Origin of the sequence: Limibacter armeniacum, assembly GCF_036880985.1 — a bacterium.
GTDB classification, from domain to species: domain Bacteria; phylum Bacteroidota; class Bacteroidia; order Cytophagales; family Flammeovirgaceae; genus Limibacter; species Limibacter armeniacum.
In genome coordinates, this window is the sequence record NZ_JBAJNO010000001.1 from 1 (window position 1) to 57,671 (window position 57,671).

Here is a 57,671-nt window from a genome sequence, read left to right on the forward strand (position 1 = left end):
AATGGGTAACCACAGCAAATACGCCGGCTTAACTTTCTGGACACCGAATGTCAATATCTTCAGGGACCCAAGATGGGGAAGAGGGCAGGAGACTTTTGGAGAAGATCCTTTCCTGATGTCAAAAATGGGTGTAGCATTTGTAAAAGGTTTGCAAGGAGATGACCCAAAATATTTGAAATCGGCTGCCTGTGCCAAACACTACGCAGTACATTCAGGGCCCGAGAGTTTGAGGTTGGAATTTGATGTGCATCCGTCAAAGCAAGACCTATTTGAAACCTATTTGCCAGCATTTGAAGCGTTGGTAAAAGAGGCGAATGTAGAAGGCGTGATGCCTGCTCACAATGCTGTTTTTGGAAAACCGATGGCTGCCAATGATTATTTTTTGAAAGATATCCTGCGTGACCAATGGAAGTTTGATGGGTATACGGTAACCGATTGTGGCGCCGTGAAATGTATTTACAATACACATAAGTATGTAGAAACACCTGTTCAGGCCGCTGCTGTAGCCATCAAGGGAGGAACCAACCTCAACTGTGGCGGGACTTTTTCGGAGTTGAAAAAAGCCGTGGTAGAAGGGCTCGTATCTGAAGAACTGATTCACGCAACCACCAAGCAGCTTTTCAAAACTCGATTCAGGCTGGGGATGTTTGACGGAGAAAACACAGACAATCCTTATGCGCAAATCGGTCCTGAAGTGATTCATTCGCAGGAGCATATCGCTTTGGCTCGGGAAGCCGCCCAAAAGTCTATTGTATTGTTGAAAAACAAAGACAACGTATTGCCGCTTTCCAAAGATATCAAAGTACCGTATTTGACGGGGCCTTTCGCCAACTCCACCGATATGCTGATGGGCAGCTACTACGGGGTGAGTTCTGGTCTGGTCACGATTTTGGAAGGTGTAACTGATGCGGTTTCCTTAGGGACTTCGCTCAATTACCGAAGCGGCGCTTTGCCATTCCACGAAAATATCAATCCCAAAAACTGGGCGCCGAATGTAGCCAAAGAGTCGGACGTAACGATTTGTGTGGTTGGCTTGACTGCCGACAGAGAAGGAGAGGGCGTGGATGCGATTGCCTCCAACCACAAAGGGGACCGGATAGATATGAAATTGCCTGAAAACCAGATCAACTATGTCAAGCAGTTGGCAGAATACAAGAAAGGCCCTTTGGTTTTGGTGATTGCCAGCGGTAGCCCTGTTTCTTTGGAAGGAATTGAGGAACATTGTGATGCGATTTTACAGATTTGGTACCCAGGTGAGCAAGGTGGAAATGCTGTGGCAGATGTCCTGTTCGGGAATATTTCTCCATCCGGTCACCTGCCGATGACATTCCCGAAAAACATTGACCAACTGCCTCCTTATGAGGACTACTCGATGCAAGGGCGTACCTACAAGTACATGACCAAAGAGCCGATGTTTCCGTTTGGATTTGGGTTGACCTACTCTGAAACGCAATTCAGTAACTTGGCTTTGAACTCAACCAAATTAAAGAAAAATGATTCGCTTGAAGTCAAGATTGAGGTGGCCAATACAGGTGATTTTGATATTGAGGAAGTAGTGCAGTTGTATGTTTGTCCAGTGGAAGCAACGGATGGCATTCCATTGAAAAGCCTGAAATCATTTCAGCGGGTGGCTTTGAAAAAAGGCGAAAAGCAGGCGCTGACGTTTGCCTTAGATGCTGAAAACTTTAAAGTGGTCAATCAGGAAGGCGAAAAAGTTTGGAGGAAAGGCGCTTATAAAGTTGTGGTAGGCAACGCTTCTCCAGGTGAATTGAGCCTGAAGCTTGGGGCTGCTACTCCTCAGGAGGCTACAATACAGTTGAGATAATGATGACTTGAGTACAAGAATTTTGTATATGATATATTCGTTGTCTAGCTCATTTCAATAAAGTGTAATAAGTTGAAAGTGAGTTAGACACGACTTATGCTGACAAAAGATTTAATTTTACCATGAACCTAAAAAAGATCGGATATACCTTATATAGCTCCGAGTTGCATTAACAGGCTCAAATTATCTACAATCCCCTTTTCCTTTATTACCAATCCGTTTTTAATTTCTAAAATCGTGATTCCGGATACTGATATTTTTTTACCTGAAGACTCAACCCCAAACAGGTTTCCATTTTTGTGAGTTCCATCATATTTCCATTCTACCGTTATCTTTTGTTCAGCTTCGTCAGGAAGCAAATTCTCGATCGTAATTTTCAAGTCAGGAAAAAAGTTATAAGTCATTTCAAGCACAGATTTGTAATCTGCAATTCCCCTGTATGACTTCTCAAAATGTGTATAGTCTGCAATGATGTCTGAATCAGCATATTTATAAAGTAAATCAGCATTTCCTGCATTCCATATCTTCATATATTCCATTGCAGTCGCTTGCAGTTTCTCCTTGTCCATATTTTCCTGTTTTTGTATAAGGTAATCACTTTTGAAGGTCTTATAACTGAATTCAATAAAAAGGTCCTTGGCTCCGCTTAGCAACCTGAAATTGGTAGCTATAACGGAGTCAAAGCCCAGAATGCAGGTTTTTTTAGATAGAGAATACTCAGTAATAGCCCTTATCACTTATAGCTGTACATGTAAAGGATTTCGAAACTTGACGTGCAAAACTATTTTTCTGCTCTTCATTCTTCTTAGACTCTTTTGAGCAGGTGTATAGACTATTTTATTATCAAATCAAGCAACGAGTAATGCTATAATCTACCTTTATAAACCAACCTTATAAATAGCAGCTGGATCTGGGAAAATATTCATCGCTGCAAATTTGTCTAAAGGTATACTGCCTTCATACTTTGTACCTTTACGGGCATTTGGTCCTAAGTGCTGTAGCAAAATAGTCGGCGATGCCCATTTTTCGGTAAGCCAAAAATCGTTTGGGTTTTGCCAATCTCTGTGAAAACTATAATCTAAGCAACCTTCTTCCTCTAACACATAAGGAGAATAATCTTTTAGAAGTGCTACAAATTCGTCTACATATTCATCTGCAACCCTAAAACGGGCAGTAACGCCTATTGCTCCCGAATAATCTGTAGTTTTCATCCAGGTAAGGGTCTCTTCGAAAGTGAGTTTTTTATCTGACATAATTTTATTTTTTGGTTTCTACGGTACTGCAGGCGGTAAGAAAGCTGAATTCATATCAGCAACTTTGATGGCTTCTACTTCAGGTAGGGTAAATACAAGCGTATCTACTTTTTGGATCTCTACATCTATCTGGTCAAAAGCAATATCTTCTAGATGCCCTCCCAATTTTAAATCGTCCGAAATAAAATGAAAGTGCATGCCAGGAAAACAGGTGGCTGCTGCATGATTGGGCGTAAAATGCCCCACCATTATCCCACTGACATCGTGGTTGGTATATAATACACGACGCTCCCTATTTTCGATAAGTGTTTCGTTGTTTTTATATTCTATAGCCGAACCCATTTCCAAAAAAGAAAACTGTCCTTTCATCTTGTAGGTATAGAAACTGTTTTCAGATTCCATTTCTGCCTTGAGTGCTGTATCCAATTCCTTGTATGATTTTATATTTTTTAAGGTGACGGTTTTCTCCGGCTTAAAATCCCACATAGTCATATAAGAAGCCTTACTGTTAGGAGTTGCCTTGTCGACCTTACCAACAGCATCGATAGTGTATATTTCGTTGTTTACCACTATAAATTCACTCTTAATGTTGTTTTCAAGACCTAGACCGTAGTTGCCATGCTCTAACATCTTGTTAGACGTTAAATCTCCATTGATAACCATCCCAAACAGCGTTAAAGTTGAACCATATTGATAAATAGCGGCAGCACTCTTTGTCTGTTTCATTTCTTATTTGGGTTTAAATTTTACATTACTGTTTTGTCATATGCTTCTATCGGGAATAGTTTGAGTAATATCCCGGTACGACACCCCTCACATAAATTACCATAACCATAAAATGAATTATCATGCGTTGCATTAGAGCAGCGAAATATGACTGAAAAACAGTGTAAGGCAGATCGTAGCTTGGCTAAAGTATCAACAATTATGTGTTGAGATACTAAAGTGTAGGTAACGAATGTGGCAGGCGAGGTGGTCTTCTCACATAACAAGGGAATACATTAAATCATTCGTGCAATTAGGTTTTCTATGCTGATTAGTCCCTGTCACGGAGAAATTTGTTGTTTAGAAAGTTTTGAGGCTCAATAAAGGCTATCATGACTGAAAATGATCAGCATGTTTTGTTGTCATGACATCCGCAATGTAATTGCTCAAATTCACATCACGTTCCAGTCCCATTTTTTTTCTGATGCGATGGCGGGAAATATGCACACTGTTTAGTGAAATATGTAAAAGAGAGGCCATTTCCTTACTGTCAAAATTGAGCTTGATAAGCGCACAATGCTTCTGTTCGGTAGGCGTCAAGTCAGGGTGTTTCTCTCTTAACTTGTCATAAAAATCAGCATTCACCTCCGTAAATCGTTTGTTAAACTGCTCCCACATATCCTTATTTCCTTTCGAAACTTTGACCTTCATAAGCTTGTAGCTTGCAGGCGAACCTTCTTTTAGCTTTTGCATCAGCTCATCTATGGTTTGATCTTTTTCAATCATCTGGAGGGTGTTAGCTGTCAGCTCCCGACTTTTGATATTAATAATTTCATCCGCTTTTTCTCTATCATAGTGGGCTTGCATTTTTATTTGGCTTTTTTCCATACTCGCTTTCCGAAGCTTGTATCTCATCTTCACCATAACTGCAATGACGAAAATACCCACCAATAAAAAGGCAATGGAAACTTTAAATCTTGACTGGATAATGTCATTCCGTTCAATGGTCAGGTTTTGATTGCGAATAAACTTATCCTTCTCTTTGATGGTTTCTTCATATTTGTTCTTAATCTGAAATAGCGCATTGTTAATGGCTGATTTGGCATTGAAAAGACTATCGGTGATGGCCATTGACTTATCCAAATAAGTGAATGCTTCATTGACATGGCCTAGTTTCTTATAGGCATGAGCCAGCTTTTTCAAAATTTCTACCTTTACGTCACTATGAATCTTTGTGCTTTCTATGGTTTGCAGACTGTTGAAATAGAATTGTGAGGCTTTTCTCCAGTTAGCTTGTTTAGCATATAAATCACCTAAAAACAAGCTGGTCATAACGTAGTAGGGGAGGTTATTTTTTTCAAAATACTGATGAGCGCTGTCAAGGTACTTTAGGGATTCAGTAAGCAGGTTGGTCTTTAAGTAAATATACCCTCTCTGTGCATCTACATATGCCGTGTTGGAAGGACTTAAATTAAACTTTTGTTTAGTGATGGAGCAGGAGTCCAAATAATCAAGAGCTGTTTGATATTGTTTTCTTTTTAGGTGATTGATGGCAATGGCGTAGTATACTTTAGTCAGGTTAGCATGACCTGTATTGTGAGCCGTTATGAAAGATTTTGTAAATCCTAATGAGGTCTTTAAATGTGCCAATGCATCATCATATTTTTCATAAATGGTGTAGAGACCTCCCAAGTCTTTATGCACATCTACCAAAGAGAGCGTGTCTTTTACCTCTTCAGCCATAAGTAAAGCGTCCCACAAATGATTATAGGCAATGCTGTATTGTCCTTTGTTTTTATAAATATCGGAAAGCCCGATATGGCATTTTATGATATGGGTAGTGTCGTCAATTTCCTTAAAAATTGGAAATACCTGATTGTATAAAATGAATGCACTGTCCCGATCAGTGACAATCATATTGTTTGCTTGCTGTAGAGTTTGAACATGCTTAACTAAAGTGTCTTGTAAAGTTGGATGACTCTTTCCTAAAGACAAAGAATGGATAGCGGTCATTATTGCCAGCCATAAAAAAATACGTATCCCTTTCGTTTTTTTGCTCATTGCTCCAGTTCTCATTCACTATTTCATAAATGACAATAATAATAAATTCAAGCAAGAGTAAAGTTATTGTATAAGTCCGATTTGAAGGCAGTAAAGTTATTGTAAAGTGGCTGAAACACCTGTTGAAAGGCATTTTGAATAGGTTTGTAGTATGCTCAAATTCAAAGACGCTAAGAGTTTGTAAAAGCAGAAATCGACCATAAACACACCATTTAAATAAAAGAAACAGGGCTAGAAAATGAAAAGAGTAGCTTTACTCGTCTCGATACTGTCTTGTATTGTGACGCATGCTTTTTCCCAGTCACCGGGATATGACAAGAACCGTATTGCCATCAGTGCAGATGGCAACAACCAACCCGATAATCATGCAGAAGCACAATGGCCCAGAGCTGACCCCGACGACTGGGGAGGTACACCTGCAGCGCTAGCGATGATTGCAAAGTCAGGATTGAAAAATCAGTTGGTACATTTTTCTTTTAACAATTTTATGGAAGCGCCAGCCCACACCACAGAGACCAATTACATGGCAGAGGGGGTAAATGGAGCCATCCAGCGGTGGGGATTTGATGCTTCCCGTTTTTTTGATGTACCGGAAGACCCGTCTACAGCCATTACTCACTTGGCTGATGAGCTCAAAAAGTCCACAGAAGCTGACCCTTTATACTTTATACATATGGGACCTTCCGAGTTTTTCTATCAGGCGGTAAAGCAGGTAGTGGATGGAGGTGATATAGCATCGTTAGCCAATGTACGAGTGATATCCCACAGTGGCTATAACGACAATCATTTGCGTCGTACGGCACATCATACGATGACTCAGGCGATTGAATTGAGTGGCAGCCGTATCAAATACAAAAAAATAGTTGACCAGAATGCCTGCGGTAATATTCATAAACTTTGGTGTTCAGGCACAGACTTTTCGCCTTTTCATTGGATGCGTGACCATGCAGACCTAAATATTCAATGGCTTTACGGTAGGTTACAATTTCATCCACAAGGGAAAGGAGCTGACATTTCAGATGCAGGAATGGTTTATTACCTGCTGAAAGGGGATGAATATGGTAATCTGTCAAAATTAAAGGTGCTGATAGGGGATGGTATTTCACTTCAGAACTAACATAAAGTAAGCCTTCAGTAGCACGCTTATCCTACGATTTTTTTAAACAAACGATTGACAAATGAAAAAGATATTCAGTCTGATATTTACTGTGCTGCTTGCCTATCACCTACAAGCACAGCTACCTGCAGGCTATCCGAAAACCAATAGGGTAAAAGAAAACATCAACCTTGACTGGAAGTTTTCCAAAATGCTCAAAGGTGAAAAGCCTTCCGAAGAAAACTTTGATGATAGGGCTTGGGAGAAGGTCAATTTACCACATAATCCTGATCCGCTAGCTTTAGACCTGGACAGTGTCACGGAGCATTGGAGACAAGAGACTTTTCTGAGAGATCAGAACTGGTACCGTAAAAAAATGCGAATTGATTTGACAGAAAACGAGAAAGCTTTTATCGAATTTGAAGGAGTCCACAATGCGACAGAGTTATACGTAAATGGAAATTTTGTCGGTCGTTTTGCCGTGAACGGGTATGTCTCGCATCATTTTGATATTACGGATTTTGTAAAGTCAGGGGAGGTAAACACCATTGTGGTCAATGCGGATAACAGTTATGACCCTATGATTGCCCCTGACCCGGATGAGACGGATTATGTGAAATGGGCAGGTATCTATCGAGATGTTTATCTGGTCAAAACCAATAGACTTCACGTCAACTTCAATTGGGAAGATGCGTTTGCGGGAGTTCACATTACGACTCCAACCGTAAAAAAACGGAATGGAACAGTATCGGTAAGAACAACCGTTGTCAACGAATATTCGGAAGCATCAGATTGTCGAATCGAGACAATGATCGTGGATGCGGATGGAGCCGTTGTGAAAAAAATGACTGCTAGGTCTAACGTTGGACAAGGACAGCACAAAGTCTTCCGACAGACGACGGATATTGTGGATAACTACCATCTTTGGTCACCTGATCACCCGTATCTGTACCGTGCCGTTTCTGTCGTTTACCTAAATGATAAGCCTGTAGATTTTATAGAAAATACCTTTGGTTTCCGTTCGATCGAGCTGGTCGATGGACAAGGGTTGCTGCTGAATGGAGAGCCCTTTTTTATGATTGGTATCAACCGTCATCAAAACTATCCACATATCGGTGATGCAGTACCCAACAGTATGCATTTTGAAGCGGCTTTGGCGTATAAGAAAGCGGGGGTAAATGCGATTCGTCTTTCACATTATCCACAAGACAATGCCTTTATCGAGGCTTGTGACAAGTTGGGAATTGTGCTTTACGAAGAGCCATCCACTTGGATTCTATGGGATCAAGGAGAATGGATGGACAAGTTGGAGCAGTCCATGCGTATGATGGTTCGTAATCACCGCAATCATCCATCGATCATCATTTGGGGAGCAGGTATCAATCACAGAGGTCCTGTACCGCAGCTCAACAGTGCGGCTAAAGAAGAAGACCCTTTCCGACTAACGGCAAGTGCATCTAGTCCGTGGTGTGGAGTGAAAAATGCAGGAGGAGCTGATATCTATGCGACGATGGATTACCGCAGAACGGATTGGCCAGAGGGAGACTTCTGTCTGGTGATGGAGCATGGAGAGTCCAATGATGGACTAGCACAGCAGTTCCATATTTCTCGTTATAAAAAGCGTAAAAATAATATTGGTGCGCTGCTTTGGGTTGGCGCTGATTATAATCGTCTTCGCCCGAATCCAAAGGAGCATGATATGTATACAGAATACGGAATGCAAACCATTTACCGTGTGCCTCGTCCTGCCTACTATTGGTATCAATCTGAAAATTCAAAAGTTCCTTTCGTACACATTGCAGATGAATCTGTTTATAAAAATGAAAAAATACATGTGTACAGCAATGCGCCAAAAGTAGCTTTGTATGCAAACGATAAATTGGTAGCCATCCAAAGTGCCGATAACGATCCACTGCGTATTATGAACAAGTTTCCGTCTTTTACATTCCGATATCAGTGGACGAATGAAAAACTGACAGCCAAAGCACTATATGAGTATGAAAATATTCCTTTGGCTACGCACACCCGTACCAAAGCAGGGGAACCATACGCATTGAAATTAGCGGTTGATAATCCAAGTCTTCAATTGACTGCAGGAGGATCAGACTTAAAGATGATTAGGGCGTATGTAGTAGATAAAAATGGGGAAGTAGTCATTAATGCAGATAACAAAGTACATTTTGAAACAAAAGGGGCAGGTACCGTTGTGTATGAAAAGGAAGCATTTGTGGAAAATATGCAAGTCTACCATGGAGTGGCAACTGTATACTTGAGTGGAACGGCTAAGGCAGGTGAAGTTGAAATTAAAGCTACTTCCGGAAAGCTGAAATCGGCTACAATAGAACTAACAACTGTCCCTTTTATAGCGGATGAATTAGCTAAAAATGCCCAACCTATTTATGATAATCCTATCTACAAAATTGACATTCAGACAGAAGGACAATTGTCACAGTTTGGTTGGGAAGTTGCCAATGGTGGAGACAGTGATGCTTTTACATTTCAACTTGGGGAGAGCACTTTCTCTGTTACAGCGGATGAAGGATTGAAATGGCGGAAAGGAACTTACACCATACTCGGTGATTTGGCATTTATGGGGTGTGATGGGGTGTACACAGATGCGGGTGATTTGAAATTGACTATTACTGGATTATCAAAAGGCAAATACGAATTGAAAACCTACCATCATTCTTTTGAAAATAGGAATAAGCTTTTCCCTTACAATATGGCAGTGACCAGAAGAGATGCAAGAGATGTGTTTTCTTATATCTCTGACGATGAGCCTGTAGGTATTTTTAATGCGAAAGATATAGGGGAGCGTAAACCAATCTCAGTGACGAATATTATTGAAAGCAATGGTACCGATCCGGTAGAGATTTATTTCAGAACAGATAAGGAAAGTGCGGCTACATGGCTCAATGGATTGGAGTTCAAAAGAGTCCATAATAGCATAGTAGAGAAGAGAGGGATATAACTTTAAATGATCAGTAAAAGATGAATAATATACAATACATACTTAACCCAATATTGGGGATTTGTCTGCTTTTTTTAAGTAATGGCATTTTTGCGCAAAGCAACCTTGATGTAAAAACTTGGTTTGTACAGTTTGAAAGGGGAGAGGCATCTCCTTTACAGGAAGTCAACAATAAAGATGTTAAAGGAAATGCTGGCTGGAAGAATAGAATTTATATCCAACCTGAAGTAGTATTTCAAGAGATAGAAGGAATTGGGGGAGCTTTCAATGAAATAGGCGGGGAAGCATTGCATTCGCTTCCTCAAGATGTACAACAGCAAATATTGCAAAATCTTTTTTCGGAAGAAGGAGCTGGATTTACTTTCTGTCGTACAGCTATTGGCGCTAGCGATTTTGGGCTCGATGCCTATAGTTATTCAATGGTACCGGATGACTATAATATGAAACACTTTTCTATAGAAAGGGATCAAAAATATGTCTTGCCCTACATCAAAGGGGCGTTGGCGGTAAACCCCAATATGACCTTATTTGCTTCTCCTTGGAGTCCTCCAGGTTGGATGAAAGAAAGTGGAGAAATGGAAGGGTTAAAAGTGGATGGAAATGAGCTGAAGAACAACCCTAAAGTGTATAAAGCCTACGCTGACTATTTTGTGAAGTACGTTCGGGCTTATCATGAAAACGGAGTGGACATTGATCGTATCTGTATTCAGAATGAAAATGATGCAGATACCAAGTATCCGAGTTGTATTTTTCCTGCGAAGGAAATGGTGAGTTTTGCAAATGATTACCTGATTCCTGCTTTTAAGAAAAACAAAATAAAGGCGAAGGTTTATGCAGGTACTTTCAGAGTCGTTAATCAAATGGATCTGATGGATTTTGTGGCAATCAAAGAACTGGGTGAAATAGATGGAGTAGGGATTCAATATACAGATGCTCGCTTTATTTCAGATGCCCAAACTTTCAAGCCTGATTTGAAAATTTTCCATACGGAAGGGCATTGCTATAATGGCGAAAATTCTGTTGAACAAGCTGCACATCGTTTAGAAGAAGTGGCCAATTATATTAACAGTGGTAGTACCACTTTTACATATTGGAATATGATTCTGAATGAAACGACCAAAAGCGGTTGGGGATGGACACAAAACTCTCTGATCAATATTAATAGAGAAACAGGAGAGGTCTACTACAATCCTGACTACAATGCCATGTATATCATCAGCAAGTTTATCAAGCCAGGAGACAAACGCATTGCATCAGTTTGTCGAGGAAAATACCCAATGATATCGGTGAAATCTCCTGACGGAACCATTAAAGTATTAATTGTAAATGGTAATACAGCTAATGATACTTTTGAGTTGGTAGTGAATGATAAAGTGTTAAAGGTCAATATACCTGCTAACAGATTAACGGCTGTAACCATTTTGCAGAAAGACATTTAATCCCCTTATAAATTCATCATAAAAAAGAGTCATCCTGAATAGCATTCAGGATGACTCTTTTTTATTAGCCTTGGGTTGTTTGATTAGTCTTATTTAATCATTGTCTCACTAAAGAAAATATCCTGCTGATCAAGTGTCAGCTTTTCTCCCTTTACCGTAATTGAGGCAGTCAGTTTCATGTTTGTAGATGATGCACCGATCGAAAACTTATAGGTACCTGGCTCAATAACCAGTTTCATGTCCTTATCATAAAAAGCAAGTTGCTGAGGAGACACATAGAAAGTGACTGTCTTTCTTTGCCCTTTTTCCAGTTCTACTCTAGAAAAACCTTCCAGAACAATTGGAGGCCTTGGCATGGAAAGTCCTTTGGCAGAGACATACAGCTGTGCAATCTCAGCTCCCTTACGATCACCTGTGTTTTCCAGTTCAAAAGAAAGTGGTATCCATTGGTCTGTAGTGGATGCTTCATTGGATACCTTAAGGTTGCTATATGTAAAAGTGGTATAGGACAAACCATGTCCGAAAGGATAAAGTGGCATATCATCAGGATTATATCCTTTACTGTACCAAATTGGGCACTGTTTATTACTGCGTGGAACGGTTACCGTCATTTTTCCTGAAGGATTGATATTGCCGAGCAGCATATCCGCTACGGCATTACCGCCTTCCTCACCCGGATACCATGCCTGTACAATTGCCTGACAGCCCTTTTCAATATCAGTCAGAACATGGGGTCTGCCTCCGAATACGATTAGTACAACGGGTTTGCCTATTGCAATCAATTCTTTAACAAACGCTTCTTGCTGACCAGCAAGCCTGATATTGGAACGGTTACGTCCTTCACCACACAGGTAGCGGTTTTCTCCCATAGCGGCAATGATGACATCACTTTCCTGTGCATACTGAAGTGCTTTTTCAGGATCAGGAATACCGAAGTCCTTGGAAGTAATCTCCACCACATTTTTTTCTCGCTCATCACCTACATTTTTGTTGAGGCTGGCGATGGAGCTGTTGTAGGAATCTGTCCAGTCACAACCCCGCTCATACAGGATTTCTACCTGATCGTTTACCTTGGATTGCAAGCCTTCAAGTAGTGTGATTAGTTTTGGATTTAAACCGTCGAGTGGTTGTTTTCCCCAGTAAAGAGATAAAGTCTGATGGGTATAATCTCCTAATAGGGATTCTACGGCATCCGCATTAGGACCCACCAAAGCTATTTTTTTTATGTCGTCACTCAAGGGAAGAATGCCCTTGTTTTTCAGTAATACCAATGATTGAGCGGCAGAAATGTAGGCTCTTTCACGGTAGTCTACAGGGTCTAATTCCACATTCTTTTGAGGGACTGGAGGCATATCCAAAAGCCCTAGTCTTCCTTTCAGAGTGAGGATATGTCGGACAGCATTGTCAATGTCTTCCATTGAGATCATGCCTTTTTCAAGGGCTCCAGGAAGTTGTTTGTAATAATCGCCGTTGGGTAACTCAAGATGTATCCCATTTTTCAGTGCCATTGCGACAGCTTCAAGGGTATCCTTGGCGTAGTGGTAGGAATTATGAATCTGCTTGATGGCAAAATAGTCGGAAACCACCACACCATCATATCCCCATTGGTTGCGGAGTACGTCCTGTAGCAGAAATGCTGAAGCATGTGCCGGAACTCCCTGATAGGAATGGTATCCTGGCATCAGGGATTGGGAATTGCCCAGGCGGATGGCAACCTCATGGGGCATTAGTATTTCCTCATAAAATACACGAAGGTTGTCATTTTTGCCACCGTATCCGGCAAAGTGCTTGGTAGTGGTGGCTACCCCTTTGCTCAGGTCATCAGTTTGCATTCCTTTTACAAAAGCCAGTCCCATGCGGGACGTTAGATATTCTGACTCCCCAAAGCTTTCCTCCATTCTGCCCCAATGGGCATTTCTGCTTACATCCAGCATTGGAGACAGCGCTAGAGTGGTACCCAATGAGCGCATCAGTCTAGATGTGTATCCGGTATTGATACGCAGCAACTCAGGGTTCCAGCTGCAGGAAATACCTATCTGTTGTGGTAAGGTAGTCGCCCCTTCAATATTATAGCCCGAAATAGCTTCTCCTCTAGCAAGTTTTGGTTGGTCAGCTTCTCCCATCAGTTGCAATACTTTCTGTTCCAGCGAAAGGGTGTCCATTATGGCAGACACTTTTTGCTGTATAGTTTTTTCCCTTTGGGCAGTAATTCCTGCATTCTGTACCTGATTCGGGCTGTTGCCAAATTGGTGAGCGGATGGTTTACAGGAAAAGAGGCTTAGGCATAACAATGTGCTGAGCAGTCTGTTCTTTATGTTTGCATGCATTTTATTGTATGTTTGGCTGTTGTTCATTAGCATAAAAAAAAGAGGAGATATATGCCCTTCTCAATTCATCAATATTAGTTGGCTTCCCAAGCTCTGAAGTACTTCACATTAAATTGCCCATCAAGTCGCTGATCGTCCGGAAGTGCACCAAACCATTTGTTGGATTCGTTATTGAAATTGACTTCCAATGGCTGGTGCCAGTGGGTATTCTTAGCTTCCCTGAACAGGATGCCGTCAATGTAGAAGCGGATGTATTCAGGTGTCCATTCAAGTCCCCATACATGGTAATCTTGTTGCAGTTCTGAAGGGATATAGTACTTTTTGGTTCTGGAAAAATGCTTCTGAATATCCCCTTTATCCTTAGGTGTCCTGAAAACATGGATGTTGGAATTCAGGTCATTCCGGTTATAACTTACACCGGGGGCATTCTCGCAGATATCAATCTCAGTCCACCAGTCCTTGCTTACGTTAGTCATCCAGAAACCCGATACCCAAGGAGCATCCATCAGTTTCATCTCTGCCTCAAAATAGCCGTAGAGAAATTTCTTCTTACTTTTGATAAATCCAGAAGTATGAGTAAAACCTTCCGGGAGTGAATCATTCTGGTGTTTGTTAACACTGAAAATGAGTTCACCATTTTCCAACCTGACATTGGATGGATGGAAGAAAGTAGGTTGTCTGCCTTTCCATTTCGGGTTGTTGGGATACCATCGACTTTCGTTGACACTTTTTCCATCAAATTCATCGGAGTGTTTTTTCAGCAATTTCCACTTACCGTTATTGCCTTGATCTGAAAGCGGATAACGGTCGTTTTGTCTTACCACTCTCATTTCAATATTGACGGTGTCTACATAGTGTTTTGGGGGGATGGTTAAGTCTTGTGCTAATACGACAGTATTGCCTGCTGCAAACAAAAAGATTCCCGCTAGAAATTGTTGTACATTCATATTGCTGCCATTAAAAAAATGAGTATTCAATATTTTACAAAACCCAATTTATCAGTGTAGGCAAGAATCATTGCGGAAAAAATAGGGCAACTAAAGGGGTGATTCTTTAAGGCATGAATAATACTGTTCGAATCAAAAGTGTTTCACTTATTAATAATCTATTGTTATGATTGCCCCAATGAAGTAAATGAAAAAAAGTCCCCCATATTAAGGGGAATTTTTAATATGTCTGAGTTCGTGAAATTCGGTAAAAAAGAACCCCATTGAAAGCCGATCTACTTCCAATGGGGTACTTTTTCATTTTAAAAAATGAATTAAAACATCCCGTTCTGGTGCGCCTGCTTTTCAGGAACTTGCTGAATAGCATCCCAATGCTCGCAGATCTTGCCTTTTTCATCAAAGCGGAAAAAGTCCATGGTTACATATTGGTCATTACCGGGCCAAACCTGATGGGTATGCAAGGCGACGAGATCACCTTCCGCTACACTTCTTACAAATCGGATTGACTTTTCAGGGTATTCTCTCTGCATCTTTTCAAAATAATCAATAAAGCCCTGAGTTCCATCTGGTACATCCGGATTATGCTGGATATATTCTTTGCCAACATAAAGCTCAATAGCTTTTTGAGGGTTACCTTCGTAAGCCATTCGGTAAAAGGCAATCGCATTTTCTTTATTTTTTTCCAGATTCATATTGAAGATTCTTTTAGTTGATAATCAGCTGATTTTAAAGGGTGACGATTATTTTGCCTACTGTTCTTCCGGCTTCCACCTCCTTATGGGCTTCCTGCATCTCGTCAAAAGGAAATGTTTTAAAGATGGTAGGTTCTAAGGTACCGTCCGCTAGAAATTGACTTAAGGTAACCATCCCCGCTCTATCAGAATGTACCAACAGTGGAATGGTATGAATCTTTTTCTCCGTTTTTGCTTCCATCTCTTCCAACACTTTTTTTGATGTAGGTAGAGAAATAATGGTTCCACCTTCTTTTAGCACCTTGATAGAATCTTCTAATACTTTGCCGCCTATGCCATCCAAGACAAAATCGATATCTGACAAAATATCCACAAAGTTTTGTTTCTGATAATCAATATGTTCATCAGCCCCCAATGACATCACAAATTCCCTGTTATTGCCTGATGCGGTTGTAATCACGTAGGCGCCATAGTATTTGGCAATCTGAATGGCAAAATGTCCTACTCCCCCTGATCCCGCTTGAATCAGGACACGATCGCCTTTCTTTACCCTGTTTTCCAATACTTGAAGAGCTGTCAGAGCTGCAAGGGTAGTGGCTGCGGCCTCCTCAAAAGAGACATTGTCAGGTATTTTTGCCATTTGATTTTCAGGAGCTGCCACATATTCGGCATAGGCATTTCCCTGACCGGGGAAGTTCACCATACCGAAGACTTTGTCGCCTTTCTTAAAGTGAGTGACACCTGAACCTACTTCCTCGACTGTACCAGCAATATCCCACCCGAGGATAATGTTTTCAGCACCTGCATACATGGACTTGATACCTTCCTCTGCTGCCCTGATTTTTACGTCAGCTGGATTGATGCTAATAGCTTTTACAGCTACCAAAATTTCACCCTCTTTTAGGGGTGGTTTGTCTATTTCTTTGATTTTCAGGTTTTCTGCTGGTCCTGCTTTTTCCAATACGAATGCTTTCATCATTATTTTGGGTTTAAGAGTTACTGTAAGAATCGAATACTGTATAGAGTTGGTTGATTGTAATTTGTAGTGTGCTTACAAATGGGAAGTGTCGGGGAAAGCACATCAGTGATAAAACACTTATTTTTAAGGTGTCATTCAATGGACGTGCCCATTATAATGGATTTGTCGAAAATAAGAGAATCGAAAGGTAATCCTGAATGAGAAATCTTCCATAGATTGACCTTCCGATCTCTGCTTTGAGATTGATATATCGTTATTTACAGTTACGAAAGCACTGTAAAGATTTCTTCTTCAGGAAGTCTGGACTTTGGCAAAATGGCATTGAAATCAGAATCCTTACGGTAGCCAATTGAAACAACTGCTAGTGCTGTAAATCCTTTTTCTCTCAATCCGAATTCCTCGTCCAATACCTTCAGGTCAACCCCTTCCATAGGTAGGGCATCGATACCCATTGCCGCTACGCCTAACAGGAAATTACCCATATTGAGGTATACCTGCTTTTCTATCCAATGCTGAAAATCCTTGTAATCGTAGTGGTGCATGTCTGCAAATATCTTTCTGCCTCCATACATCATCTCCTTGAATTTTGGATCTGCAAAACGACCATCCTTATCTTCTTTGTCTAGTAATCGGTGCATATATTCTTCATCAGCACTTGTTCTCGCACAGAAAACAACACTATATGAAGCATCCATTATTTTTGGTTCATTGAACTGGTAAAAACCATGTGCTGACTTGGCGATACGTGCCTTACCTTCTTGCGTATCAGCAATCACGAAATGCCAAGGTTGAATATTGGTGCTGGAAGGGCTCAGACGTAATAATGCTTTTACTACTTCAAAATCCTTTTCTGAAATTTTCTTATTCGGATCAAATTCTTTTGTTGAATAACGCCAGTTCAATGTTTCTAAAATATTCATGTTCTGATCGATTATTGATTTAGTCTGATTGAAATATCAAATGTGAATCACGAATAGTCTTGTATGATGGATCCTAAAACCTTATACACACAACCCTATTCGTGATAGTTTAACTGATTGAAAATTAAAATTTTCCGTTTTCGTGTGCCATTTCAGCTGGAATTTCTGAAATCACATCCCAATGCTCGACAATCTTGCCATTTTCAATACGGAAGAGGTCAAAAAATGCATGAGGCTTTCCATGCCAATCTCCTTCACTCATGGAAAAAACGAAATTACCTTCACCTAATACCTTGTGTAGTGTGCGGTAGGTAAACATGTCATTTTGAGATACCAGATAATCGATGGCTTTTCCCAGTCCATCCAGACCATCTTCAATAGCGACATTGTGTTGATAGTATTTTTCTGTGCTGATATAGTCTGTAATTTTATTGGGATCATGTCCCATCAGGATATCGTTCACAAAGTTGCTCACCAGTTCCTTGTTCTCTGCTGTTTTTTCTTTATCTGTGATCTCGGTTGGACCGTCAAACTGTGAACGACCGCTTGCAGTCTCTTCTACAATCGGAGAGATATTATCCCAATGCTCCGCTACTTTGCCTTCTTCTACACGATATACATCAAATGTGACAATTTCCTTTGCTCCAAATGCTTCTGCATTGTTATAAGTATTGTGCATCACCACCAAATTGCCATCCTGTAAGATACGATGTGTTGTGGCAGTAGTACCTGCTTGCTGTAAGGCAGGAAGAAAATCGATAACAGTCTGTCGTCCTGTTGGTACATAAGGATTGTGCTGAATGTAATTTTCGGCAAAGTAAGTCTCAACGCCTTCAGTACTATAATCTTTAAAGAACGCATCTTGTGCCTTCAGTGCGATTACTTTCGGATTGTCCTTTTCCATGTTTTCAGAGTCAATGTTATTATCGTCAGATGAGTTACAACTCCCCAAAAACAATGAGGAAGCAATAGCTGATGCTAGAAATAATTTGTGATTCATACCTTGTTGATTATTAATAAATTGATAATACAAATGTAGGCGGAATACCAATTCGGTTAGCTATACAAAATTGACTTAAGACTGTAAAAATGGGAATGTTTACTCTATAGACTCTATTTCATTTGAATCTGAAAACTATATAAGTGTGGCAGGTACTTGAAAGTATATGAGTGGCTTTATATGCAAGTAAAAAGGATAGGAAAAGCCCGCTTATAAATTGATTATATAAGAGGGCTTTTTGTTGTTAGGTTGTTTTCAATCAATGTTTATTTATTTACTTGCTTTATCCAACATGTCTAGGTCACCTTGATCCAATGCTATTTTAGGTGCAGCAAAAAGTGTTTCTAGCTGTGATTGGCTTGTAGCACTTACAATAGGAGCGCCAATGTGTGGCTGCGCTAATAACCAAGCCAGTGCTACCGTTGCCGGTTTAGTATTATGCTTGACCGAAATGTCATCAAGTGCTTTTAAGATGGTAAACCCTTTTTCATTAAGGTATTTTCTGGCGCCTTCACCTCTAACACTTTTACTTAGGTCTGTTTCAGAGCGGTATTTGCCTGTCAGGAATCCGGCAGCCAGTGACCAATATGGAAACACTGTCAATCCATATTTTTCAACCAATGGCAGGTAGTCATTTTCATATCCTTCTCTTTCAACCAAGCTGTAGTGTGGCTGTAAGGCGACATATTTCGGAAGCCCCTTCTTTTCTGCTATCTCAAATGACTCCTCTAATCTTTTAGGGGAGAGGTTAGAAGCCGCAATATAGCGTACTTTCCCTGCTTTTATGACCTCATCATAGGCAGAAAGGGTTTCCTCAATGGGTGTACTTTTATCATCGAAGTGGGTATAATACAGGTCGATATGATCTGTTTGCAGGCGTTGCAGAGACTCATCTACAGATTTTAGAATATGTGCTTTACTGATATCATAGCCATGCTCTTTTGTTTCAGATCCCACTTTAGTTGCAATGACTAAATCATCACGGTTTCCTCTTGACTTCATCCACTTTCCGATAATGGTTTCAGAAAGTTCGCCTTTACCATTTACCCACCATGGGTAAGTGTCGGCAGTATCAATAAAGTTGAAACCTTCAGCCGTGAATGCATCCAAGATTTCAAATGACTTTTGCTCGTCCAGAGTCCAACCAAAAACGTTGCCTCCGAAGTTGATGCGGCCTACTTCTAAATCTGTATTGCTTATTTTAATTCTGTTGTTCATAATTATCTGGTTTTTATTGCTGTTTTAGATGGCTTGGTAGCCTTCTGAAATCCAATATTTTGCGAGTACTGTTATCAGTAAAAATGTACGAAATATATCATATTAAATGATGTTTCAAAGGTAGCTTATCAACCAAGCCAAATAGTTATACAAAATTGATTTATAACTGTGAAAATGGGAAAGTTACCCAATCTGATAAGTCTGTCTGAATACCTCAGGGCTAACATCTGTATGCTTTTTAAAGAATTTGTACAGGTTGGTAGGTTCCTGAAAACCCGATTCGTAGGCAATTTCTTTTACAGTCAGTTTTGTATTGATCAGCAATCGTTTGATCTGTGTCATTACAATCTCATCAATAAAGGTTTTGGCAGGCTTATGTACAATCCGCTGGGTAATATTATTAAGGGTTTTGGTACTTACAGCCATCTGGTCTGCATAATCGGCTACCTTTTTGGTTTTTAAGCATTGTTGCTCAACCAACACTTGAAAATGGGTAAATTCTGCCAGATACTTTTTCCCTTCCAATATTTGATTGTCTTTGGATTTGATTCTTAGAATCTTGGAGAACAGGATATGCATTAGGCTTCTGATAGTACCTAAGGAGTATTCATCTTGAATATCAAAATATTCGTGACCTATCTCGTCAATAATTTTAATGAAAGTGGCATATGCATTTTTATCCAACTCAATTTTTGGAGAAGTGATTAGCTCATTAAAGAGCTGTAGACTTTTAAGTACTTCTGAGTGGTTGAAAAATTGGAACAGGAAATCTTCAGTGAAAAGCAGCAGATAACCTTTTGCACTGGATTTAAAAAACTTATGAATTTGATCCTTCCTGATACTTAGAATAGTTCCCTTATGGTAAGTGTAATCTGTAAAGTCAATCGTGTGTATACCTTGCCCATCTGTAAAGAAAAGTAGCATATAGAAGTCAATCTGTTGGAAATCAAAAAGTGTATGCGTTAACTCCTTGCGTGCATACAACTCTTCGAGACAGATAAAATCAAACTGACTCTCCTTACGTTTATTGCTGAACTTAATTTGTGGTACGGTTTCTTTCACTTCTGTTTTATCATTGTAATAGCTTATTGATGAAGTTACAACAATAGACTTTATTGATTGTTTTTAACCTTTCCAACTGTACTATATTTTAGCCTCAGAGATCCAAAATAAATAGCTTATTACCATTTGCGTCTGACTGTATTTTGAGCAAAATCTATATTCTTTTAAGAATAAGAGAATATAGGTTAGAGTTATGACTTCTGTATAACTTATCTGTTGCTGATTAGTCTCTATAAGATAAAATTTTTTTAAAGTAAACATCTAAATAAGAGTACAATTTACAGTTACTAACCTCTTAGCAATAAGTTATTTATTGAATTACAACAACAAATTATTAAGATGAAAAAAGTAACGTTTGTACTCACTTTGGTATTGAGTACTTTGTTCCTGAATGCTTGTCATCAGGAAGAGCAATTGCAACAGGAAATCAATGAACAGCCTGATGCTCAACATAACCTCAGAATGGCTGTTTCGCAATCGGATTGGACAGCTGGCTCTATTTCTGGAATTGTACCTCAGGACCAGTTAGAAGATTTGGGAGGAGGGCTTTCAGGCAATAAGATCTGGAAAAGTAACAACCCCGAAATATTTAGAGGAACAGGTTGGTTAATGCAAAACTCGCGTACGGATGCTACTCGTGGTGGAGCAGCATACCCTGTTTCTGGAACCATACCTGTCTATCTGTTTCATATTAATCAGTCAGGAAGTCAGAAGTATCTGCATGTACTGGTAACGAATCCAAATGCCTCTTCCATCACGATCTCTGGAAAAGGGTCTATGTACACCAACTCAGAAAAGCCTCTTCAGGGGACTGGTACAGGACAGAGCTTTCATGTGGCTAAAGATTGGTTGAACAATACGCCACGTACTTCTTTCTCCAATGTAACTTTGAATAGCTATAAAGCTTACGAAGTAGCCAAGCTACCAGTACCTAACGGTAATATGATTGATGGTCGTTTTGAGATTACGGCAAGTGCTGGTGCTTATGTGTACACTGTAGTGACTTCTAATGGAAGTTTGACCGATGCCATCAACAAATCCCAAGGTGGGCCTGCTACTGGAGATATATATTCTCCTAACCCAAATGCTTATGGGCGTGAAGCTGGCGTATATGCCAATAGTGGATGGGAAGGAAGTACAGATATCACGCTGCCTGCTTCCCAGTCGTATATCGGGTTTGCCTTAAATACAAGCAGCAAGTTTGCTTTTAATGGAGTCTACTTGCAGGACCAGAATGCACCATCCGTAGTTCGACTTTCCGATTCAGCTGAGAAAACGTATGGTAATTATGGTCATCAATATGATATTACCTTGGCGATGCACAATCCAAATAGTACAGCCAAACAAGTGACCTTGTACTTTGCTTCCAATTATACGAATAGTGTCAACAGCCCATCATTTACTTATAATGGCCCATTGAAGATGAATGGAGTAGTCAAAAACATCTATACTACACCAACAGCACCTCGCCAGTGGCTGGCTACTTGGAATGTACCAGCAGGAGGTAACTTTAATGGCAATTTGGATTTTTATATTCCGGGGCTTATCACCACCGGTCAACAACTTATCTTACAAGTGAACTAAAAGCTAACAGGTAGTCAGTGAAGGCTATCTGCAAAAGGCCGTATATAGATTTCTATATGTTTCTGAGGCTGCTCCATACCAAAGGGCAGCCTCTTTTTTTTAAAAAATACTCACCTTTAAAGAGTACAACTATCACTTATGTAGCTCCTCCTATCAGAAATCCAGATTTGATAACACTTTATTTATGATAGTAGATAAGCACAATGCTTCGGCAATGGTGATGGAGCTGGGAGAGCAGTTCGCAAAGGTCAAGAACCCTGAGTTTGTATTTCCTTCTTACGAATTGTATGCCTTGGCTCCCAAGCAGGAACAGGGTGTTGCAATACTGAAGGCTGTGGTGATGGACATGGATGGAACCACCACTACAACGGAAGAGATTTGCCTGCACGCCTTGGAATACATGGTTCGGAAAATGGGTGACCGCATGGATAAGACTCTATGGGAAGGACTTGACAAGGTAGTGGACTATCCGAACGTGATTGGCAACAGCACGACCAAGCATGTGGAGTATTTGTTAGGTCAATACGGTGATACTTTCAAGAAAGAGGCAATTGTAACGGCATTTCTGGATGCAGTGGTTTGGACGCTCGTATGCGGCAAAGACCAAAAAAGAAAGCAGGAAGTGGAGCAGAACCTGTTGAAACTTGGCATTGGTCAGATGGCAAAGGATCAGGCATTGCTACAGCTTGTGTCACAGGAAGAATATAGTCGCGAAGATGCAAATGTCTACTTCGTGTCTACCTATGCTGGTAAACTGGAAGACTTCTCTGATGATATGCTTGTGGCTATGGGGATTGACATATACTATCAGCGTTATCATGAGTTGCTGGAGATGATCAGGCTAAATCAAGGTGATGAGGTACAAAAGGAAGTATTTGGTCATGTGGAAAAAGGTCAGCATCTGATTGAGCCAATGCCGGGAGTAGGTGTACTGTTGCTGATGATGAAAGGTTGGCTAGGTGAAGAGATCAAAAACCTGCTTCCGGAGCTGATTGAAACTTACAATAAGAAACGGGGAGTTAGTTTCTCCGATACTGATATCAACTATACGACAAACAGACTGATTGAATTGAGTTGTCAATTCGAGCAACAGCCACTGAAGGTTGGACTGGTGACATCATCCATCTTTTATGAGGCGGATATTGTGATCAAGGAGGTGTTTGCAGTACTCAGGGAATGGATTATGGAATCTGCGGTGTCTGAGAAACGCAAGCAGTTTATTGCCGAACAGTTATTTGACTACCGCAATGTGTACGATAGCTTTGTAACAGCTTCTGATTCCAATGAGATCAGGTTGAAGCCTCACCGTGACCTTTACAGCATAGCCCTTCACCAACTGGGAATTCACCCAAATGACTTTGACAAGGTAGCAGGTTTTGAGGACAGCCAAAGCGGTACAGTTGCCATGCGTGCGGCGGGTATCGGTTTAAGCATTGCTGTCCCATTTGCCCAAACGGCAGGACATGACCTGAGTGCAGCCACATTTATTTGCAAGGGCGGTGTGCCTGAGGTACTGCTCGAAGAACAGCTTTTTATCCGAAATGAGGTATTGCAGTCATAATACCCATACCCAATTATTTAGATCAGAAAGAAATATAGCATAGAGAAAACCATGGAGAATAACGTTTATCACGTAATATCGAACACACACTGGGATAGGGAATGGCGTTTTCCTTTCCAAAGAAACAGACAAATGCTTACCGACATGATGGATGCCGTACTGGGGATTCTGGAATCAGATCCTGAGTACAGGGCATACCATCTGGATAGCCAGTCCATTGTCCTGAGAGACTATTTGGAAGTGAAACCTCACAAAAAAGAACAGATCATCCAGTTTGTGAAGGAGAACCGTCTGTTGATCGGACCTTGGTACATCTTGCCTGACCAGTTTCAGGTAGGGGGCGAAAACCATGTCCGTAACCTACTGCTTGGGCACAAGGTCTGCGCAGAGCACGGTGGTGTTTCCAAGATCGGTTACTCTCCATTCTCATGGGGACAAATCTCTCAGTTGCCTCAGCTTTACAAGCAGTTCAATATTGACCTGATCATGTTCTACAGGGGCATCAATGCACTGGAGTCTCCTAGGTCAGAGTTTATGTGGGAAGGTGCAGACGGCACACGTATGGTGTCTTCACGTTTCTCTACTATGCCGAGATACAATTTCTATTTCTATATCTACCGCAATGCGGTACACAATGAAGACCCTTGGGAGGTGGAGTACAAGTGGTCAAAAGGTGGGACCCCATTCCACTTCGCTGACAGGCAGCAGCAAGATGAGGACTTCTTTATTGTAGCTCCAGTCGAAGGGTATTATCCTGAAACACTGGAGCCTTGGGCTAACAGGTTACGTGAGGAGCAGGACCACGATTTCACGACACCGCATAAGATCTGGATGGAAGGACACGACTCTTCAGGTCCGAATGGCAAAACAGTACAGATCATCAAGGATATTAAGGAAAAGATGAACCTGGATGTGCGTCATTCCACATTGCTGGAGTATGCAAAGCATATTGCAGAAAGTGTCAATGAGGAAGAGCTGTCACTGGTAACAGGTGAGCGCCGTTCGGCTCAGGCAAACCGTCGTAGCGGTAACCTGTACGGTTACACAACTTCAGCGAGGATGTACCTGAAGCAGAAAAACTTTGATGCGGAGCGTTGGTTGCAGTTTTATGCAGAGCCGTTCAACGTATTCTCTGGATTGCAGGGACGTGACATCCGCGACCAGTACTTAGATATCGCTTGGGAAAAAGTATTGCAGAATGCAGCACATGATTCCATTGGTGGTTGCTCACTGGATGCCATCCATGATGACATGATGCACCGCTACAAGGAGGTGATCGAAATCTCAAGAGGGGTGTTTGAACGTGCGATGAAACATTCAGTACTGCAACTGAATACAGACAGGCTGGTGGATCCTTCGGAGGAGCAAGTGAACGACAAAGTATTCTTGGTGGCAGTCAACCCGAACAACAGCAATAGAACCACCGTGGTGGAAGCCTATCTGGACATTCCGGTGGAGTTTGATCAGGAAGGGTTCGAAATTGTGGATGAAGACGGAAAGGTGCTTAACTGCCAGCTGATAGAGCGTATGCCACAGCAGCATGTACTAGAGCAAATGACCAACCGTCCGATGTTCTTTGATATGGTTCGTTACCGTGCCTATGTAGAACTGACTGATCTTCCTGCGTTTGGAATGAAAGCGTTCCGCATCAAGCCAAAGGCACTGGTATTAGAGCCAAAAGATAGACTGGTGACAGTATTGTCACAGCCTGTAATGGAAAACAGTTTCCTGAAGGTGACAATCAATGCCAATGGTACACTGAATGTCATAGAAAAATTATCAGGTACGGAATATAATGAGATCGCTTACCTGTATGATGAAGGTGAAGCGGGGCATGCATGGGTCAATACTCCAACAGCACCATTTGTGACCACTGAAAAAGCAAAACCTGAGATCGAGGTGCTGGAGAATGGTGCACTGTCTGCTACTGTAGCCATCAGGCATACACTTTCATTGTACAATAACCTTTCTGACCGCAAAGCAGAAAATGGAAATGTAACGGATGTACCCGTAACCTTATTGGTAACCCTGACCAAAAATGCCAAGCGAGTGGACTTCCAAATCGAGATGGATAACAAGGTGGAGAGTCACCGCCTGCGTATCATGTTCCCGACAGGATTGACAGGGGCTACACATTCCTTTGGCGAGGGACAGTTTGATGTGGTGAAACGATCACTGGAAAGACCAGATACAACGGAATGGGTAGAACAACCAATGTATGACTTCCCGATGCACCAGTTTGTTGATCTAACAGATGGCAAGAAAGGGGCAGCTATTCTGGTAGATGGTCTGAAGGAATATGAGGTGCTGGAAGATCAGGATAAGACTATTGCCATCACATTGTTGAGAGGGTTTGAGTTTATCATCAACCCAGCAGCAGAGCAGGACTATACCCATGAGAAAGGTTCACAGTGTTTGGGTAAACAAAGCTTCCGCCTGTCCTTCTATCCGCATCAGGGAGACTGGACAGAAGGTAATGTATATACAGAAGCATTGGATTTCAACTATGAGGTACGCCTGATTCAGACAGGACCACTAAACGGTAATTTGGGTACCAGTACTTCATTCTTGAACATCGAAAATAAGGATATCCAGTTTTCTGCATTGAAGAAGGCTGAAAGCGATCAGGAGCGTACCGCTGTGTTAAGGATATTCAATCCAACTGAAGCAACCCAAAAGACAGCTGTCAACTTTGGTTTTGAGCTGGCGTCAGCAACACTGATGACACTGGAAGAGAAAGAAATTGAAAACTTGCAGCTATCAGGTCAGCAAAGCTTTGAGTTGGAGTTGGGAGCAAAGAAAATTGTAACAGTTAAGGTTGAGTTTAAATAGGGATGATAGGTTTTGTGAAAGCGACAGTTTTTTGTCGCTTTTCACTTTCCCTTAGAACACTTTCGGAGGACCTTTTCAACAAGACAGAAAAATGAAAATATTGTATATACCGCTGGATGAGCGTCCTTGTAACTATCTGTATCCACAGATGATCGGACGTTTACAGCAAGAAATGGAATTGGTTGTACCACCAATGGAACTGTTGAGCCAGAAGAAGACTCCAGCAGATATCAGCAAACTGTGGAATTGGGTCAATCAGCAGGCACCGACATGTGACGCAGGTATTTTTTCCATTGAGATGTTGGTATATGGTGGCTTGTTGCCTTCACGTTTGCATCAAGCAAGTGTTGAAGAGCTGACGGCCACACTTAACAAGGTGAAAACGTTGAAGGAGCATCACCCTGAGTTCAGGATTTATGCCAGCAACTTGATCATGCGTACACCGCATTATGACAGTAGTGAGGAGGAGCCTGACTACTATGCAGATTATGGGGAGCGAATCTTCAACTGGGCTTGGTTTACAGACAAGAAGGAGCGAGAAGGACTAACTGCTGAGGAGGCGTCAAAGCTTGAACAGATCAGCCGTGAATTGCCGGAAGAAGTATTGGCAGACTATAGCGAGCGTAGAAAGAAAAATGTAGCGATCAATAAGCAAGTCATTTCACTGGTGAAGGAAGGTGTGATAGAGTTTCTCTCCATACCGCAGGATGATTCCGCACCATATGGCTTTACTGCTTTGGATCAGAAAGAAGTAGTAGGAGCGGTAATCAGTCAGCGACTGCAAGCCAAGGTACATATGTATCCGGGTGCAGATGAGGTAGGTTGTACCTTATTGGCAAGGGTTTATACAGAACTGAGAAAACACAAGCCAAAGATATACCTGCTATTTAGCTCAGTACACAGTGAAACCATTATCCCATTGTATGAGGACCGTCCGTTGGGTGAATCTTTACGCTCTCATATTTTGGCAGCTGGCGCCATTGTGGTGGACAATGCAGCAGAGGCAGACTTTGTATTGGCTGTCAATACAGCAGGCAAGGTGATGATGGAGGCATGGGACAATCCTGTCAAGGACATCACATACTCTACTTTCAGAAACCTGAGGTACTTCACAGCACAGATTGAAGCGCTGATGGCGCAAGGCAAGAAAGTGGCTGTTGCCGATGTGGCGTTTGCCAATGGTGGCGAGACAGAACTGGTACAACTGATGGATGACTTGAACCTTTGGAACAAGACACTTGCTTATGCAGGTTGGAATACCAACTGCAATACCATCGGAACGGTGCTGGCAACAGCCATCATCGGATTGGAGGCTGACAGTCAGCAGGAGATTGACTTCAACAAGATCTATCACTTGCTGGAAGGTTGGGCATATCAGACAGCCATAAGGATGGATATGGTGAAACATTACCTCCCGTCAATTGGCGCTTCCTATTATGACTTTAATAACAAGGAAAAAGAAATCAACCTGGAGATGGAAAGTCGCATGCGTCAGCTCTGGAGTGAGATGATGCAACATTCCTTCCGTCAGTACCAGCTGGATCAGGTGGCAGTATTCTCCCCTTGGCACAGAATGTTCGAGATCGGAATCAATCTATCAATTCAATCATAAGATATGCTTTACGCAGCAGTTGATATAGGCGGTACAAGTATCAAGTATGGTATCATCAATAAAGAAGGAGTGGTACTGTTTCGATATGAAACACCTACAGAAGCCCATAAGGGAGGAGAGAAGCTGATGGAAAAGGTTATCCACCTAGTGGAAACACTGTGGCATAAGTCTGGTCCACTGGTGGGAATCGGTATCAGTACTGCGGGGCAAGTTAATGTACAAGCAGGTAGTATTGAATTTGCGACAGATACATTGCCAGGTTGGACAGGTATGCCTGTTGCTAGTATACTGGAAGAGCGGTTTCAAATACCTGTTGCTGTCGAGAATGACGTTAATGCAGCTGCATTAGGAGAAGCTTGGAAAGGAGCAGGGGAAGGTGTCAAAGACTTTTTATGTCTGACAATTGGAACAGGTATTGGTGGTGCCATTGTGACCAACGGTCAGATATATCATGGCAGTACCGGATCTGCAGGAGAGTTTGGGCACATCAGGCTTGAACGCAATGGTAAGGCATGTACTTGCGGACAGTTGGGGTGTTTTGAGCAGTATGCCTCTACCAGTGCTTTGGTCAAGGAAGCTCAGCTTAGGTTGAAACAGGATGGAAGACCAACCAAGGAGCTAGACGGAAGACAGATTTTTGAACAGGCAAAGCTTGGTCAGGAGGTTTTTGTATCTCTCATTGAGGATTGGACTGGTGATATTGCTTTGGGGCTGGCTAGCCTCTGCCATATCTTTAACCCTTCACTGATCGTATTGGGGGGTGGTGTCTCAAAGCAGGGAGCTTTTTTGTCTGACAAATTGGAGCAGAAATTAGGGAACCTGCTCATGCCATCATTCAGAAAAAACTTAAAAATAGCAATGGCTACCTGTGGTAATGAAGCAGGGATGCTGGGAGCAGTAAGCCTGCTTGTTAAATAAAAGAAATTTTCATTTTCATAGATATGTTACGGTTTACTGACCTTCCCTATTGGGAAGGTTAGTTTTTTTATAAAACGCTATAAGTCAATCTACCATTTGACTTTTACCATGCTTTAAAGGTTACTTTTTCTGACGACAGATTTATATAAGAAGGTTGTATAGCGCAAAATAAAATATTGAAAAATGACACATCACTTCTTTTGTTAGTGATTGTAAAACAATGCTTTATATCTCTTTGTGCTCAATAAACTCTTTACGGGGCAAAATTTTTCAACTTTCAGTAGTTACAAAGCATCATCTCCTTACTCCTTATTCTGAAAAGAGGATTTTTAACACTTAATCAAGTAACGAGATGCCTGTAGCGACCTTACATTCAGCGCCATCTGTCGGCAAGTCCAATAAGCAGACCCCAAGGGTTTTGGCTTTGGATGCCCTTCGTGGTTTGGCGATGGTCGGGATGATCTTGTCAGGAGCTATTCCACATCTTGATACATTACCTGGTTGGATGTTTCATGCACAGGTAGGGCCACCATCTTTCAAATATATACCAGAAGTGGTGGGTATAACTTGGGTAGACCTCGTGTTCCCTTTCTTTCTTTTTACAATGGGAGCAGCCTTCCCTTTTGCACTATCCTCAAGAATCAGTAGAGGGGAACGTATTCCTACTTTGTTTTGGCAAACAACTAAAAGGGCAGCCTTGCTGGTTTTCTTTGCCATTTTTTTGCAACACCTGAAACCATGGACATTGAGTAGTAACCCTGATGCAAGTGTGTGGGGACTTTCTCTTGTGGCATTTGGCATCATGGTTATGGTGTTTACCAAATTCAAAAAACTGCAAACCCGAAATGCTAGAATTGTTCAAGTGAGTGGATTCCTTTTGGCAGGAATAGCACTTTGGGTTGTGCAAGCATTTTATGGCGTCAAGTTTTCTCCTAACAGATCTGATATCATTATACTGGTCTTGGCGAATATGGCATTTTTTGGAGCCTTGATCTGGTTGTTGACGCGTCAGCATATGCTTTTGCGTCTAGGTATAATGGGGCTGCTGTTAGCGATGCGATTAGCTCACACCGAAAGTGACAGTTGGAACCTTTGGCTCTGGAACCTGACTCCAGCTGGCTGGCTGTACACATTCTACTTCTGCCAATACCTATTTATCGTGATACCAGGCACTATTGTAGGGGACTTGATTATCAAATGGATCAAACAAGGTGAACACGAAGAAGCACTGTCCGTCAATGAATACAATCGTTTGTATGGAACGGTAGCGATACTGCTTACTGCCTTATTGGTTAATCTTATAGGTCTGTACGGACGCTATTTAACTACTACTTTGGTGGTAGACCTGTTACTCTGTAGTGGACTTTTCTGGCTGCTGAAAAGCATGAAGTCTGACTTTGGTAAACATTGCTTCGATCTCGCACAGTGGGGAATCTACTGGTTGTTATTGGGAATCAGTTTTGAAGCATATGAAGGAGGAATTCATAAAGACTCACCGACACTCAGCTACTATTTCGTCACTGTAGGGCTAGCCATATTCACTTATCTTTTTTTCTCTATCACACTGGATTTTATGAAGTGGTCATCCGCTTTAAAGTGGTTGGTCATGACTGGTCAAAACCCGATGGTTGGGTATGTGGGCGCTTCTTTTGTTGTGTTGCCAATCCTGTCATTACTGCATTTGATACAGCCACTCGATGCCATGCAGGACATTCACCCTTGGTTGGGAGTGATGAGGGGCTTAGTGATCACAGGATTGGATATATGGATTGCCATTTGGTTTACAAAGAAGCAACTGTTTTGGAAAACCTGATTTAAATACCAATTGAGATGAAGATACCTACTATACATATCCTCCTATTATGTCTGTTGACCTTTGCTTGCCAGCAAGCAGAAAAGAAGCATACAAACACATTGTATGCTGAGAGAACAACTTCAGCAGAAAGAAAGGAGTTTCGGGAAAAACTTGACCATGAACTAATAGGACAGGCTTTGGCTCTTCAGCCTGACTCTGCCAATGAAGGTGTTTGGCAAGGAGCTTTTTGGGCAATGGGCATGTCGCATACCGTTTCACCCAAAATAGAGGATGGACTGAGGAAATGTTTTAGCGTATATAACTTCCGTTCTGCGTCATTCAGAAGAGGACTTTTAGAAGCTGTTTACACGCTTTACCCTGTTGCTTTTAAGGCTGAAATGGAACAAGTGTTCTCAACTGAAACCAATCACAAGTTGTTAGCGATGGCTACTCATTATTTGATCAGGGCTGGAACTGATAGCATGGGATTATTGGAACAGTTGGAGCAACGATTTCCGGACTGGGCAATGTCCCCAATGCTGGTATGCCTTATAGAAGACGCGATATTTACCAAAGAAGAAAAGGTAGCCAATAGACCTGATTTAAAACCTCTGATTGAGTTTCAGAAAACGCACCAATTGCCAGTTGTGTACTCTTTTCAGCGCACTGATAGGAAGTATACAGGACTGGCGATCGTTCAGCGAGCAAATGGAACTTTTGTTAGGAATGATGAGGGGGAAATAGTCTGCTTTCCGCAGTTGGCTTTATCTGCCTCAGATATGCCTTCCTATATCACCAATGGGAATAGCCCACAGGGAGTCTATACAATTGCAGAGATTGGACATTCTGAGAATGTCTTTATAGGGCCTTCACCTACACTTGAAATGTATCTGCCATTTGAAACCAGTGTTCAAGATTTTTTCCATCAGAAAATACAATTGGCAGGTGCTTCATTAGTAGAAAATCCTGAATGGACATTAATGCAGTACAATCAACTGTTCCCCGAATCATGGCAAGGCTACCGTCCAATACAACAGGCTTTCTGGGCTGGAAAAGTTGGTAGGTCTGAAATTATAGCCCATGGTTCTACGATCAACCCGACATTTTTTGCACATGAATCCTTTTATCCAATGACCCCTTCATTGGGTTGTCTGACTGCACTGGAGTTGTGGTCTGAAGAAACGGGAACCTTGTTGGAATCCTCTCAAACAGGATTGGTAGAAGCATTTAAAGAGGAAGGGGGGAAAGGCTACTGCTATGTTATTGAATTGGATAGCAGGAAAGCGGCTGTTACAGCTGAAGAGCTCATTGATCTTATAGAATAATATCCACAATCATAATCAAATCTTGATAGAACCCTACTCAGTTAGGCTAAACTTTATGACAGAATAATATGAAAATGAATCAGCAAACGACGATACGGACTGGGCTCCTCGGTATTTTAATGATGCTGTTGACGCTTTCAGCCTTTGCGCAGGAACGCATGGTTACAGGTACAGTGACCAATAACCAGGGAGAAGCACTTATAGGAGTAAGTGTATTGGTACAAGGTACTACCAAGGGTACCATTACAGACCTTGATGGAAAGTACAAGGTAAAACTTCAGGAGAATGAGAGTTTCCTTGTGTTCAGTTATTTGGGGTTTGACTCTCAAGTGATAGAGGTAGGTAATAAGACTGCAATCAACCTTGTGATGGAAGAAGACGCTCATCAGTTAGGGGAAGTGGTTGTTACAGCTTTGGGTATTGAAAGGGATAAGAAAGCGATTGGTTATGCCATGCAGGAAGTAAATGGTGACCAGCTTTCAGCTGTAGTACAGACATCTCCATTGAATGCTCTATCAGGTAAAGTGGCTGGATTAAATGTGAGTACTTCAGGTAGTGGTCCAACGGGATCGACTAATGTAACGATTCGTGGTTCTAACTCCTTAACAGGTAACAACCAGCCATTGTATGTGATTGATGGTGTGCCAATTAGTAATGATGGAGGAACATCAGCAGGACAGTATGGTGGATTTGACTATGGTAATGCAGCCAATAACATTGATCCGAATGACATTGCTTCAATTTCAGTATTGAAAGGCGGTGCTGCATCGGCATTGTATGGTTCTAGAGGTCAGAATGGTGTTATTATGATCACCACTAAGAAAGGAAGTAAGAAGCAAGGGATTTCAGTTGCGGTGAATTCCAATTTTGTGATGGAAAAGCCAGCGATATTACCCTCTTTCCAAAATAGCTACTCGCAAGGCGCTGGAGGAAAGTTTATCACTACTTCTAACCTGAGTTGGGGTGCAAAAATGACAGGTGCTGAAACTGTAACCAATTTTTTGGGCGAAGAGCAAGTGCTCTCTGAAAATTCAGAAAATCCAATAGGAGACTTCTTCAAGGATGGCTATACATGGACAAATAGTATCTCAATCAGTAAAAACTCGGATATAGGAACAGTTTATTTTTCTGCTTCCAAGCAGGACAATGAATCAATAATGCCGAACAGTAATTTTGATAAACTGTCAATGAATTTGCGAGCAATAACAAAGCTCACAGACTTTTTTACGGTAGATGCCAAAGTAAACTTTATCAACCAAAAAGCATTTAACCGTCCTAACTTGGCAGGTTCACCAGATAACCCTATGTACTCTATTATGCAGTTACCACGTTCCATCACATTGGATCAGATGTCAGACTACATAACAGTAAATGGGTATCCTGTTCATTACACGAATAAGTATCAGCACATTGATGGTAAACTGACAGTAAATGGTGATGCACCAGCATTTGCGGCAAGCCCTCTTTCACAGAACCCATATTGGGCAACAGAACTGAACTTGAACAATGATGAGCGTAACCGTGCAATTGCTTTTGTTGAAGGTGACTTGAATTTGAAAAGCTTGTTTGGTGGATCGTCGTTGGATGCATTGAGCCTGAAATTCAGAGCAGGTGCAGACTATTATGTAGACAACAGACAAAAACATACCCATCATAATACGCTTTACAAGGGGAATGGCTTGGCGACAATCAATACATCTGACGCAACAAGAGGGGAGTACAATTATGATATCATCTTGAATGGTATGAAGACGTTAGGTCAATTTGGAATCAGCCTGACGGGTGGTGCCAGTATGAACCGTATTGAGTGGACTTCTACTGCAGCCAACAGTGAGTCAGGTATCATTAATCCTTTTGGAGCATATGTTGTCAATAACTTCAACAACAGACAAATCAGTAAGGGACAATCACAGAGAGAGATTCAGTCAGTATTCGGAATGATGACATTAGACTGGAATGATCAGTTGTTTCTTGATCTGACAGGACGTAATGACTGGAGTTCTACGATGAATCCAGATAATTGGTCGTTTTTCTATCCATCCGCAAGTTTTAGCTGGGTTGCATCAGAAACTTTTGGATTGGGTGATGCAGTGAATTATTTGAAATTCAGAACTTCTTATGCATGGGTGGGTAACTCATTGCCTCCAAATCAATTGTATTTCAACTATACAACAAACCCTGACCAGTATTTTGATTTGCCTTATGGAGCAATCCCAGGTTCAAAGCCTAATTATGATATGCTTCCAGAAATGACCAAGTCTTTTGATGTGGGTGTGGAAGCTCAATTGTTGAATGATCGTATATCTGTAGACTTGGCATACTACCAGACTGGAACTGAAAACCAACTGTTTCAAGCACCGCTTTCACCATCTTCTGGTTTTCAGACAGGATGGGTAAATGCAGGCTTTATTCGCAATGATGGAATCGAGTTGGCTTTGACAGGCAAACCTGTTCATAACGAAAATATTGAATGGGAACTGATGGCAAATATTAGTCATAACCGTTCGATGGTAAAAGAACTGACAGAAGATGTAGAAAAACTGAATCTTGGTGGATATGGTGGGGTGCTAATCCAGGCAATTCCAGGAAGCCCTGTAGGTACAATTCACGGAACTAAGTTTGCCAAAGATGATGCTGGAAATATGATTTTGGATGGCAACAACTTGCCAATGATTGCTACTACAGAAGAGGGCAATCGTGATGATCAGGCTTACCTAGGTAATAGTGTACCTCAATGGTTGTCAGGCTTTGGTAGTAATTTCCGCTACAAGTCATTCTTCGTGAATGTATTTATTGATGGTAAATTTGGTCATAAAATGTTCTCCTATACAAACTTGAGAGGTGCACAGGTCGGTACTTTGGACTTTACTGTAGAAGGCCGTGATGCTTGGGCTGCTTCTGAAGCTGATAGGGTATCACTAAATGTATCTGCTGATGCATGGGAGCCTACAGGCGGTTATAAGATAACTGGAGTAGATCAAGAAGGTAATACAGTATCGTCATTTGTTGACCCACAAAAGTATTGGGATAGAGTATCTCAAATATCGGAGGCGTTTGTGTATGATGCTTCTTTTGTAAGGCTGCAGCAGGTCGCAATTGGTTTTAACCTACCTAAGTCTGTATTGGATAAGGTTTACCTGAAGAAAGCATCACTATCATTAGTAGGTAATAACCTAGCCTTCCTTTACAATAATGTTCCGAACGTATCACCAGAGTCAGCTGTCACAACGAACAATTCTGGAGGGGTGGAGATGTTTGCCTTCCCACAGACAGCAAGCTATGGCTTTAACCTGAATATAGAATTGTAAAGGGTAGTGTTGAAGGGCTATTTATTGAGATAGCTCTTCTCCAAATTTTCAACTTTAAAATTGAAACCAAAGATGAAAACCATCAATAAATATATACTGATGTTGCTGTGCTTGTTTATGACAGCAGCTTGTACGGAAGATTTTGAGGAAATAAACCGTTCACCGACTAGTGCGACTACAATTGATCCTTCGTTACTTTTCACTCGTTCTCTAGTGACAGGGGCAGGTATTAGCTACCGTGTTTATCAGTTGGTACATCAGACCTCAACAGGTTATTGGTCACAGCATTGGGCAAATATTCAGCCGGCATTTTCAGGGGATATCTATGAACCGAGTCCAGGTAATGGTATTTGGAGTTATTATTACTCCAGAACGTATTTTGCTCCCTTGAACCTAAATTATGAAACGCTAAAACTGCTGAATGAGATTGACCCGAATCCTATGAAGCTAGCATGTGCCAAAATCTGGAATGTGTATATGTTCAGCTTGATGACGGATATGTATGGGGACATTCCTTATACAGAGGCATTTATTAATAACGAGCCAAAGTTTGATAAGCAGTCTGAGATCTATGCAGCTTTTTTTACAACGTTGGATGAAGCTATCAAGATGATCAAGGATAACCAAGGGTTGGGCTATCCTTCATTTGGTACAGCAGATGTGCTTTTCAATGGAGATCTTGAAAAATGGATCCGCTTTGCCAATGCTCAAAAGCTTCGCTTAGGAATGCGTATCAGTAATGTTGACGCGGCAAAAGCTCAGGAAGTTGTATCCAGTATTCCTTTGGATGAGTTGATTTTAGATAACTCGCAAAATGCTAAAATGTGGTGTGAAACAGCTACGAATGCCGTTACACATGATGTGAAAAATGCTTTAGGTTTTGTCTACAATTGGCATGAGATCAGGGTAAGCAAGACTATGATGGACAAGCTTAAGCCGGCAAGTGGAGCAATTGATCCTCGTCTGTATCGCTTTGCGGAGCCAAATGATGATGGTGAGTATGTAGGACTTCCAAATGGTCAGTCTCGTACAGATCTTGCAGCAGAGAAAGACTACTTCAAAGAGAAATTCAACAATGTGGGACCTGCTTACAATTCACAGGAAGTAGAAGTGGCATACCATTTACTGACCTCAGCAGAGGTAAACTTTTTGTTGGCTGAGGCTGCATTGAAAGGTTGGGTTAGTGGTAGTGCACAGGATTATTATGAGTCTGGAATAATGAAGTCTATGGAACAGTTTGAGGTAACTGATGCTACAGCTATTTCAGATTTTATGGCAGCCCCTGAGGTAAGTTACAATGCAGCTTCTGCCATGGAGCAAATCATGACCCAGAAATGGGTGGCATTCTTTACCAACCCGATGCAGGCTTGGTGTGAAATGAGAAGAACAGGTATACCGGCACCTATGCCATTAGTAGACGCTTTCCCAGGCAATGAGGATATGCCTAGAAGAATTCCATATTCAACAGATGAAGCAAACTACAATTCGGATCAGTATAATGTGGCAGTAACGCAAATGGGAGGAGACACCCAGTATACTCGTATGTGGTGGGATACACAGAACTGAAACTAGATAACAATTTATATTTCAGGCTATTTTTTCTTTTAAGGCTGGCAGTTGTACCGATGGTATGGCTGCTGGCTTTTTTGTTGCTAAAGGCGAAGCTGGTTGGTTACAAAAGGAACTCAAAAGGCTCTTTTTTGAAAGACTATTTTTGGGCTTAACCGATCAACACATGACATTAATCGATTATACTATCATAGCTATTTATCTGCTGGCTATGGTAGGGGTGGGACTCTACTTTCAACGGCAAGCCGCTAAGGGAATCAATGCTTATTTCTTGGGGGATGGAAAAATGCCTTGGTGGGCTTTAGGAGCCTCAGGTATGGCATCAAACCTAGATGTAAGTGGCACGATGATTAACGTGGCTTTTATCTATGCATTGGGGACGATGGGCTATTTTATTGAGATCAGGGGAGGCATTGTCCTGATCATGGCATTTATGATGACTTTTATGGGGCAATGGAACCGAAGGGCAAAGGTGATGACGATAGCGGAGTGGATGAAGGCCAGGTTTGGTGAAGGTCCGCAGGGTAAAACCGCAAGGTTGATTACCGCAATAGCCATGCTGTTATCTTCTATTGCGATTGTAACCTATTTTGCGATGGGAGCCGGCAAGTTCATTGGGGAGTTCCTTGGCTTACAGGATTATCTTGGGTTGCCTTCATCCTTTTGGGCAGCATCGATCATGATAGGCTTGGCGATGGTTTATACAGTCAGCTCTGGTATTTATGGGGTAATATGGACAGACGTGTTTCAGGGAGGACTTATTCTCTTGACTATTTTATTGGTTTGTGCTAAAGCATTCTTTCTGGGTGACCTTCCAGAGGTTTTCAATATTTCAATTCCTTTGAAGAATGGAGGTTTTGAGCCTATTCTCACTAACCGATCCGATTGGACGAATATTATCCCTAAATGGGATTTGGGATTGCCTGAAAACGCTAGCTACTCAGTCTATAACCTGTTTGGGGTTGCCATCATTTTCTACCTGATGAAGGTTGTGATTGAGGGAGCATCTGGTACTGGAGGGTATATTGTACAGCGTTTTTATGCTGCCAAATCAGATAGGGAAGTAGGGTTACTGACTTTACTTTGGACTTCTCTGTTGGCATTTAGGTGGCCATTGGTAGCTGCTATATGTGTATTGGGGATTCATTACGGGGTGAAAAGTGGTGTACCTATAGAAGACCCTGAAATGGTATTGCCTTATGTGATTAACCATATGATTCCTGTCGGGTTAAAAGGATTGCTGATTGCCGGACTGATGGCTGCTGCCATGTCTACTTTTGATTCGATTGTCAATTCAGGCGCTTCTTATTGGGTAAAGGATATTTATCAGGCATTTATCAATCCGGCGGCGTCTGAAAAAAAGTTGATGCGTCATAGTAAAGGCTCATCCATTGTGATTGTACTTGTCGGCTTACTGATGACTTTGAAGGTGAGCAGTATTAATGAGATTTATAGCTGGATTACTATGAGCCTAGGAGCAGGGTTAGGTATACCACTATTATTACGCTGGTACTGGAGTAGGTTTAACGGGTATGGGTTTGCGATCGGAACAGGTGCTGGTATGTTGGCAGCGATAGTCCACAAGGCACTATTGTCTGACATGGAAGAATACACTTCGTTTTTGTTGGTGAGCAGTGTGGCGCTTATAGGTAGCCTTCTAGGTACATATATCACCAAACCAACAGACGACAAGACACTGATGAAGTTTTACAATATCACGCGTCCTGTAGGAGGGTGGCATAAATATCGGAAACAGTTTAGCCCATCAGTGCTTGCTCAGATTGACAAAGAAAATAGGAGAGGCATTATTAGTGGTTTCATCGCGATGGGCTGGCAGCTGTCCTTATTTGCAACAGGTATTATGCTAGTCGTAAAGCGTTGGGACTTATTTTCGTGGTTGATGGGTATTACATTGGTATTTTCAGTGTTGTTGTATACCGTATGGTTCCGTCATCTTTCTGATGAAGTAACGGTGGAAGAATTAGAAAAAGAATCAGAAGAGTTGGTTAGTTAATGTTTCTGGGGCAACGCCCATTGTTGGCTTGCGCCAATTTCTAGCCTTGAAAGGGCGGTATAATCTATAATTCACGTTATTATAAAAAAGTAAAGCAGTGTGGAACATCCACACTGCTTTTTCACTTTATACACTTTTAAAATTTGATAGTAAGTCAATTATCGAATATTGTAATGAACAGCTTCCTGTATTTCTGAAATGGCAACGGCTCTTAAAGGCTTATTCTGTTGAACGGCCAATGCTGCTGTAGAGCCACAAGCTTCTCCAGCGGCACAAGAAGTCGGCATAATGCGCAAGGCACTGTGTCCTTCTCTAGTAGCAGAAATACAACGTCCTGCCACCATCAGGTTGTCCGCATCTTTTACTAAAAGTGATCGGAGCGGAATATCATAATACTGTCCTTCTGGCAGGTCTTCCATACGGCTATCCTCATCTTCCTGTCCGTGGATGTCAATCCCGTAACAGCCTCTCGCAATCACATCCTCAAACTTGTGTCCTTTGGCAATATCATCCCCTGTTACGGCATAGTCACCAATAGCCCTTCTTGTTTCACGTACCCCTACCTGAACAGCAGTTTCCAGCAGGTAAGCCTCTTCAAAGCCCGGCACTTCATCTTGCAGCATTTTGACGACAGCATCTACCTGCTGCCTGCCCATCAGCTCTGCCTTGGTCAGGTCTTCTGAGGTAGAGGCATCCAGTCCCAATATGTTGGAAGTATTGAAAGAACCTTCACCGCTTTCCGGCAGTGTGGTGAAGAAGACATACTCAATAGCTTTGGGTAACCTGCCTTCTGCCTTGGCTTTCTCTACAAAGTTGGTCCAGCCGGCAATGGAATAGATTTTCTTTTCGTCGTATTCAAAATCAACCCAAGAGAGGAAATGTTCTTTGTTCTGAATGGCCCACTCATTTGCTTTCTTCATGTCAATGCCTCCCATACGGAAGAACAGGGTCATGGCTTGCAACTTGCCTGTCTTTTCATCGCCCTTTGTCCAAGGGAAATCCCCCAGGTAGAGCAACTGGGCGTCACCTGTGGTATCGATAAAGGCTTTGGCTGCCACATTGATAATATGCCCGCTTGCCAGAATATCCATCGAGGTAATGCTGTTTCCTTCACGGTGAACCTTGACAGGCTCTGCATGTGGAAGGAATGTGACTCCTGCCTCTTTCAGCAGGGCAACAGCAGCTGAGCGGAAAGCACTGGCATAAAAGCCATTGTCAATCATGCCCCCTTGCCCGACCATCGTATGTTCAAGGTCTTCAAATACGCCATTGACTAATGGCTTGCCATCGATAGCATGTTTCATAAATGGCGATACCATGCCTGCGCTTGACATCCCCCCGATAAACCCATAGTGTTCCACTAGCAGTACATCTGCACCCATGCGACCTGCCTTTACAGCAGCCCCAACACCGGCGATACCTGCACCTGCCACGATAATATCATATGATTGTTTGAGTTCCATAGTATCTTTATCCGATATAAGTTTTAGTCACTTCCTTGATTTTCTCCACATACCATTCTGTAATCAGGTGTGGCCTTGTAATGGCAGACCCAACCACGACAGCCCATGCGCCCAATTCGATCATTCTGGCTGCATCTGCTGGGGTATTTACCCTTCCTTCGGCAAACACAGGCACCTTTGATGAGGCGACCATCTGCTCCAGAAATTCAAAGTCAGGCCCGTCCTTAGGTTTGTCTTTTGTATTTGGCGTATAGCCCGATAGTGTAGTGGAAAGGCAGTCTGCTCCAGCCGCCTCACAAGCTTCTCCCTCTTCGACAGTGGCAATATCAGCCATGACGATGCAGTTGTATCGCTGCTTCACCTCCTTGATAAATTCGGGGCCACTCATCCCTTCTCGTTCCCTGAATGTGCCGTCAATGGCAATGATATGGGTACCGATCTCCACCAAGGCTTCCACATCCTTGAAAGAACCGGTAATGCGTACATACCCGTCATCAAAGGATGACTTGACCAGTCCAACAACTGGCAGGTCAACCCGCTTGATAATGGCCGCTGTTTTTTCGACACCCTGAGAGCGGATGGCAATGGCACCGCCCATCTTGGCAGTCTCCGCAAAATTGCTGACACCTTCTGTGGTATTGAATGGGGAGTCGCCCTCTGCTTGACACGAAACGATCAGTCCATTCTTCAGTTGTTCCATGATACTCATACAGCAATGGCATTTAAACGTTCCACCATCTCTGAGGCCTTGGCAAATTCCTGCTGGGCATTTTTGCTGGATACAGTGCCCATGATGCGGTTGCTTGCCTCTGTTACCTTACTGAAGTCCATCACGGATTGTGTCTGGGCTGGTAGCAGCTGAATTCTTGCCCCTGACATTCTTAGCCTATGGGCAAAGTCATCATTGGTTTCATTGGCTTCCATCTCAGAGAATAGCTGTGTCTGGGGGGTGAGTGCCAAGCTGACCCAATACCTGCCATCTTCCACCTGCTTAAAGGTTCTCATGTAGGGAGCCAACAGGAAGCTGTCATGCTGAGGTGGTGTGACCATCAGGTGTATCCGCTTTTGTGTTAGTACAGCCTTTTCTGTAGTAGCCAGTTGCAACAGGTACTGGTCGTCAGAAGCATCAATGACTTGTGCGGCTGTCTTGGTAATGGTTCCTTCTTTGGCTACCAGTGTTACCGTAACGCCATCTTCTGAGCAGTCCACAGCCTGTGCTTTTACATGTAGCAGGTAAGGAATGCTTTCATCTTCCAGTGTGTAGAGCAATACAGACTTGACCACCTCAGGATTGAGTATGACCTGATTGCCTTCCTGTAGGTGGACAGCCCTGTTCTGCTTTCTGATTGAGCTTAGCAACTCTTCTGCTATTCCTTGTACGTCATCGGTTTCCTGTAACAGGTTAAGCGATTCCGTGATGCTACCTCCACAGAAGCCGTAATTGTTGATCAGCAGGACAGCTTTTCCAGCCCTTTTCAGGCTTATAGCCAAAGCCACACCCGTAATGGAAGCGTTATGTATGATATAGTCGTATTTCATGTGTTGTATCAGTTTTTAGGTAATGCAATAATGGCGACAGTATCAGTGGCTGCCACTTTCTTGGTTTCCACTTCGATCAGTGCCATGATCTGTGAGGCTTCCACCAAACCGGAAAGGTCCACGATCTTGCTGCCGATCAGGATATAGATATCTGGCACCAGCCCACCTGCATCACCAAAAGAAGTCAGTGACGCAATCATGTCTGTGACCGTTCCCCTTATCTGGGCGACTTGGGTGCTGTGTATCAGGCAGTCTTTCATCTGCAATCGGATAGCCCCTTCCGCATCGATCACACGCAGGTGTTGCTTCTTGTGCTTGATCAGCCCAAAAAGTGAAGTGGAATGTGCTACATAACCCATGGCATGCAGCGTACCTGTTGTACCATATTGGATGATCTCTTCAGTTGCTACATTCATCGATTGGGCACAACGGGCCTTGAGTTGCTCGTCAGTAAGCTTTTCGATCTGCAGTTCCTTGGTGCGCAGTTCGCTGGAACCCATGGCAACGGCAATTATTTTCTTGTTCTTGTTGTCCAGCTCAATGCTTACCTCTACCGTTTCTGGTTTGGCTCCCATCGCAATGACAGAGGCAGCGGCTTCCTGACGGATTGCGACAATGTCCTGATCGGTAGGGTTCAGAATGTTCCGCTCAACAGTATCCCGTATCATGCCCAGTGCTGCCCCTATGGCAGAGACCACTTCACAGTTTTTGGCGATGGTATGGGGTATCTTCATAAAGGCACCTGTAAAGGGCACAATCGCAGAGGCACCACCGCCACCCCCTACAAACTGTACCATGTTATGGTCAAGCTTGTACTCCCGTACCAGTTGCTTGATCACGGGTTCTATCTTCTTGGCTGAGATGGTCAGGATATCTTCTGAAATGCGTTCAGGTGTTGAATCAAATTGTTGGGCCAATGCTTCAAACACATTGTGCACTGCCAGTTTGTTGGCACCACCATGCCCAACGTCCTTCACCATGCCCAAGTGATAGGCAGCACCTGTAGGCGTTACCGTAAATGCTTCTGCTGTATCTTTTCTGGCAATCTTCAGGTAGTCTTTCGGGTCTCCTTCTTTCGGTTGTACCTTCTCCAGCGAGATGTCCGAGAAGTCGGTATTTTCCGAGAATGCAGCATAATGCAAGTCTGCGATATGTGCCGAGCGTGGGCCTACATCAATGATTCTTTTGCTGTCAAACCTTGGCACCGAGCCACCGCCTACACCCAATGTCCTTACGTCCAGTGTTTGCAGGTAAAGGCGCTGTCCACCAATCTGGGCAGACTTCACCTGTGGCTTGCCATTCTTGATCACGGATATATCTGAAGACGTACCGCCTACCTCGATAAAGATGCCATCAGAAATTCGGGCATACATCAATGCAGCAGCTACACCGGCAGCAGGACCTGACAACATCGTCATGATCGGGCGGCGACGCATCTCGTTAATGTCCATGATACCCCCGTCAGAGCGCATTACCATCAATGGTACCTTGATGCCCGCCCTGCGGATGGATTGCTCCGTCATATTAGCGGTTTCGAGCATCTTGGGCATCATGGATGCATTGATTACAGCAGTACGTGTACGGACTCTCAAGCCATATAGCTTGGAGATGCTACTGGCAGCTGTAGCCTTGTAGCCCATCTTGGTGGCCACTTTCACTACCAGATCTTCATGGGCAGTGTCATCCACCCCAAATGCTTCAGAAGCCACGATTACTTCGGCCCCTTCTGCCATCAGTTCATTGATAGCTTGCTCAATGGCTTTCTCTGCCAGAGGGGTAGAGGTTTCCAGAAAGCGGAAGCAGGTAGGCAGTTTTTTGCCAGGCGCCAACTGAATATCATTGAGGTTGGTCTCTTTCTTTGCCCTACGTCCTTCAAGCCCTTTCCCCATCCCGATGATGCCGACTTTGGCCACATCACCTTCGAGCAAGGCATTGGTCGCTTGGGTGGTGGAGTGGGCGATCAGCACCACTTCATCCGGGTGGATGCCCGCTTCCTCCATCAGTTGCTGCATGGAATCTACCACACCCTTGGCAACGCCTTCCTTGGCGGTGTGGGTAGTGGGAACGCAAGACTTGCCAACCACTTCAAATTTGGTAATCTCAATCGCCACGGCATGGGTGAAGGTCCCGCCTACATCGATGCCGATCTTTATTTTTCTTGACCCTGTCTGGCGAGCTGTTTTGGCAGCTTCCTGTTCAACATTCTCTATGGTCATATCTTTATGATTTTTCGGTTTACACGAACATATAAGCGGCTGTGATCAGCCCAAGCAGTGCCATGACCCAAGCGTATGGAAGCGTGTTCCAAAGCACCTTCTGCACATCTACTTTCATCTCATTGGCGAGCCATACATTTTGAATGTTGGTGGGGTCACTGATACCCTGAATCTGTCCGGTAGCCATGAGCAGTCCCATAATGGCTCCGCCTGTCATGCCACTGGCCATCAGCACAGCAGCCAGTCCATAGCCCATGCCCCATACATTTAGTGGGCCACGGTACAGCGCCAATGGAGCAGCCAATGTGAAGATCAGGATATAGGAGATAGGGTGTGTGGGTACTATGTGCGCAATCAAGGGCTTGAGCAAGGCAATCACCGGCCATCCTTCTGCATAGTGGGAAACATCCGCAGTTCCGCCTGGTCCCATGATGGCCACCAGCAGCATACCAATCCCGAACATCAGGATGACGGCAGGCATCACGACAGCAGCACCTTCAAAGCTTGCCTGAATAAAGAGGTTCAGCCCACCTTTTTTATAGGTAGAGATGAATGTGTACAGGAGCCCGAAAACAAACGCTGCGATAAAGTCCACATCAAACAGCAGGATGAGAAACAGCGGAATAATAGGAGAGAAGATAGTGATCCAGTGTGGCTCTTTTGCTTGCTCATTCTTGCCGCTGATGACACGATAGATGGCAGCAGCAAAAAGCCCCAGCACAGCTACACCTACAGTGTATTTAATGCCGAGTCCTACCATTTGGAATACTTGGTCGATCGCACCTTGCTGTTCAGCAGTTAAGGCATAGTCATATCCTATCTTGGCTCCACCTGCAGCAAGCACGATCAACAGGCTTTTGACCACAATGCTCTTGAGGTTGAGGTTGTGTCCATCTCGGTAGAGTTGGATGGTCACATATATGATGGAGGTCGTTAGTCCAATACCAAACATGACCAAGGCAAAAGGTCTTACCTCATCAATGCTCAACCCCAATACCTGTATGTAGACTGCCCAGTTGGTCACATTGAGCGCACCACCGATACTGACTCCCATCAGGAAGATGCCTACAGCCGTCATGGAACCGACCCCAACCGAAGAGAGGATAGGCAGTACAATGGTCGCCACCATGATGATAGCGCCCAGTCCACCGAGTGTGGTGAAGAGCAACACGATCAGTGCCATCATGATAATGGAAATGATCCAAGGATTATCCCCTGAGAGTTCAGCGCCTTTCTTGATGAAAGATTCCGCGACTTTGGTTTTTTGCAGCAGGATGCTGAGCATGCCTCCAAAGATGGCTACCACCATCGCATTGGAAAGCTTGACAGACCCTAGGCCTATGACATGGGTAATGGTGTCGTTGATGGTGACGCCTCCTACCAGTGCAATCAGGATTGCCATTGAAGGAAGGGCAATCAGTGCAGGCAATATTCGCTTGAACATTAAGCCTGCCATGGTTAAAAATATGGCAAGGATGCCAATGGTCTTTATTATTTCCATTATCTACCGGTTAGTTCATTAGCATATCAATCATTTTCACTAAACAGAGTAGGAACGCTATGGGCTGTACCCATGATGGTCAGGAAATTCTTGAGACAGTATGTTGGAGATGTCCTATCACACTTGGTTTTGTCCAATCTAAAGGGGGAAGAGGTGTGATGGTCAAGGGATCAGGCGAAGCGCAATTGTTTGAATTTGTGTGAGCTATAGAATAGGGGTGTGTTGGTTTATTCTGTCATAAAAACATACAGGCAAGATGTTAGGTGAAAAGTATCATTTATGCCTGTAATATTATCTTGGTGGTTTATTGCTAATTTCTATTACATCATCCCCCCTTAAACATGAGTGTAGACCAATTGGAAAAACGACTCCAGAAGGATGAGCTGAAGCGGCTTAAACTGAGACGTGACACAATCGAATGTGACCGTATGGCGGTGAATATCAAAATCCGCAAGATGGAAGAAAGACGGGACACGCTGCGCAGGACGTACAAGCAGTTAGAGGAAAAGAGCCTATACTTGAATAGACTCTTTTCGAATGCCTGATATTACCTGATTACCTTGAGATATGTTGTTCCCTCTGCAGATTGCAGGTGTATGACAGAAGCGCCAGCAGGGAAAAGCTGTTCGGGCAAGGTAAAATGTATTCCGAAGGTCCCTTCTTCTTGATACAACAGTTTTCCATCAGCTGATAGAATTTTGATTTCCTGAATGCTGGATGGTGAGCTGATATTCAACAGTCCCTTAATAGGTATTGGCCCTGCAACCAGCTTTTTACCGCTTATGCCAACATCAATTGCTGTAACCTCTTGCTCTACACCTTCCACTGTCATGGAAAGGGTGGCAGTATTGCTGACACCTAATACATCTGACAGTTCAAACAGTAACTTGACTTTGTCCGTTTGCTCGTTCAGAGTATAACCGTAAGTGTAGGTCTGAGAAAGCGTTTCCTCTAGATCAATGGTTTCTAATAGCTCAGGCGTATTGTCCTCTTCCTGTTTAAAAACTTTCAAGGTCTTGATCGGGCGGGTCTTGGTAATGGCAAGCATAACCAGTTCATAAGTGATGGTACTGTCCTGTTGCGCTATGATTGCAAGCTCATCCCGATCATTTTCAGTAAACTCTATAATAGGAGGTGTGTTGTCTACATTGATCAGGAATGTATTGCTTACAACTGTGCCTTCCGTATCAGTTACTTGTGCCTCCAGTGTAATGCTTTGGCCATGAGTGCTTTCTACTTGATAGGTAAATGGAACCACCGTTTCCAATTCTCCTTCCATTTGCTTGTCGATCAGAAGCCCGACTTTATCTTTTTCTTTTAAGGTGATCTTGGCGATATCGATGCCGCTGTTTGGAGATTTGATTTCAAGCTGGTTGGTTACTGTCTCACCAGTAGCAAACTTCCCACTTGGTTTGTCGTCCAAAAAGCTGATTTCACATTTACTTTTTTCCTTAAGCATAAGCTTGATGGCATCGATCGAGATGTAGTTCCCTCCTGTGGCATTGTTGGAAATCAGCAGTGTATCCTTTTCACTCAAGTGAAACTCCCCAATAGGGTTGAACTGTCCGCCAGACCCCACCACAGATTGGTCAACAGTAACGCTAATGGTGTCTTTCAGTCCTCCATTGACAATGCTGTAAGGTACAGCAGAGGCCATATCTGTTTCGGCTGCCCACCAGCTGTACAGACTGTATTTACCGGGTTGCAAGCTAGGGAAAGTATAACCACCTTCAGCTGTTGGTTTATCAGCTGTTGCAACAGTTCTGGTAGCAGAAGTGCCATAGGCCCCAGCTGCTCCTGATTCCGAAAAGGAAGCTGTGCCTCTTTCAAAATACTGTGTACTTTCTGTATCCAAGATAGTCGGTGCTTTTACAAACATCAGCGCTGTTGGTACAGCCCGTTGCGTTCCGTCTGATGGCTTGTTCAGTAATTCTCCATTGACTGCCATAGCCGATGAACCACCGCCATCAAGGTTAAGTACTTCTACACAACCAAGGCTAATCATAATATCTGTCATGACAGGAAGCGGAAGACCTACACTGTGTGTTTGCCTGCCATCTGCTACAAAAGAAATCACCTTTCCGTCAGCTGTATAACCGATACAGGTTCTGGGCGCAACAGATTTGGCGATGTCATCTTGGAATGCCTCTGCTTCATAGTCTCCAACCTTTACCCCTTCATTGACCAAGATCGGTCCGCCTCCGATAGCTATTTGCATCTCCCAAGGCATTCCCCCTTCAGGGAAGTCAACGGTAGGTTTGGGTTGGGGTGTTTTGCTCATGTTGTTTGGGGAAGGAGCAGGGTAGCTGTAGACGGTTTTCCTGCTTTCCGTACTGTAAACCCATGCTATATCCAGTGTGCCGTTGGCGTCCAGACCAAAGGCACCCCTTGTGGGGTAGTATGTACCTAGAGTACGGGTCACCGCACTGATATTGTCTGACAGTATTTTGCCTTCATCGACCAGTAGACTGTAAGAATTGCTGCCACCAAAATAACCTCCATTGGTTACCAAATAAGCTTGCTCACCTGTTTCCTGATAGAATTGTGTAGGTGTCTTGGCTCCATCAGTTGACAATACAGCCCTGACAGTTACATCACCAGCCTTCAGATCAGCAATTGTGTAGAAAGCATTGATGGGAATCTCGTTTCCTGCCTCATTCTTGATCGTTGTGTTGGTTTCGTATACTTTGATTGATGCAGGTAAATTTTGGTTCAGGTCTTCCCTTGGTGTCCAGGTAAGGTTGCTAAGGTCATACTGCTGTGCAGTAGCTGCCCAACCGGAACAGAGTAGAAGGGTCAGGAGTAGGTATTTTTTCATTGTCATCAGTTTAAGGGTTGATCATTGCGTTTGCTTCAAAAAAAATAGAGACGCAACGTAGTCGGTTGCGTCTCTATCTACTTTTTTATCTATTGATTCAGCTGTGGAAACTGTGGCTTTACAGGGTAAAGTGCATGGAACACATTCCGTTTAGGATACAATGCTTCATAGAAGAAGTGTACTTCTCCCATGATACCTTGAGACCTGTTGTACTTGATCAGCCTAGCAAGGTATTCATCAGTAGGAATATAGCCTCCTGCTGCAATCAATACACCAGGGGCAAACTGTTTTTTAGCAAGCCCTGAGGCAGTGGTAATATGTGAATTGAGCAGGTAAGAATAGGCTTCGAATCCAGCATCCTCATAGCGATAAAGCTGAGGTGATACGATATCCACAATCCCCTTATTGATCCATTCCGGCCAATCCTGCAAGTAGTTGTAGTAACTGAAATTGTATGCACTTGGAGAGAAGGTCACTAAGCAGTTAGGGTCAGCTGATTTTACTGCATTGTAGAGATCAACCCCAAACTGTGTCAGGATATCTGCACGCCATTTGAGCCATGATTGCTCTGTATCTGAAGCAGGAGGCGTAGCACCATTGTGCTCATCGGCATAGCGTTGCAAGGTATAAGCGGAATGGCCTGAAGTATTGGGTAGGGCAGGTAGTCTATCATCTCCTTGAATACCATCTACATCATATTTCTGAACTACCTCAACAATCAAGTCAATCATAAACTGCTGCACCTCTGGATGGAAGCCATTTAGCCAATAAAAGTTGTTCTTGTTGGCAATATCGCCGTTTCTATCCTTGGCAAACCAGTCAGGCTTAAAGTTATAGAACCAATCAGTGTCAGTATTGACACCCCCATATTTGTAAGCAAAACCATACTCAAACCAAGCAACCACTTTGATTCCTTTAGCATGTGCCTTTTCAATTAGAATTTGGAGTGGGTCAAATCCGTTGTCTGCAGTTTCATAATAAAATTGTGTAGAACGGTCAGCTTGTTCGCCTGCCGTATAAAGGTCTTTCAACACCTGACTAGGGTGAAGCGTTTGGAACTTATTGTAGGTGACAGCAAAGATGGTATTGAAACCCAACTCATCGATTCTGTTGACGGCCTCTTCTATATTTTCAGGTGAAGCCATGGCATTGCTGGCTACGTTTGTGAGCCATACACCTCGTATGGCTTCCGGATTTTCTTCCTCAATCTCTACATTCAGGCTATAGGTATTTGTCAGGCCAGACTGGGAAGTTACCGTAATTTCTTTTGTTGAAAGGTCAAACGAGTTCAAGGTCGCATCAATGGATGCATGCTCTGAAACTTCTGCCTCTACTGTCAGGTGTTGTAAATCAAGATACTGACTTTGGTCTGTTCCATAAGGCAGCTGAAGAGATATCTGATTGCTTTCGATCACACCATCTGCAAAAAGCTCCTTGATATGGAATGACAGCAATTCATTGGCATCACTGCCTGCCGCAACATTCACTTTTACTGTATAGGTATTTTTGTCGCCATTTTCTGCGGTTAAGGTGTAAGTCACGGGAGCAGTAAAGTCCTGCGGACTGTCAGCGGCTGGTTCAATGGTGGCGTTTTCATCAAAGGTGATGGTCGGAGTGAGGTTTGTTATTTCTGTTCCGAATGGGAAGTTAAAGGTAATAGTGTTATCAGCTCCCATTGTACCTAGCTGATCAAGCAATGAGAAGGTTTGGATGTTGTTGTTGATCAGCTTAACATATACGGTGTATATGTTCAGTGAGCCATTTTCAGCCGTTACGGAATAGGCTGCTGGATTTTTGAAATTATTACTTTGTCCTGATGCAGGCTCAACTATAGCTCCTTCTGATACCTGAATGGTTGGAGTCAGGTCTGATAGGTCTGTACCATTAGGTACATAAATTTCGATGCTATTCTCTTCCTGATTGATATTGCCAGTTGTGTTGAGTGCTTCGAAGACAAAGGATTCAACGTTGTTAAGTGAAAGAGGGTCCTTTTCCTCACACCCGATTAGCAATACAATGGCACAGAAAATGGCCAGTAAAGATTTAAAGGAGTTCATGGCTGTTTGTCATTTAGTGTTTCTGGCGTTAAGCTGCCGAAAGAATGGATAAAAGAAAGAGGTAACCCATAGTCGGGTTACCTCTTGTTATGAAGAGTGATTGTTTATTTCATTAGCTCTACTACTGCTAGACCGTTAGCAGTCGCAAGACCTGCTACAATTACCTTATCCTCTTCTACTACAATAGTCGTAGCACCTGAAACGTTACCGTTTAACTCGTTGCCAAGCAACAGTTCGTAAACCAGTCTGCCTTCGCCTACCACTTGAGTATCAGCTGCTGTAATTGTCTTAAAGGTCTCAATCAGTGATGCACCAGTTACATCAAAAATCTGAAGCTTCTGGTTTTTTTCACCACCATCCTCACATAGCATAGTCGCCAGGTATTTTGCGCCATTGAATTCAAAGTAAGTAGTACCTACAGTACGTTTACCGATCGCATCAGTAGCCATAACTGCTAATTGTTCACCAGTTGTGCTGTAAATTGTAGGTGTGATGTCAGCACCGTTAACCAAGATATTGCCGTCAGGTAGTCCACATGCATTTGCATAGTTACCTGCTTTAGCAATATCAGCCAAAGTAACTTTCTCAGGTTGAGCTGAAGCTACACCACCAGTGATGGTCCACATATAAACAGTTATATTGTTTGGTACGGAGTTGAAGCCAGGGAATTCCATCGCGTACACCATAGCATCACCATTTACATCACCGAACACTTCAAAGTTCTCAAATCTCGCTTCTACGTTAGGAAGTGAAACCAATACTGAAGGCTCCAAGTCGTTTGCATCATCCCACTTATAGATTTTGTATTCGCCACCAGTCCAGTTCATATTGGAAGCAAGGATGGCTTCGCCATTTGTTCTTACGTGTGCGATTTTCCAAACACCACCAGTTACACCAGTAGTGCTCAATGTGTCATTTTCCGTGAACTCAGCAGCACCACCAGCAGTAGAGATCTTGTAGATTTTACTATTGGCTTTTGAAGGAACAAAGATAAAGTCTTTAGTAGCTGCGATACTTCTTTCACCATCAGCTGTAAAGAAGAAAGGAATAGAAGCAGTAGCTGCAGAGAAGTTGTAAACTTCGCTTGTAGTGCTGAAACCGTATGGTACAAATTCAACTTTTACGGTATATACTTTTGTTTCGTCACCAAATGAAACAGTGTATTCAATTGCGTTAGTAAAGTCTTGAGCTACACCTGAAGCAGGGCTAACAGTAGAGCCATCAGTCAGTACGATTTCTGGTGCCAAAGCTGTCACATCAGTGCCTTCGTATACCTTGATGATAATAGTATTCCCATCAAATGTTACTTCATTAGCCTCCGATACCAAGATCTCAGTGATTGAACCATCTGTCGGTGCTGCAACAATAACCTTCACAGTATATGTAGCTTTTGTTTGACCATCTTCAGCTGTAACGATAAAGCTTACATCGCTGCTGAAGTCCATTTCACCTATTTTAGGGTTGATTACAGCCCCTTCAGATATTGAAATACTAGGAGTTAATTTTGTAATGTCAGTACCAAACGGAACAGTAACGGTAATTACATTTCCGTCCATAGAGACAGCACTTTCAGGAAGGTCAAGAGAGGCAAAATCAAAAGAGCTGATCATCGCTTCGGAGCTAAGATCTGGAGTTTCTTCTTTGTCATCACAAGCTGTAAATCCGCCAATAAGCGCCATTGCTAAAAGCAAATTCACAAAATAGTTAAAAACCTTTTTCATAAACATGATGGTTATAAATTTGAATATGTTCTATACGCATGTGGTGTCTTAGCATGTACAAGAATTGCCGTTCACTGTACATGCAACACCCATGTTTGTTATAGTGAGTCAACATGACTGAATTTGTAACCACCTGTTTATTTATTTTTTACACTCATTTACATTTAAGTTTGTGTAAGTGATTGATTGTTAGTGTATAATTCTTGAGTTTTAATTGTAAAAAATACATCTTAGCGGGTCGGGGGAAATAAAAAAAGCTACCTTTTGGGTAGCCTTTTCAACAAAACAGTATAGGTAATTCAACGCTATTCTAACTTTATCTTTTTGCCTGAAGGTAAGTAGGAAACTGTACTTCGGTTTCAGCGTAACGCTGCTTTATAATGTCTTTGTATTTATGAAGTCCTTCATAGAAAAAATACACTTCACCTTGACAACCTAACTGACGGTTTGCCTCTAGCATCTGCTCAAAAAACGCTTCTTCAGGCATTTTCTCTCCAGCTTTGATCAGCATACCCGGATAAAATATATGTCTCCTGTCTTTGACAATGTAATCCAGTGAAGCCTCAACTGTGGACTTATAAAAATTAATATCATATCGGTAGCATTGAGGAACAATAAGGTCTACATACCCTTGGTTGACCCAAGTAGGCCAGTCCTGCAAATACTCCTCCTTTGACCATGGATATACAGAAGGAGCCATGGAGACGATACAGTTTGGATCAGATGACTTTACTTGCTTGTAGAGTCTTTCCATAAACTTATTGAGTCGCTCAGCTCTCCAGTTGACCCACTCAAAGTCTTTGTAGTAAGCGGGAGGTTCCTGTCCAAAGTGCTCTTTTTTGTACGCTTCAATCACTGAAGGATTGTAGCCGCCTGTGGTAGGCATGGCTGGCAGACGGTCATCTCCCTGAATGCCATCCACATCATATTTTTGAACGACTTCCAATACCAAGGATAGCATAAAGTCCTGTACTTCAGTATCCAGAGCATTCATCCAGTCGAAGCCATTTTTGGTTACGAGCTTACCGTCATGTGTCAGAGATGCCCATTCCGGCTTTTTCTGTATCAGGATACCACCCTGATTTTGGTAGGATGACGAGAACCCGAATTCAAACCAAGCAAAAACCTTGATCCCTTTGGCATGTGCGGCCTCAATCATTTCCTTCAGTGGATCCCTTCCGGAATTTTCAGGGTCAAGTACAGGGTCAATTTCTACACCGGTAAATTTTTTCATTACCTCTGATCGGTACATGGTGCTAGCCTTGTTCCAAGTCACCATAAAGATGGAGTTGATTCCAAGCTCTGCACAGAGGTTTACCGCTTCTTCTATATTCTCTTTTGAGTAAAGCACTTCACTAGCCACATTGGTAACCCAAACTCCCCTTACAGCTTCAGTAGGGGCAACAGCTTCTTGTTTATCCGCTTGAATTGTGGTATTGCTGCCCATTTGTTTACAGCTTGTAGCAGCCAGAAGTATTATGATCAGAACCTGGATGTGTTGCCTTAGTTTCTTTTGCATCATTGACCTGTCAAATTGGATGGTTGAAATAAACTTTATACAGAAGAGCCTTTTAGAACATTCCTGTACTCAATTCTGATACAATAAATTTAATTGTCATTTGAACGGTTGAATTGGATAACTGCTACAAGCGTAGTTATATATTGTTGATAGGTAGTTTGGTGTTTCGCTTTATCAAATTACTTTGATATTTTATCAAAGAAATATTACTCATATCCATTAATCATTGTGTTTTGTTGATGATAATTATAATATTTGGCATATAAGATCTGATCATTATTACGCTTATCTATGTGTCCATGATTAATTTATTAGTTACTTATACACTTAAAATACAATAGGTTAGGTGACCTTTATTTGTATTGATCTACTCGTTAGTAGCTAAAGAAGTATTACCCTACAAGTAGTCGTTTGACTGGTGATTCTACTGATTTCAAATGTTTAAGAGAGCCGTTAACATATTCAATGGATTTCTGCGCAAAAGCATTTTTTGTGGGCTGATGATCGGTATGTACTCCGCAACCGGTCAAGTACCAGTTTCTTTGTCTAGTCGCACTTCCGATAACACCCAAAAAGATAAAACGATCGAAGCGCTTTTCAGTCATATTGAAAAGAAGTACAACGTTTCATTTTTCTATATGGAACAAGACCTTATGACGGAAAAAGCAATCTCAATTGATACATCTGGGAAAGAACTATCTACAGTATTAGAGGAGATTACAAAGCAGACAGGGTTAGAGTTTCAGGTCAGTCTTCCCAATATATCGGTGCGTAAAAAATCTGGTGATGCAGCTCAAATACAACATGTATTGGTTAAGGTTACCGATCAGCGTAACATCCCGATTCCGGGCGCTTACCTACTTGTAGACGGTAAAGTGAAAGGTATTACAGATACAGATGGTATTTACCGACTGAAGTTGAGCGCTGAAGATTCACTTTTGGAAGTAAGAAGTCTCGGGTTTGTCAGCAGTTTGAAACCTGTGTTGGGTATGTCCAACCTTACGTTTTTTCTGAAGGAAGAAGTTAAAAACTTGGATGAGGTAGTGGTTACGGCTTTTGGTATTCCTCAAAAAGAAAAAGCCTTGGGCTACTCTGTTGAGCGTATTACGACTAAGCAAATTGACAATACAGTTTATCCTAACCTGACAACGGCACTATCAGGCAAATTTTCAGGTCTTCAGGTTGTACAAGGTGGTAGTGGATCACATGGTAGCAACGAGGTGGTTATCAGGGGGTATAATTCTATTAAAGGCGTCAATAGCCCACTTTATATACTGAATGGGATTCCAATTAATAGCCTGAGTCAGTCAACATTGGAATTGAGTGGTGGCGTCGATTACGGAACGCCTATTCAACTCCTAAACCTTCAGGATATAGAAAGTATTTCGGTACTGAAAGGGGCTAATGCAGCAGCACTCTATGGAACAAGAGCAGCCAACGGAGTTATTCTTATCAATACCAAAAGCCCTTCTACAGGTAAGTTGAGTGCTACATTTTCTATGAGTGGAGCGGTTTCATCTCCTTTGGTATTACCAGCTTACCAGTCAACTTATGGAAGAGGAAACCTGGGAAAGCACAGCTATACCTCTGATGGGAAAATTCAACCTTATATGGTAGAAAGCTGGGGTCCTGCTTATGATACCAGAAAATATACCCAATGGGACGGAGCAGAAACGGCTTACCGAAATTTTGGAGATCATAACAGCTTCTGGCAGCAGGGAATTCGAGGCAGCTCTACCTTGCAGTTATCTGGTGGAAGGGACAATTGGATGAATTTTGCATCGGTGAGTTATGAAAGTCAAGAAGGGGTTCAACCGAATAATACTGCACAGTCTTTATTTCTGAATTGGCATACACTTTATAAGTTTTCAGAAAAGCTGAAACTGGAGGTACAAGGCATATATGGGAACCTTTCTGAAAATAATAGACCTAACCTGTCCGCGTCACCAGATAACCCTATGTATGCATTGTCTTTATTGCCTACTAGCATTAGTATCAAAAGTCTGGAGCAGTATGAAGACAGTAAGGGATACCCTAGGTTATGGGATGAATCAAATGTAGCAGCAGGGCAAATATCCTATAATCAGAATCCTTATTGGAGTGTCTATAAAAACAATAACCACGACAGTCAGCATAAACTGTTCGGTTTTGCCAAACTATTTTACAACCCTAATAAGTGGTTATCTGTCAAGGGAACAATAGGGACAGATTTTAATAAAGTGACACAGTATTTACATACAGCTCTGAACACTGCCTACAAGGTTTCTTCAGCATCTAATGGAGAGTCATCAAGTATGACAGATGTAGTAGTGAAAGAAAATAGCTATTCACTATTGGCTACAGCTGATAAAGACTTCATGGATAGGCTAACCGGAAGCTTTTCGGTAGGTACCTCACTAATGAACTATATGCGGGAAGGTTCCTCGATTAATACAGCTAGCACTGTTTCTGGAAGTAATGAGCTAGGTAGTGAGCCTTATGCAGCACAAGAGATCTTTGAGCATAAGCAAATTCAGTCTGTATATGCGTTTGGTAGGGTATCATGGGACAATATTTTATTTCTTGATCTGACAGGAAGAAATGACTGGTCTTCTACATTACCAGCTTCAAATCGTTCATTCTTTTACCCATCTATCAGTGGAAGTTGGTTAGTAGCAGAAACCTTTGGAATAAATAACCACTTTCTCAATTACCTAAAACTGAGGTCTTCTTGGGCAAAGGCAGGTAATGATGCACCTCCGTATAGGTTGGAGCTCATATATAATACTGGGCCTGGACATTTAGGACAGCCTTATGGGTATTATAGTCCAAGAGAACCCAATTATGACTTAAAGCCTGAGATTACCACATCGGTGGAGTTTGGTGGTGATGTTGGTCTTTTCAATAATAGGGTACAGGCTTCTTTTACTTATTATCATTCCATCACCGGAAATCAGATTGTTGCCACACCTGTAGCACCGTCTTACGGTTTTATTGAGAAAAATATCAATGCTGGAGAGGTACAGAACCGAGGTATTGAGTTGAACCTTCATTGGGACCTTTTAAAAAGAAAGGAAATCCAATGGGACTGGACTTTCAATTTCAATGCGAACAGGTCAAAGGTGTTGTCATTGGCTAAGAATGTGGAGAGCATTCAGCTGACAAATATTGAAGGGCTTTCAGTAGAGACAAGAGTAGGAGAGCCATATGGACAAATAGTAGGCAATGCATACTTACGGGATGAAGAAGGGAATATTGTCGTTATGGGAGATGGACCCAATAAGGGTTTGCCAGTAATGAGTGAAGAAAAGCAAGTATTGGGAAATTATGCGCCAGACTGGACAGGAAGCTTGGCAACTAATTTTAAGTTGGGAAATTTTGATATCTCTTGTTTGCTGGATACCCGAATGGGAGGAGAGATTTTCTCATTTACGAACATGTTGCTTTCAGGTAATGGAAAAGGAGAGTGGACTGAGAAAGGTAGAGAACGATGGTATGAATCTGAAAATATGCGAAAGGAGCTTGGGTATACTTCCTCTGAATGGAATCCAGTAGGGGGACACTTGGTAGAAGGAGTGTTAGCGTATCAGAATCCTAATTATGATAGTGAGATTGGAAATGAATCTCCCTATATCTTTACAAAAGAAGCAAACGGTCAATATGTAGATCCACAACGATATTGGTCAACAATATCGGCAAGAGGAGGAAGAGCCATCCACGAGGCATTTGTGTATGATGCAAGTTTTATAAGAATCAAGGAGTTATCAGTAGGTTACACATTTTCCAATAAGCGACTGGAGAGAACAAATCTTGACTATTTAAGGATATCCTTGGTGGCGAGCAAC

At 42.4% G+C, this 57,671-nt stretch carries 38 protein-coding genes (1 of these 38 running past the window's edge); 17 read left to right on the forward strand and 21 right to left on the reverse strand.

The window, feature by feature from the left end; all coding sequences use genetic code 11:
• A partial coding sequence (locus V6R21_RS00005) for a glycoside hydrolase family 3 C-terminal domain-containing protein (protein ID WP_334239688.1) occupies positions 1–1,825 on the forward strand: 1,825 nt, incomplete at its 5' end.
• Between the two features lie 149 nt (positions 1,826–1,974).
• Here the strand turns inward: V6R21_RS00005 and V6R21_RS00010 are convergent.
• From V6R21_RS00010 to V6R21_RS00025, 4 genes are all read right to left on the reverse strand, one after another.
• A complete protein-coding gene (locus V6R21_RS00010) occupies positions 1,975–2,394 on the reverse strand; it encodes an ester cyclase (RefSeq protein WP_334239690.1) in 420 nt (139 codons plus the stop codon).
• A gap of 309 nt (positions 2,395–2,703) precedes the next feature.
• The gene (locus tag V6R21_RS00015; protein WP_334239691.1) at positions 2,704–3,078 is read right to left on the reverse strand and encodes a putative quinol monooxygenase; all 375 of its coding nucleotides are present in this window, start codon (positions 3,076–3,078) and stop codon (positions 2,704–2,706) included.
• A gap of 18 nt (positions 3,079–3,096) precedes the next feature.
• Positions 3,097–3,804: an acetolactate decarboxylase gene (locus V6R21_RS00020; RefSeq protein WP_334239693.1), complete on the reverse strand. Its 708-nt coding sequence runs from the start codon at positions 3,802–3,804 to the stop codon at positions 3,097–3,099.
• A 369-nt stretch (positions 3,805–4,173) separates the two neighbouring features.
• A complete protein-coding gene (locus tag V6R21_RS00025) occupies positions 4,174–5,700 on the reverse strand; it encodes a tetratricopeptide repeat protein (RefSeq protein WP_334239695.1) in 1,527 nt (508 codons plus the stop codon).
• A gap of 382 nt (positions 5,701–6,082) precedes the next feature.
• Here V6R21_RS00025 and V6R21_RS00030 point away from each other — a divergent pair, with 382 nt between their 5' ends.
• From V6R21_RS00030 to V6R21_RS00040, 3 genes are all read left to right on the forward strand, one after another.
• Complete coding sequence (locus tag V6R21_RS00030) at positions 6,083–6,961, forward strand: hypothetical protein (RefSeq protein WP_334239697.1); 879 nt, start codon at positions 6,083–6,085, stop codon at positions 6,959–6,961.
• Between the two features lie 61 nt (positions 6,962–7,022).
• The gene (locus V6R21_RS00035) at positions 7,023–9,911 is read left to right on the forward strand and encodes a glycoside hydrolase family 2 protein (protein WP_334239699.1); all 2,889 of its coding nucleotides are present in this window, start codon (positions 7,023–7,025) and stop codon (positions 9,909–9,911) included.
• Positions 9,912–9,931: 20 nt separating this feature from the next.
• The gene (locus V6R21_RS00040) at positions 9,932–11,350 is read left to right on the forward strand and encodes a glycoside hydrolase family 30 protein (protein WP_334239701.1); all 1,419 of its coding nucleotides are present in this window, start codon (positions 9,932–9,934) and stop codon (positions 11,348–11,350) included.
• Positions 11,351–11,439: 89 nt separating this feature from the next.
• Here the strand turns inward: V6R21_RS00040 and V6R21_RS00045 are convergent, their stop codons facing one another.
• The 8 genes from V6R21_RS00045 to V6R21_RS00080 all read right to left on the reverse strand — a co-directional run bounded on the left by V6R21_RS00045 (position 11,440) and on the right by V6R21_RS00080 (position 20,495).
• Positions 11,440–13,677, reverse strand: coding sequence for a glycoside hydrolase family 3 N-terminal domain-containing protein (locus V6R21_RS00045; RefSeq protein WP_334239703.1), 2,238 nt, complete (start codon positions 13,675–13,677; stop codon positions 11,440–11,442).
• Between the two features lie 74 nt (positions 13,678–13,751).
• Entirely contained in the window at positions 13,752–14,624 is an 873-nt protein-coding gene (locus V6R21_RS00050; RefSeq protein ID WP_334239705.1) for a family 16 glycosylhydrolase, read from the reverse strand.
• Between the two features lie 314 nt (positions 14,625–14,938).
• On the reverse strand, positions 14,939–15,316 hold the full coding sequence (locus tag V6R21_RS00055) for a nuclear transport factor 2 family protein (RefSeq protein WP_334239707.1): 378 nt from the start codon (positions 15,314–15,316) through the stop codon (positions 14,939–14,941).
• Between the two features lie 34 nt (positions 15,317–15,350).
• On the reverse strand, positions 15,351–16,295 hold the full coding sequence (locus V6R21_RS00060) for an NADP-dependent oxidoreductase (RefSeq protein WP_334239709.1): 945 nt from the start codon (positions 16,293–16,295) through the stop codon (positions 15,351–15,353).
• A gap of 263 nt (positions 16,296–16,558) precedes the next feature.
• Entirely contained in the window at positions 16,559–17,215 is a 657-nt protein-coding gene (nfsB, locus tag V6R21_RS00065) for an oxygen-insensitive NAD(P)H nitroreductase (protein WP_334239712.1), read from the reverse strand.
• A 124-nt stretch (positions 17,216–17,339) separates the two neighbouring features.
• Positions 17,340–18,215 (reverse strand): nuclear transport factor 2 family protein, encoded by an 876-nt coding sequence (locus V6R21_RS00070; RefSeq protein ID WP_334239713.1) that lies wholly within the window; start codon positions 18,213–18,215, stop codon positions 17,340–17,342.
• A gap of 270 nt (positions 18,216–18,485) precedes the next feature.
• The gene (locus tag V6R21_RS00075; RefSeq protein WP_334239715.1) at positions 18,486–19,433 is read right to left on the reverse strand and encodes an aldo/keto reductase; all 948 of its coding nucleotides are present in this window, start codon (positions 19,431–19,433) and stop codon (positions 18,486–18,488) included.
• Positions 19,434–19,616: 183 nt separating this feature from the next.
• On the reverse strand, positions 19,617–20,495 hold the full coding sequence (locus V6R21_RS00080) for a helix-turn-helix domain-containing protein (protein ID WP_334239717.1): 879 nt from the start codon (positions 20,493–20,495) through the stop codon (positions 19,617–19,619).
• Between the two features lie 339 nt (positions 20,496–20,834).
• Here V6R21_RS00080 and V6R21_RS00085 point away from each other — a divergent pair, with 339 nt between their 5' ends.
• From V6R21_RS00085 to V6R21_RS00130, 10 genes are all read left to right on the forward strand, one after another.
• Positions 20,835–22,079 (forward strand): DUF3370 family protein, encoded by a 1,245-nt coding sequence (locus V6R21_RS00085; protein WP_334239719.1) that lies wholly within the window; start codon positions 20,835–20,837, stop codon positions 22,077–22,079.
• A 184-nt stretch (positions 22,080–22,263) separates the two neighbouring features.
• Positions 22,264–23,640 (forward strand): HAD family hydrolase, encoded by a 1,377-nt coding sequence (locus V6R21_RS00090; RefSeq protein WP_334239721.1) that lies wholly within the window; start codon positions 22,264–22,266, stop codon positions 23,638–23,640.
• 51 nt (positions 23,641–23,691) lie between these two features.
• A complete protein-coding gene (locus V6R21_RS00095; RefSeq protein WP_334239723.1) occupies positions 23,692–26,472 on the forward strand; it encodes an alpha-mannosidase in 2,781 nt (926 codons plus the stop codon).
• Positions 26,473–26,563: 91 nt separating this feature from the next.
• Positions 26,564–28,084 carry a DUF4127 family protein gene (locus V6R21_RS00100; RefSeq protein ID WP_334239724.1) on the forward strand — a complete coding sequence of 507 codons (1,521 nt, stop codon included), beginning with the start codon at positions 26,564–26,566 and terminating at the stop codon, positions 28,082–28,084.
• A 3-nt stretch (positions 28,085–28,087) separates the two neighbouring features.
• The gene (locus V6R21_RS00105) at positions 28,088–29,002 is read left to right on the forward strand and encodes an ROK family protein (RefSeq protein WP_334239726.1); all 915 of its coding nucleotides are present in this window, start codon (positions 28,088–28,090) and stop codon (positions 29,000–29,002) included.
• 352 nt (positions 29,003–29,354) lie between these two features.
• Positions 29,355–30,815 (forward strand): DUF5009 domain-containing protein, encoded by a 1,461-nt coding sequence (locus V6R21_RS00110; protein ID WP_334239729.1) that lies wholly within the window; start codon positions 29,355–29,357, stop codon positions 30,813–30,815.
• Between the two features lie 17 nt (positions 30,816–30,832).
• Positions 30,833–32,122, forward strand: a complete 1,290-nt coding sequence (locus V6R21_RS00115; RefSeq protein ID WP_334239730.1) for a hypothetical protein — start codon at positions 30,833–30,835, stop codon at positions 32,120–32,122.
• Positions 32,123–32,196: 74 nt separating this feature from the next.
• Positions 32,197–35,430, forward strand: coding sequence for a SusC/RagA family TonB-linked outer membrane protein (locus V6R21_RS00120; RefSeq protein WP_334239732.1), 3,234 nt, complete (start codon positions 32,197–32,199; stop codon positions 35,428–35,430).
• A 72-nt stretch (positions 35,431–35,502) separates the two neighbouring features.
• Positions 35,503–36,996 carry a SusD/RagB family nutrient-binding outer membrane lipoprotein gene (locus tag V6R21_RS00125; protein ID WP_334239734.1) on the forward strand — a complete coding sequence of 498 codons (1,494 nt, stop codon included), beginning with the start codon at positions 35,503–35,505 and terminating at the stop codon, positions 36,994–36,996.
• A 169-nt stretch (positions 36,997–37,165) separates the two neighbouring features.
• Positions 37,166–39,013 (forward strand): sodium:solute symporter family transporter, encoded by a 1,848-nt coding sequence (locus tag V6R21_RS00130; RefSeq protein ID WP_334239735.1) that lies wholly within the window; start codon positions 37,166–37,168, stop codon positions 39,011–39,013.
• A 158-nt stretch (positions 39,014–39,171) separates the two neighbouring features.
• Here V6R21_RS00130 and V6R21_RS00135 read toward each other — a convergent pair whose 3' ends face one another.
• The 5 genes from V6R21_RS00135 to V6R21_RS00155 are packed head-to-tail and all read right to left on the reverse strand — an operon-like array spanning position 39,172 to position 45,732.
• Entirely contained in the window at positions 39,172–40,476 is a 1,305-nt protein-coding gene (locus tag V6R21_RS00135; protein ID WP_334239737.1) for an FAD-dependent oxidoreductase, read from the reverse strand.
• Between the two features lie 7 nt (positions 40,477–40,483).
• On the reverse strand, positions 40,484–41,185 hold the full coding sequence (locus V6R21_RS00140) for an N-acetylmannosamine-6-phosphate 2-epimerase (protein ID WP_334239739.1): 702 nt from the start codon (positions 41,183–41,185) through the stop codon (positions 40,484–40,486).
• Positions 41,182–42,015, reverse strand: a complete 834-nt coding sequence (locus V6R21_RS00145; protein WP_334239741.1) for an FAD-dependent oxidoreductase — start codon at positions 42,013–42,015, stop codon at positions 41,182–41,184. Before V6R21_RS00145 ends, V6R21_RS00140 begins: the two co-directional genes overlap by 4 nt.
• A gap of 8 nt (positions 42,016–42,023) precedes the next feature.
• Positions 42,024–44,231 carry a hydantoinase/oxoprolinase family protein gene (locus V6R21_RS00150; RefSeq protein ID WP_334239743.1) on the reverse strand — a complete coding sequence of 736 codons (2,208 nt, stop codon included), beginning with the start codon at positions 44,229–44,231 and terminating at the stop codon, positions 42,024–42,026.
• Positions 44,232–44,250: 19 nt separating this feature from the next.
• On the reverse strand, positions 44,251–45,732 hold the full coding sequence (locus tag V6R21_RS00155) for a hypothetical protein (protein ID WP_334239744.1): 1,482 nt from the start codon (positions 45,730–45,732) through the stop codon (positions 44,251–44,253).
• Positions 45,733–45,791: 59 nt separating this feature from the next.
• On the opposite strand from V6R21_RS00155, the gene V6R21_RS00160 reads away from it, so the two are divergent.
• Together V6R21_RS00160 and V6R21_RS00165 are read left to right on the forward strand one after the other, a co-directional pair.
• A complete protein-coding gene (locus V6R21_RS00160; protein ID WP_334239747.1) occupies positions 45,792–45,935 on the forward strand; it encodes a hypothetical protein in 144 nt (47 codons plus the stop codon).
• Between the two features lie 138 nt (positions 45,936–46,073).
• Positions 46,074–46,277 (forward strand): hypothetical protein, encoded by a 204-nt coding sequence (locus tag V6R21_RS00165; protein WP_334239748.1) that lies wholly within the window; start codon positions 46,074–46,076, stop codon positions 46,275–46,277.
• A gap of 2 nt (positions 46,278–46,279) precedes the next feature.
• Here V6R21_RS00165 and V6R21_RS00170 read toward each other — a convergent pair whose 3' ends face one another.
• From V6R21_RS00170 to V6R21_RS00185, 4 genes are all read right to left on the reverse strand, one after another.
• The gene (locus V6R21_RS00170) at positions 46,280–48,556 is read right to left on the reverse strand and encodes a phosphodiester glycosidase family protein (protein ID WP_334239751.1); all 2,277 of its coding nucleotides are present in this window, start codon (positions 48,554–48,556) and stop codon (positions 46,280–46,282) included.
• An 83-nt stretch (positions 48,557–48,639) separates the two neighbouring features.
• On the reverse strand, positions 48,640–50,607 hold the full coding sequence (locus tag V6R21_RS00175) for a family 10 glycosylhydrolase (RefSeq protein ID WP_334239753.1): 1,968 nt from the start codon (positions 50,605–50,607) through the stop codon (positions 48,640–48,642).
• A gap of 104 nt (positions 50,608–50,711) precedes the next feature.
• Entirely contained in the window at positions 50,712–52,328 is a 1,617-nt protein-coding gene (locus V6R21_RS00180; RefSeq protein ID WP_334239755.1) for a DUF5018 domain-containing protein, read from the reverse strand.
• 316 nt (positions 52,329–52,644) lie between these two features.
• Positions 52,645–53,775, reverse strand: coding sequence for a glycoside hydrolase family 10 protein (locus tag V6R21_RS00185; protein ID WP_334239756.1), 1,131 nt, complete (start codon positions 53,773–53,775; stop codon positions 52,645–52,647).
• 509 nt (positions 53,776–54,284) lie between these two features.
• On the opposite strand from V6R21_RS00185, the gene V6R21_RS00190 reads away from it, so the two are divergent.
• Positions 54,285–57,671 carry the 5' portion of a SusC/RagA family TonB-linked outer membrane protein gene (locus tag V6R21_RS00190; protein ID WP_334239759.1) on the forward strand. Its footprint extends 135 nt past the window's final position, so the window shows 3,387 of its 3,522 coding nt (coding positions 1–3,387); the start codon lies at positions 54,285–54,287; its stop codon lies off the right edge, out of view.

Bases quoted from the DNA above. Each gene is read 5' to 3' on its own strand.
- V6R21_RS00010 (WP_334239690.1), bottom strand. From the start codon at position 2,394: ATGGACAAGGAGAAACTGCAAGCGACTGCAATGGAATATATGAAGATA.
- V6R21_RS00015 (WP_334239691.1), bottom strand. From the start codon at position 3,078: ATGTCAGATAAAAAACTCACTTTCGAAGAGACCCTTACCTGGATGAAA.
- V6R21_RS00020 (WP_334239693.1), bottom strand. From the start codon at position 3,804: ATGAAACAGACAAAGAGTGCTGCCGCTATTTATCAATATGGTTCAACT.
- V6R21_RS00025 (WP_334239695.1), bottom strand. From the start codon at position 5,700: ATGATTGTCACTGATCGGGACAGTGCATTCATTTTATACAATCAGGTA.
- V6R21_RS00030 (WP_334239697.1), top strand. From the start codon at position 6,083: ATGAAAAGAGTAGCTTTACTCGTCTCGATACTGTCTTGTATTGTGACG.
- V6R21_RS00035 (WP_334239699.1), top strand. From the start codon at position 7,023: ATGAAAAAGATATTCAGTCTGATATTTACTGTGCTGCTTGCCTATCAC.
- V6R21_RS00040 (WP_334239701.1), top strand. From the start codon at position 9,932: ATGAATAATATACAATACATACTTAACCCAATATTGGGGATTTGTCTG.
- V6R21_RS00045 (WP_334239703.1), bottom strand. From the start codon at position 13,677: ATGCATGCAAACATAAAGAACAGACTGCTCAGCACATTGTTATGCCTA.
- V6R21_RS00050 (WP_334239705.1), bottom strand. From the start codon at position 14,624: ATGAATGTACAACAATTTCTAGCGGGAATCTTTTTGTTTGCAGCAGGC.
- V6R21_RS00055 (WP_334239707.1), bottom strand. From the start codon at position 15,316: ATGAATCTGGAAAAAAATAAAGAAAATGCGATTGCCTTTTACCGAATG.
- V6R21_RS00060 (WP_334239709.1), bottom strand. From the start codon at position 16,295: ATGATGAAAGCATTCGTATTGGAAAAAGCAGGACCAGCAGAAAACCTG.
- nfsB (WP_334239712.1), bottom strand. From the start codon at position 17,215: ATGAATATTTTAGAAACATTGAACTGGCGTTATTCAACAAAAGAATTT.
- V6R21_RS00070 (WP_334239713.1), bottom strand. From the start codon at position 18,215: ATGAATCACAAATTATTTCTAGCATCAGCTATTGCTTCCTCATTGTTT.
- V6R21_RS00075 (WP_334239715.1), bottom strand. From the start codon at position 19,433: ATGAACAACAGAATTAAAATAAGCAATACAGATTTAGAAGTAGGCCGC.
- V6R21_RS00085 (WP_334239719.1), top strand. From the start codon at position 20,835: ATGAAAAAAGTAACGTTTGTACTCACTTTGGTATTGAGTACTTTGTTC.
- V6R21_RS00090 (WP_334239721.1), top strand. From the start codon at position 22,264: ATGATAGTAGATAAGCACAATGCTTCGGCAATGGTGATGGAGCTGGGA.
- V6R21_RS00095 (WP_334239723.1), top strand. From the start codon at position 23,692: ATGGAGAATAACGTTTATCACGTAATATCGAACACACACTGGGATAGG.
- V6R21_RS00100 (WP_334239724.1), top strand. From the start codon at position 26,564: ATGAAAATATTGTATATACCGCTGGATGAGCGTCCTTGTAACTATCTG.
- V6R21_RS00105 (WP_334239726.1), top strand. From the start codon at position 28,088: ATGCTTTACGCAGCAGTTGATATAGGCGGTACAAGTATCAAGTATGGT.
- V6R21_RS00110 (WP_334239729.1), top strand. From the start codon at position 29,355: ATGCCTGTAGCGACCTTACATTCAGCGCCATCTGTCGGCAAGTCCAAT.
- V6R21_RS00115 (WP_334239730.1), top strand. From the start codon at position 30,833: ATGAAGATACCTACTATACATATCCTCCTATTATGTCTGTTGACCTTT.
- V6R21_RS00120 (WP_334239732.1), top strand. From the start codon at position 32,197: ATGAATCAGCAAACGACGATACGGACTGGGCTCCTCGGTATTTTAATG.
- V6R21_RS00125 (WP_334239734.1), top strand. From the start codon at position 35,503: ATGAAAACCATCAATAAATATATACTGATGTTGCTGTGCTTGTTTATG.
- V6R21_RS00130 (WP_334239735.1), top strand. From the start codon at position 37,166: ATGACATTAATCGATTATACTATCATAGCTATTTATCTGCTGGCTATG.
- V6R21_RS00135 (WP_334239737.1), bottom strand. From the start codon at position 40,476: ATGGAACTCAAACAATCATATGATATTATCGTGGCAGGTGCAGGTATC.
- V6R21_RS00140 (WP_334239739.1), bottom strand. From the start codon at position 41,185: ATGAGTATCATGGAACAACTGAAGAATGGACTGATCGTTTCGTGTCAA.
- V6R21_RS00145 (WP_334239741.1), bottom strand. From the start codon at position 42,015: ATGAAATACGACTATATCATACATAACGCTTCCATTACGGGTGTGGCT.
- V6R21_RS00150 (WP_334239743.1), bottom strand. From the start codon at position 44,231: ATGACCATAGAGAATGTTGAACAGGAAGCTGCCAAAACAGCTCGCCAG.
- V6R21_RS00155 (WP_334239744.1), bottom strand. From the start codon at position 45,732: ATGGAAATAATAAAGACCATTGGCATCCTTGCCATATTTTTAACCATG.
- V6R21_RS00160 (WP_334239747.1), top strand. From the start codon at position 45,792: ATGGGCTGTACCCATGATGGTCAGGAAATTCTTGAGACAGTATGTTGG.
- V6R21_RS00165 (WP_334239748.1), top strand. From the start codon at position 46,074: ATGAGTGTAGACCAATTGGAAAAACGACTCCAGAAGGATGAGCTGAAG.
- V6R21_RS00170 (WP_334239751.1), bottom strand. From the start codon at position 48,556: ATGACAATGAAAAAATACCTACTCCTGACCCTTCTACTCTGTTCCGGT.
- V6R21_RS00175 (WP_334239753.1), bottom strand. From the start codon at position 50,607: ATGAACTCCTTTAAATCTTTACTGGCCATTTTCTGTGCCATTGTATTG.
- V6R21_RS00180 (WP_334239755.1), bottom strand. From the start codon at position 52,328: ATGAAAAAGGTTTTTAACTATTTTGTGAATTTGCTTTTAGCAATGGCG.
- V6R21_RS00185 (WP_334239756.1), bottom strand. From the start codon at position 53,775: ATGGGCAGCAATACCACAATTCAAGCGGATAAACAAGAAGCTGTTGCC.